At 71.2% G+C, this 57,027-nt stretch carries 47 protein-coding genes and 3 pseudogenes (2 of these 50 only partly in view); 24 read left to right on the top strand and 26 right to left on the bottom strand.

Annotation, left to right across the window (positions count from 1 at the left end; genetic code table 11):
• Nucleotides 1–225, top strand: the 3' portion of a protein-coding gene (locus tag ACFY9I_RS01000) for a hypothetical protein (RefSeq protein WP_390994806.1). Its footprint begins 147 nt before the window's first position; only the last 225 of its 372 coding nucleotides appear in the window; its start codon lies off the left edge, out of view; its stop codon occupies nt 223–225.
• 161 nt (nt 226–386) lie between these two features.
• The gene (locus ACFY9I_RS00995; RefSeq protein ID WP_390994803.1) at nt 387–4,325 is read left to right on the top strand and encodes a helix-turn-helix domain-containing protein; all 3,939 of its coding nucleotides are present in this window, start codon (nt 387–389) and stop codon (nt 4,323–4,325) included.
• Between the two features lie 140 nt (nt 4,326–4,465).
• Here the strand turns inward: ACFY9I_RS00995 and ACFY9I_RS00990 are convergent, their stop codons facing one another.
• Nucleotides 4,466–5,431, bottom strand: a complete 966-nt coding sequence (locus ACFY9I_RS00990) for a glycoside hydrolase family 6 protein (protein ID WP_390994801.1) — start codon at nt 5,429–5,431, stop codon at nt 4,466–4,468.
• 295 nt (nt 5,432–5,726) lie between these two features.
• On the opposite strand from ACFY9I_RS00990, the gene ACFY9I_RS00985 reads away from it, so the two are divergent.
• Nucleotides 5,727–6,746 (top strand): substrate-binding domain-containing protein, encoded by a 1,020-nt coding sequence (locus ACFY9I_RS00985; protein WP_390994798.1) that lies wholly within the window; start codon nt 5,727–5,729, stop codon nt 6,744–6,746.
• Between the two features lie 137 nt (nt 6,747–6,883).
• Here the strand turns inward: ACFY9I_RS00985 and ACFY9I_RS00980 are convergent, their stop codons facing one another.
• Together ACFY9I_RS00980 and ACFY9I_RS00975 are read right to left on the bottom strand one after the other, a co-directional pair.
• Nucleotides 6,884–7,903 (bottom strand): Gfo/Idh/MocA family oxidoreductase, encoded by a 1,020-nt coding sequence (locus tag ACFY9I_RS00980; RefSeq protein WP_390994795.1) that lies wholly within the window; start codon nt 7,901–7,903, stop codon nt 6,884–6,886.
• Nucleotides 7,904–7,960: 57 nt separating this feature from the next.
• Nucleotides 7,961–8,722, bottom strand: coding sequence for an oxidoreductase (locus ACFY9I_RS00975; RefSeq protein ID WP_390994793.1), 762 nt, complete (start codon nt 8,720–8,722; stop codon nt 7,961–7,963).
• A gap of 205 nt (nt 8,723–8,927) precedes the next feature.
• On the opposite strand from ACFY9I_RS00975, the gene ACFY9I_RS00970 reads away from it, so the two are divergent.
• The 3 genes from ACFY9I_RS00970 to ACFY9I_RS00960 all read left to right on the top strand — a co-directional run bounded on the left by ACFY9I_RS00970 (nt 8,928) and on the right by ACFY9I_RS00960 (nt 10,699).
• Nucleotides 8,928–9,998 (top strand): substrate-binding domain-containing protein, encoded by a 1,071-nt coding sequence (locus ACFY9I_RS00970; RefSeq protein WP_390994790.1) that lies wholly within the window; start codon nt 8,928–8,930, stop codon nt 9,996–9,998.
• An 81-nt stretch (nt 9,999–10,079) separates the two neighbouring features.
• Nucleotides 10,080–10,208: a hypothetical protein gene (locus tag ACFY9I_RS00965; RefSeq protein ID WP_390994787.1), complete on the top strand. Its 129-nt coding sequence runs from the start codon at nt 10,080–10,082 to the stop codon at nt 10,206–10,208.
• Nucleotides 10,205–10,699, top strand: coding sequence for a hypothetical protein (locus ACFY9I_RS00960; protein WP_390994784.1), 495 nt, complete (start codon nt 10,205–10,207; stop codon nt 10,697–10,699). The genes ACFY9I_RS00965 and ACFY9I_RS00960 overlap by 4 nt, the downstream gene beginning before the upstream one ends.
• A 40-nt stretch (nt 10,700–10,739) precedes the next feature.
• Here the strand turns inward: ACFY9I_RS00960 and ACFY9I_RS00955 are convergent, their stop codons facing one another.
• Nucleotides 10,740–11,558, bottom strand: a complete 819-nt coding sequence (locus ACFY9I_RS00955) for a CDP-alcohol phosphatidyltransferase family protein (protein WP_390995690.1) — start codon at nt 11,556–11,558, stop codon at nt 10,740–10,742.
• Between the two features lie 109 nt (nt 11,559–11,667).
• Here ACFY9I_RS00955 and ACFY9I_RS00950 point away from each other — a divergent pair, with 109 nt between their 5' ends.
• The 5 genes and pseudogenes from ACFY9I_RS00950 to ACFY9I_RS00930 all read left to right on the top strand — a co-directional run.
• Entirely contained in the window at nt 11,668–12,648 is a 981-nt protein-coding gene (locus ACFY9I_RS00950; protein WP_390994782.1) for an NAD(P)-binding protein, read from the top strand.
• A 170-nt stretch (nt 12,649–12,818) separates the two neighbouring features.
• The gene (locus ACFY9I_RS00945) at nt 12,819–13,217 is read left to right on the top strand and encodes a 6-carboxytetrahydropterin synthase (protein ID WP_390994780.1); all 399 of its coding nucleotides are present in this window, start codon (nt 12,819–12,821) and stop codon (nt 13,215–13,217) included.
• A gap of 116 nt (nt 13,218–13,333) precedes the next feature.
• Nucleotides 13,334–14,521: a glycosyltransferase gene (locus tag ACFY9I_RS00940; RefSeq protein WP_390995688.1), complete on the top strand. Its 1,188-nt coding sequence runs from the start codon at nt 13,334–13,336 to the stop codon at nt 14,519–14,521.
• Nucleotides 14,518–15,498 carry a methyltransferase domain-containing protein gene (locus tag ACFY9I_RS00935; protein WP_390994778.1) on the top strand — a complete coding sequence of 327 codons (981 nt, stop codon included), beginning with the start codon at nt 14,518–14,520 and terminating at the stop codon, nt 15,496–15,498. The genes ACFY9I_RS00940 and ACFY9I_RS00935 overlap by 4 nt, the downstream gene beginning before the upstream one ends.
• Nucleotides 15,495–17,246 (top strand): annotated as a pseudogene (locus ACFY9I_RS00930) (lysylphosphatidylglycerol synthase transmembrane domain-containing protein); the annotation flags it as partial. The gene ACFY9I_RS00935 and the pseudogene ACFY9I_RS00930, both read left to right, overlap by 4 nt.
• Nucleotides 17,247–17,353: 107 nt before the next feature.
• Here the strand turns inward: ACFY9I_RS00930 and ACFY9I_RS00925 are convergent.
• A complete protein-coding gene (locus ACFY9I_RS00925) occupies nt 17,354–18,145 on the bottom strand; it encodes a creatininase family protein (protein WP_390994775.1) in 792 nt (263 codons plus the stop codon).
• A gap of 78 nt (nt 18,146–18,223) precedes the next feature.
• Between ACFY9I_RS00925 and ribA the strand changes: the two genes are divergently transcribed.
• The 4 genes from ribA to ACFY9I_RS00905 all read left to right on the top strand — a co-directional run bounded on the left by ribA (nt 18,224) and on the right by ACFY9I_RS00905 (nt 22,390).
• Nucleotides 18,224–18,883 carry a GTP cyclohydrolase II gene (gene ribA, locus ACFY9I_RS00920; RefSeq protein WP_390994773.1) on the top strand — a complete coding sequence of 220 codons (660 nt, stop codon included), beginning with the start codon at nt 18,224–18,226 and terminating at the stop codon, nt 18,881–18,883.
• A gap of 163 nt (nt 18,884–19,046) precedes the next feature.
• Nucleotides 19,047–20,192: an FAD-dependent oxidoreductase gene (locus ACFY9I_RS00915; RefSeq protein ID WP_390994770.1), complete on the top strand. Its 1,146-nt coding sequence runs from the start codon at nt 19,047–19,049 to the stop codon at nt 20,190–20,192.
• The gene (locus tag ACFY9I_RS00910; protein WP_390994767.1) at nt 20,189–21,229 is read left to right on the top strand and encodes a saccharopine dehydrogenase; all 1,041 of its coding nucleotides are present in this window, start codon (nt 20,189–20,191) and stop codon (nt 21,227–21,229) included. The genes ACFY9I_RS00915 and ACFY9I_RS00910 overlap by 4 nt, the downstream gene beginning before the upstream one ends.
• A gap of 6 nt (nt 21,230–21,235) precedes the next feature.
• Nucleotides 21,236–22,390, top strand: a complete 1,155-nt coding sequence (locus ACFY9I_RS00905) for a saccharopine dehydrogenase C-terminal domain-containing protein (protein ID WP_390994764.1) — start codon at nt 21,236–21,238, stop codon at nt 22,388–22,390.
• 294 nt (nt 22,391–22,684) lie between these two features.
• Here the strand turns inward: ACFY9I_RS00905 and ACFY9I_RS00900 are convergent, their stop codons facing one another.
• From ACFY9I_RS00900 to ACFY9I_RS00885, 4 genes are all read right to left on the bottom strand, one after another.
• A complete protein-coding gene (locus tag ACFY9I_RS00900; protein ID WP_390994762.1) occupies nt 22,685–23,911 on the bottom strand; it encodes a serine hydrolase in 1,227 nt (408 codons plus the stop codon).
• Between the two features lie 25 nt (nt 23,912–23,936).
• Complete coding sequence (locus ACFY9I_RS00895; protein ID WP_390994759.1) at nt 23,937–25,445, bottom strand: MFS transporter; 1,509 nt, start codon at nt 25,443–25,445, stop codon at nt 23,937–23,939.
• The gene (locus ACFY9I_RS00890; protein ID WP_390994757.1) at nt 25,442–26,032 is read right to left on the bottom strand and encodes a WHG domain-containing protein; all 591 of its coding nucleotides are present in this window, start codon (nt 26,030–26,032) and stop codon (nt 25,442–25,444) included. The genes ACFY9I_RS00895 and ACFY9I_RS00890 overlap by 4 nt, the downstream gene beginning before the upstream one ends.
• Before the next feature lie 94 nt (nt 26,033–26,126).
• The gene (locus ACFY9I_RS00885; protein ID WP_390994756.1) at nt 26,127–26,702 is read right to left on the bottom strand and encodes a hypothetical protein; all 576 of its coding nucleotides are present in this window, start codon (nt 26,700–26,702) and stop codon (nt 26,127–26,129) included.
• A gap of 89 nt (nt 26,703–26,791) precedes the next feature.
• On the opposite strand from ACFY9I_RS00885, the gene ACFY9I_RS00880 reads away from it, so the two are divergent.
• The gene (locus tag ACFY9I_RS00880) at nt 26,792–27,001 is read left to right on the top strand and encodes a hypothetical protein (RefSeq protein WP_390994754.1); all 210 of its coding nucleotides are present in this window, start codon (nt 26,792–26,794) and stop codon (nt 26,999–27,001) included.
• Here the strand turns inward: ACFY9I_RS00880 and ACFY9I_RS00875 are convergent.
• Nucleotides 26,988–28,460 carry a pentapeptide repeat-containing protein gene (locus ACFY9I_RS00875; protein WP_390994752.1) on the bottom strand — a complete coding sequence of 491 codons (1,473 nt, stop codon included), beginning with the start codon at nt 28,458–28,460 and terminating at the stop codon, nt 26,988–26,990. The two genes, ACFY9I_RS00880 and ACFY9I_RS00875, sit on opposite strands and share 14 nt — an antisense overlap.
• Nucleotides 28,461–28,725: 265 nt before the next feature.
• Here ACFY9I_RS00875 and ACFY9I_RS00870 point away from each other — a divergent pair, with 265 nt between their 5' ends.
• Nucleotides 28,726–29,499 (top strand): phosphotransferase, encoded by a 774-nt coding sequence (locus tag ACFY9I_RS00870; protein WP_390995685.1) that lies wholly within the window; start codon nt 28,726–28,728, stop codon nt 29,497–29,499.
• A gap of 225 nt (nt 29,500–29,724) precedes the next feature.
• Nucleotides 29,725–30,966 (top strand): DUF4157 domain-containing protein, encoded by a 1,242-nt coding sequence (locus tag ACFY9I_RS00865; protein WP_390994750.1) that lies wholly within the window; start codon nt 29,725–29,727, stop codon nt 30,964–30,966.
• Between the two features lie 119 nt (nt 30,967–31,085).
• On the opposite strand, the gene gnd is transcribed toward ACFY9I_RS00865, so the two are convergent.
• Complete coding sequence (gene gnd / locus ACFY9I_RS00860; RefSeq protein WP_390995683.1) at nt 31,086–31,964, bottom strand: phosphogluconate dehydrogenase (NAD(+)-dependent, decarboxylating); 879 nt, start codon at nt 31,962–31,964, stop codon at nt 31,086–31,088.
• 167 nt (nt 31,965–32,131) lie between these two features.
• Here gnd and ACFY9I_RS00855 point away from each other — a divergent pair.
• A pseudogene (locus tag ACFY9I_RS00855) lies at nt 32,132–32,284 on the top strand (helix-turn-helix domain-containing protein); the annotation flags it as partial.
• A 136-nt stretch (nt 32,285–32,420) separates the two neighbouring features.
• Here ACFY9I_RS00855 and opcA read toward each other — a convergent pair.
• Genes opcA through tkt form a run of 4 tightly spaced genes read right to left on the bottom strand, consistent with a single transcriptional unit; the run spans nt 32,421 to nt 38,134 of the window.
• Entirely contained in the window at nt 32,421–33,359 is a 939-nt protein-coding gene (opcA, locus tag ACFY9I_RS00850) for a glucose-6-phosphate dehydrogenase assembly protein OpcA (protein WP_390994748.1), read from the bottom strand.
• Complete coding sequence (zwf, locus tag ACFY9I_RS00845; protein ID WP_390994745.1) at nt 33,356–34,885, bottom strand: glucose-6-phosphate dehydrogenase; 1,530 nt, start codon at nt 34,883–34,885, stop codon at nt 33,356–33,358. Before zwf ends, opcA begins: the two co-directional genes overlap by 4 nt.
• Nucleotides 34,882–36,063: a transaldolase gene (tal, locus tag ACFY9I_RS00840; protein ID WP_390994743.1), complete on the bottom strand. Its 1,182-nt coding sequence runs from the start codon at nt 36,061–36,063 to the stop codon at nt 34,882–34,884. The genes zwf and tal overlap by 4 nt, the downstream gene beginning before the upstream one ends.
• A gap of 19 nt (nt 36,064–36,082) precedes the next feature.
• The gene (gene tkt / locus ACFY9I_RS00835) at nt 36,083–38,134 is read right to left on the bottom strand and encodes a transketolase (protein WP_390994740.1); all 2,052 of its coding nucleotides are present in this window, start codon (nt 38,132–38,134) and stop codon (nt 36,083–36,085) included.
• A 134-nt stretch (nt 38,135–38,268) separates the two neighbouring features.
• Between tkt and ACFY9I_RS00830 the strand changes: the two genes are divergently transcribed.
• A complete protein-coding gene (locus ACFY9I_RS00830; protein ID WP_390994737.1) occupies nt 38,269–39,156 on the top strand; it encodes a helix-turn-helix domain-containing protein in 888 nt (295 codons plus the stop codon).
• Between the two features lie 57 nt (nt 39,157–39,213).
• On the opposite strand, the gene ACFY9I_RS00825 is transcribed toward ACFY9I_RS00830, so the two are convergent.
• From ACFY9I_RS00825 to ACFY9I_RS00805, 5 genes and pseudogenes are all read right to left on the bottom strand, one after another.
• Complete coding sequence (locus ACFY9I_RS00825; RefSeq protein ID WP_390994734.1) at nt 39,214–40,602, bottom strand: carbohydrate-binding protein; 1,389 nt, start codon at nt 40,600–40,602, stop codon at nt 39,214–39,216.
• A gap of 529 nt (nt 40,603–41,131) precedes the next feature.
• The gene (locus ACFY9I_RS00820) at nt 41,132–41,305 is read right to left on the bottom strand and encodes a hypothetical protein (protein ID WP_390994731.1); all 174 of its coding nucleotides are present in this window, start codon (nt 41,303–41,305) and stop codon (nt 41,132–41,134) included.
• Nucleotides 41,306–41,597: 292 nt separating this feature from the next.
• Nucleotides 41,598–41,729, bottom strand: a pseudogene (locus ACFY9I_RS00815) (SGNH/GDSL hydrolase family protein); the annotation flags it as partial.
• Nucleotides 41,730–41,856: 127 nt separating this feature from the next.
• Nucleotides 41,857–42,747 (bottom strand): IclR family transcriptional regulator C-terminal domain-containing protein, encoded by an 891-nt coding sequence (locus ACFY9I_RS00810; protein WP_390994728.1) that lies wholly within the window; start codon nt 42,745–42,747, stop codon nt 41,857–41,859.
• Between the two features lie 4 nt (nt 42,748–42,751).
• Complete coding sequence (locus ACFY9I_RS00805) at nt 42,752–43,177, bottom strand: MarR family transcriptional regulator (RefSeq protein WP_390995680.1); 426 nt, start codon at nt 43,175–43,177, stop codon at nt 42,752–42,754.
• Nucleotides 43,178–43,395: 218 nt separating this feature from the next.
• Between ACFY9I_RS00805 and ACFY9I_RS00800 the strand changes: the two genes are divergently transcribed.
• The 4 genes from ACFY9I_RS00800 to ACFY9I_RS00785 all read left to right on the top strand — a co-directional run bounded on the left by ACFY9I_RS00800 (nt 43,396) and on the right by ACFY9I_RS00785 (nt 47,244).
• Nucleotides 43,396–44,313, top strand: a complete 918-nt coding sequence (locus ACFY9I_RS00800; protein WP_319242418.1) for an SDR family oxidoreductase — start codon at nt 43,396–43,398, stop codon at nt 44,311–44,313.
• Between the two features lie 11 nt (nt 44,314–44,324).
• A complete protein-coding gene (locus ACFY9I_RS00795) occupies nt 44,325–45,203 on the top strand; it encodes an amidohydrolase family protein (protein WP_060882688.1) in 879 nt (292 codons plus the stop codon).
• 62 nt (nt 45,204–45,265) lie between these two features.
• Nucleotides 45,266–46,774 carry a long-chain-fatty-acid--CoA ligase gene (locus ACFY9I_RS00790; protein ID WP_390994723.1) on the top strand — a complete coding sequence of 503 codons (1,509 nt, stop codon included), beginning with the start codon at nt 45,266–45,268 and terminating at the stop codon, nt 46,772–46,774.
• 14 nt (nt 46,775–46,788) lie between these two features.
• Nucleotides 46,789–47,244, top strand: coding sequence for a MaoC/PaaZ C-terminal domain-containing protein (locus ACFY9I_RS00785; protein ID WP_390994721.1), 456 nt, complete (start codon nt 46,789–46,791; stop codon nt 47,242–47,244).
• 73 nt (nt 47,245–47,317) lie between these two features.
• Here ACFY9I_RS00785 and ACFY9I_RS00780 read toward each other — a convergent pair whose 3' ends face one another.
• The 6 genes from ACFY9I_RS00780 to ACFY9I_RS00755 form a co-directional block, all read right to left on the bottom strand.
• Nucleotides 47,318–49,045, bottom strand: a complete 1,728-nt coding sequence (locus ACFY9I_RS00780; protein ID WP_390994718.1) for a PHP domain-containing protein — start codon at nt 49,043–49,045, stop codon at nt 47,318–47,320.
• 23 nt (nt 49,046–49,068) lie between these two features.
• A complete protein-coding gene (locus tag ACFY9I_RS00775) occupies nt 49,069–50,913 on the bottom strand; it encodes a LamG-like jellyroll fold domain-containing protein (protein ID WP_390994715.1) in 1,845 nt (614 codons plus the stop codon).
• A gap of 61 nt (nt 50,914–50,974) precedes the next feature.
• A complete protein-coding gene (locus tag ACFY9I_RS00770; RefSeq protein WP_390994712.1) occupies nt 50,975–53,941 on the bottom strand; it encodes a glycoside hydrolase family 2 TIM barrel-domain containing protein in 2,967 nt (988 codons plus the stop codon).
• Nucleotides 53,938–54,777, bottom strand: coding sequence for an ABC transporter permease subunit (locus tag ACFY9I_RS00765; RefSeq protein WP_390994709.1), 840 nt, complete (start codon nt 54,775–54,777; stop codon nt 53,938–53,940). Before ACFY9I_RS00765 ends, ACFY9I_RS00770 begins: the two co-directional genes overlap by 4 nt.
• A gap of 12 nt (nt 54,778–54,789) precedes the next feature.
• Complete coding sequence (locus ACFY9I_RS00760) at nt 54,790–55,746, bottom strand: ABC transporter permease subunit (RefSeq protein ID WP_390994707.1); 957 nt, start codon at nt 55,744–55,746, stop codon at nt 54,790–54,792.
• Nucleotides 55,746–57,027: the 3' portion of an extracellular solute-binding protein gene (locus ACFY9I_RS00755; protein WP_390994704.1), read on the bottom strand. It continues 5 nt past the right edge of the window; 1,282 of the gene's 1,287 nt are visible here — the last part of the coding sequence; its start codon lies off the right edge, out of view — the gene reads right to left on this strand; the stop codon is at nt 55,746–55,748. Before ACFY9I_RS00755 ends, ACFY9I_RS00760 begins: the two co-directional genes overlap by 1 nt.

The following is a 57,027-nucleotide window of genomic DNA, read 5'->3' as shown; positions in this document are numbered from 1 at the left end:
GCCGGCTGGAACAACAACACGCCGACCCACAAGTACTACCGGTACGGGACCTACAACCTCAGCAACGTGGTCGGGACCTACCGCATCTACAACAACCAGACCGGTGGTGCCACCATGCGCACCTGCACCGGCTACAACGGCACCGGCTGCCAGGGCCACCTGCCGGCCGGCTGGTACATCGACAAGAACATGACGCCCATCAACTCCATCACCCTCCAAGCCTGATCCCGGCCGATCACGAGCACGGACAACGTCCGGAACCGCGCCCGCGGTTCCGGACGCCCGTGTTTTCGCCACTCCGAGTGAAAGACTTGGTTCCCCTCGCCGCCCCGCCGCTAGCCTTTGGCATCCGCCGTCTCACGGCCCGCACTGCCTTGGGGGACACCTTGGGGGACCCGCAGCTCGGAGATGCACCAGACCACCGGAACGACCCGGAGCCGACCGCGCCGACCACGCGGTCCTTCCCCGCACAACTGCGACGACTGAGGCGTGAACGCGGCCTGTCGCTCACCGATCTGGCCCGGCAGACCCACTACAGCAAGGGCTATCTCAGCAAGATCGAGACGGGCACGAAACGTGCCACCGTCGACGTCGCCCGTCTCTGCGACCAGGTGCTGCGCGCCGAGGGCGCGTTGCTGCGCCTGGTGCACCAGGCGCAGCAACGCGGCGGCGACGGCGGTGGCGACGGCGGAGCCGGCCTCGGGACGCGGCAGCCGGGGGGTACGTGCCCCTACCGAGGGCTGGCGGCCTTCACCCCGCAGGACGCGGAGTGGTTCTTCGGCCGGGAGCGCGCGACGGCCGCACTGGTGGAACGGGTCTTCGAACGCGTCGGCAGCGGGCCGCTGACGCTGGTCGCCCCGTCGGGCGCGGGCAAGTCGTCCCTGCTCAACGCCGGTCTCGTCCCCGCCCTGCGGCGCGGCGACTTCCCGATGCCGGGCGCCGACCGCTGGCCGGTGGTTTTCCTCACCCCCACGTCCCGCCCGCTGGACGAACTGCTGGAACGCACCGCCAAAGCCGTCGGCGGCGACCTCGGCGTCACCGTGGCGGAGGTGCGGGAGAACCCCGGCACCCTGCTCGACGCCGTGCGCACGATGGTGGACGAACCGCCGACGGCGACCGAGGACCGGCGGCCCCCGCCCGCTCGCCCGGTGCTGATCGTCGACCAGTTCGAGGAGCTGTTCACCCTCTGCCCGCACGAGGAGGAGCGACGCGCCTACGTCCGGGTGCTCCGCGCCCTGGCCACCGCCGACCCGGCGCAGGACACGCACACCCCGGCCGTCGTGGTGCTGGGCGTACGCGCCGACTTCACCGGCAGTTGTCTGGGGCTGCCCGAACTGACCCCGGTCCTCACCGACGGACTGTTCGTACTGGCGCCGATGTCCGTCGCGGAGCTACGGGAGTCGATCACCCGCCCCGCCGAACTCGCCGGTGTCACCCTCGAACCGGGCCTCGTCTCCCTCCTCCTCCGCGACGCCGGACTGCGCGACGAACCCGACACGGACGCGCATCGAACCGCCCTCCGGGGCACCCCGCACCCCACCAGGATCGGCGCCGACGAGGCACCGTCCGGCGCGCTCCCCCTGGTCTCCCACGCACTGCTCGCCACCTGGCAGCGCCGCACCGGCTCCGCGCTGACCGTCGACGGGTACGAACGGGCCGGCGGCATCCAGGGAGCCGTCGCCCGCACCGCCGAGACCGTGTTCGCCCGGCTGCACCCGGCCGAGCAGAGGACGATCCGCCGCATCCTGTCCCGGCTGGTCCTCGTCGCGGACGGCGCGGGCGCGACCCGTCGCAGGATGAGCACGGCCGCCGTGATGCGGCAGTTCGACGACGCGGACGGCGCCGCCGCCGCGCTCGACGCCTTCGTACGCGCCCGGCTCGTCACCATGGACAGCGACACGATCCAGATCACCCACGAGGCACTGCTGCACGCCTGGCCCCGGCTGCGGGAATGGATCCAGGCCGATCGGGCCGGCCTCCTCCTCCACCAGCAACTCGCCCACGCGGCCGTGGAATGGGAGCGTGAGGGCCGTGACCCGTCCCTGCTCTACCGGGGCACACGGCTGGAGACCGCACACTCCTGGGCCGACGAGTCCGAGGGCTGGTGCCGGCTCGGACCCGGCGAGGAGGCCTTCCTGAGGGCAAGTCAGGAAGAGGAGGACGGCCGCCGCCGACAGGCCGCACGGCAGATCCGTCTGCGGCAGTCCATGCTCGCCACGCTCGTCGTCCTGCTGGGGCTCGCCGTGACCGCCGGCGGCCTCGCCTACCAGCAGCGGGCAGGCGCCCTCGACCAGGAACGCGTCGCCCGCTCCCAGGCTCTCGCCGTGCGCTCCGCGTCCCTCGCAGGCGGCCGGCCCGAGGCGTCGATGCTGCTCGCCGGGGAGGCCTACCGGGCCGACACCACCGTCGAGGCCCGCGGGGCCGTCCTCAGCACCCAGTCCCAGCCCTTCGAGGCCCGGCTCGGCGGCTACCGGGGGCCGGTCAACGCGGTCGCCTTCGCGCCCGACGACCGCGCGCTGGCCACTGCCAGCTCCGACGGCACGGTGACCCTGCGGAGCACGGGCGACGACCATCGCGAGCTCGCCACCTTCACCGTCCCCGGACGGGTCCGCTCGGTCGCCTTCAGCCCGTACGGCCATACCCTCGCGGCCACGTCGACCGACGGGCCCGTGGTCCTCTGGGACGTGGCCGACCGCCGCCGCACGGCCACGCTCTCCGCGCGTACGAAGGGCGCGCGGGCGGTGGCCTTCGATCCGCGCGGCGGCGCGCTCGCCGTCGCGACCGCCGACGGAACGGTCCAGCTCTGGAACGCCGGGAGCACACCCCGGCGCACCGCCTCGCTCACCGGCCACAGGGGCACCGTCAACGCGCTGGCGTACGCCCCCGACGGCAGCACCCTCGTCTCCGCCGGCGCCGACCGGACCGTACGCCTGTGGGACACCGACCGCGCCCGGGAACTCGACGTCCTCGAAGGGCACACCGACGAGGTGCTGGGCGCCGCCTTCTCCCCGGACGGACGGCATGTGGTCTCCGGCGGCATCGACCGGACCGTACGGCTGTGGGACGTCCGCGACGGCCGGGCCACCGCGACCTTCACCGGCGGCAGCGACGACATCAACGCCGTCGCCTACACACCCGACGGCGCCGCCGTGGTCGGCGCGGTCGGCGACGGCACCGCCCGGCTGTGGGACGTGCGCAGCGGCCGGCAGACCGCCGTGCTGGCCGGACACACCGACTACGTCATGGGGGTGGCCGTGACCTCCGACGGCGCTCTGCTGGCCACGGCCGGCTTCGACCAGTCCGTGGTCCTCTGGGACCTCGGCGGACCCGTGCTGACCTCACGTCCGTTCACCGAGGTCTGGCAGGCCGAGTACAGCCCGGACGGCAGACTCCTGGCCACCGCCGACACCGACCACACGATCCGCCTCTGGGACGTGAAGGCCCATCGGTTGCTGAAGCGGCTTACGGGCCACACCGAGACGGTCTTCTCGGTGGCGTTCAGCCCCGACGGCCGGACCCTGGCCTCGGCGGGCTCCGACGGCACCGTCCGGCTGTGGGACGTGGCCGGGCGCAAGCACCTGGCGACGCTGACCGGTCACACCGGGGAGGTCTTCTCGGTGGCCTTCGCACCCGGCGGCGAAACCCTCGCCTCGGCCGGGGCCGACCGCACGGTCCGCCTGTGGGACATCTCCTCGCGGCGCGAGACCGCCACCTTCGAAGGACACGAGGACTACGTCAACGACATCGCCTTCAGCCCCGACGGCCGCATCCTGGCGAGCGCCGGTGACGACCTGACCGTACGGCTCTGGGACGTCGCCTCCCACCGTCCGCCGACCGAACTCACCGGGCACACGGGCGCGGTGCGGGGCGTCGCCTTCAGCCCGGACGGCCGCACCCTCGCCAGCAGCGGCAACGACGGCACGGTCCGCCTGTGGGACGTCCGCGAAGGCCGCTTCGAGGTCTCCCTGACCGGGCACACCGGCTCCACCCGCGGTCTCGTCTTCTCACCGGACGGCCGCATGCTCGCCAGCAGCGGCAACGACCGTACGGTGCGCCTGTGGGACGTCGCCGCACGGCGGCCGTGGGCGACACTGACCGGCCACACCAACGCCGTGTGGGGCGTGGACTTCGCGCCCGACGGGCGGACGGTGGCCAGCAGCAGCACCGACGGCACGGTACGGCTGTGGGACCTCGACCCCGGGACGCGGATGGCGGAGATCTGCCGGCTGAGCGCCGGAATCGGCGCCGACGAACGCGACAGCCTCCTGCCGGGGGTGCCCCTCCCGGCGGGCTCGGCCTGTGGGCGAGCACAAGGGCGCTCCTGAGGACGCTCCTGGGCGGTCGGCCGACCGCCCTGCTCGGAGCCCTCGCCCTCGCCGATCGCTCCCAGACCCGGCCCGGTGCCCCCGCCGAGCCCCGTGGCCCGGTCGCAGGGCGTGGTGTACCGGGCCACGGGAGTGTGGGGTCAGTAGCCGTAGATCATCTTGTAGGCGACCTCGGGGAGGAACTGGCCCGCCGAGGAACCGGATCCGACGCCGCAGTTGCCGTCGGACTCGCCCGGAACCTTGATCCACAAGAGCATCTCGGCGCCCCCGCCCATCTGGGTGGCGGGGCCGATGCGGCGGCCCGAGGGGTTGCACCACTGGCCGTTGGAGCCGTTGCCGTTGCGGCTGGTGTCCACGACGAACGGCTTGGTGTAGCCGTAGCGGGCGCTGAGTTGACTGTTGACGGCGTTTCCGTAGGCGGTGTTCTCGCCGGTGGTGAGGTAGTTGGAGACGTTGAGCGAAAAGCCGTGGGCCTGCCGGAGGCCGGCTTCGTGCAGGCGCCGGGCCATGGTCGCCGCATCCGTCCAGGCCGGGTTGCCGGCGTCCATGTAGACCCACGTGTTGGGGGCCTGGCGGGCGAACTGGGAGAGGGCGCCCGTGAGCATGCCCTGGCGCTCGGCGATCTGGGCCTGGTTCATGCAGCCGTAGTCCCCGAGGGAGTCCGGTTCCAGGACGACGAGGGCCGGGCGGTTGCCGATCCCGCCGGCGAACTGGGCGATCCAGCTCGCGTAGGCGGACGGTGAGGAGGCCCCGCCCGCGGAGTGCCCGCCGCAGTGGTCACGGTGGTAGATGTTGTACGCGACGAGGAGGGGCAGCTTGTCCCGGCTGTCCGCGGCGCCCGCGTACGAGCCCGTCGCGGAGCCGATCGCGCCGCTCCAGGAGCCGAACCAGCGGGCCGTCGGGGTGTTGGCGATAGAGGCGTTGATCGCGGACGCCCGGCCGTCGCCGGGGTTGGCGGCGACCCACCTCTTCGCGCTGGAGTCGGGATCCACGTAGAACCCGCTGGTCATGGTGGTCGGGTCGGCCGCATGAGCGGACGGCGCGACGGTGAGCGCCAGCGGCAGAGCGAAGAGCGTTGCCATCAGGACGCGGAGTCTGCGGCGCATGACATCACCTCGGTTTCCTGGCAGGGAGGCGTCGCGCCCTGGTCCCGAGCGTGCGACGCGCTGAGGAAGTGCGGTGGTGCGGTGTTCCTGGTACGGTCCGGCGGGGTGGGAGCGCTCCCATTGGAAGCGGTCCCAGGTGCGCTGAGAACCTTCGGGGTGTGGTCGGTATCGTGTGACCGGCTGGTGGAACTGTCAAGAGCGGAGGTGTGAACCTCCCTCTGTACACGGCGAGTTCGGGGCTCTACGGTCCTCAGTGACCGGAAGCGTTCCCAGTTTTCGGCCGGGGGAGGGGTTCGTGGTCAGGTCGGAGGATCCGCCGCGTCGGCAGCCCACACTCGACGCCGTGGCCGAACTCGCCGGCGTCTCGCGTTCGGTGGCCTCCCGCGTCCTCAACAACGCACCGCACGTCAGCGGGGTGAAGCGCGAGGCGGTCGAACGAGCCGTCCGGCAGCTCGGTTATGTACCCAATCCGAGCGCCCGGGCCCTGGCCACCCGTCAGACGGGAGCCGCCGCCCTGGTCGTCTCGGGAGAGGAACCGTCGATCTTCGCGGATCCGTTCTTCGCCCAGGTGATCGTGGGGGCGTCGGCCGCCCTGGAGGAGGCCGACCTGCATCTGATGCTCTGCCTGGCCGCTTCCGACCGGGGTCGCAAGCGGGTGGAGGAACTGCTCCGCTGCAGGGGCGCCGACGGCGTCATGATGATGGCGCTGCGCGAGGACGATCCGCTGGCCCGGATGGCCGAGGAGGCGGACCTGCCCGTGGTGTTCGGCGGGCGCCCGGTCGGGTCGGCTCCCCGCTGGTACGTGGACGTCGACAACACCGGGGGAGCCCGCGAGGCGACCGAGTACCTGCTCTCACGCGGCAGGACGCGCGTGGCCGCGATCTGCGGGCGTCTGGACACCGAGGCCGGGCGTGCCCGCTACCGCGGCTACCGGGACGCCATGCTGGTGGCCGGCCTCGATCCGTTCCCGCCGAGGGAGGGGGACTTCACCGAGCCCAGCGGAGCCGCTGTGATGGCCGCGCTGTTGGCGGAACACCCGGACCTGGACGGGGTGTTCGCCGCCAGCGACAACATGGGGGCGGGGGCGCTGCGCACCCTGCGGGCGACCGGGCGGCAGGTTCCCGCGGACGTCGCCGTGGTCGGTTTCGACGACCTGGGCGTGGCCCGTATCGCCGATCCGCCGCTCACCACCGTCCACCAGCCCATCACGGCTCTCGGACGGGAGATGGCCCGCATGCTCGTCGCGCTCGTCAACGGACAGGACCCCACCCCGCTGGTTCTGCCCACCCGCCTGGTCATCCGTTCCAGCACCTGACAGGGGGGCGCCGGGCCGGGCAGAGGCCTTCGCCCGGCTGGACGGCTTTGCCCGGCTGGGCCACCCCGGCCCGGCTGGACGGCTTTGCCCGGCTGGGCCACCCCGGCCCGGCTGGACGGCTTCGCCCGTTCCGGGCCTCAGGCCGCTCGGGCGCCTTCCTTGCGCACCTCGTCCAGCCGTACCGGCCGGTGCTGAGCCACCGAGAGCGTCGCCGCCTCGGCGATCCAGCTTGCCTCCAGGGCGTCGGCGACGGTGCAGGGGGAGGTGCGGGTGCCGGCGACGACCTCGGTGAAGGCGGTGAGTTCGGCGCGGTAGGCGGGGGCGAAGCGGTCCATGAAGAAGGTGTGCGGGGGGCCCGGGGGGAAGGTGACGCCAGGCTCGGCGGAGCGCAGCGGGAGCTGGGTGTCGAGGCCGGCCGCGATGCTGTCCTTCATGCCGTGGACCTCCAGACGGACGTCGTAACCCCGGGCGTTGTGACGGGTGTTGGAGATGACCCCGATGGTGCCGTCGTCGAAGGTGAGGAGCGCGGACGCCGTGTCGACGTCACCCGCCTCCTCGATGTACTCCGCGCCCTTGTTGCCGCCCGTCGCGTACACCTCGACGACCTCGCGGCCCGTCACCCAGCGCACCACGTCGAAGTCGTGCACCGCGCAGTCCCGGAAGATGCCGCCCGACACCGCGACGTAGGCCGCCGGCGGCGGGGCGGGGTCCAGCGTCGTCGACCGTACGGTGTGCAGCGTGCCCAGCTCACCGCTGAGGACGGCTTCGCGGGCGGTCACACAGCCCGCGTCGAAGCGGCGGTTGAAGCCGATCTGGGCCTCGATGCCGCTGTCCCGCACGGCGTGCAGCACGGTGAGGCTCTCCTCGACCGTCTTGGCCACCGGCTTCTCGCAGAACACCGGGATGCCCGCCTCGACGGCGGCGAGGATCAGCCCCGGGTGCGCGTCCGTGGCGGCGGTGATCACGACACCGTCGATCCCGGAGGCGAACACGGCCTCGGGGGAGTCGGCCACGGTGGCGCCGAACTTCTCGGCGGCGGCGGAGGCGGCCGCGGCCACCGGGTCCGAGACCACCAGCTCTTCCACGACGTCGAGCCCGGCGAGAGTCCCGGCGTGGAAGGCGCCGATGCGGCCCAGCCCCAGGATGCCAATGCGCATGATCGAGTGTCCCTTTCAGATGTGCTGGTGAAGAAGGTACGAGCAGGTCAGGGGTGGTCAGTCCGAGGCGCCCTGGACGTTCTGGTCCCAGTCGATCACCGAGCCGGTCACCACGCCGCTGCGGTCGGAGAGCAGGAAGATGACGAAGTCGGCGATCTCGTCGACCTGGCCGAGCTTGCCCATCGGGAGGCGCTCGGCGGCGCGCTCGCGCCAGTCGTCGCCCGCGTCGTGGAACTCCCGCTGGATCGCGTCCTCGCCCTCGGTCTCCGTCCAGCCGATGTTGAGGTCGTTGATCCGGATCCGGTCCCAGCGGTGGGCGTGGGCCGCGTTGCGGGTCAGGCCCGCCAGGCCTGCCTTCGCGGCGGAGTACGGGGCCAGGTACGGCGGGCCGCCGTGGGCGCAGTTGGAGCCGATGTTGACGATCGTGCCGGGAGCCCCACGGCCCACCAGGTGTTCGACCACGGCCTGCATCGCGAAGAAGGGGGCGCGCAGGTTGATCGCGATGTGCGCGTCGAACAGCTCGGGGGACGTGTCGAGGAGCGAGCCTCGGGAGGTCAGGCCGGCCGCGTTGACGAGGCTGTCGACCCGGCCGTGGGCCGTGACCACCTGCTCCACCACGCCGCGCACCTGCGCCGCATCCGTCAGGTCCGCCCGCAGGAACACGGCGCCGGTGTCCGCGGCGAGCTTCTCGCCGATCTCGGTGCGGCGGCCGGTGAACGCGACGGTCGCGCCCTCGCGCAGGGCCGCCCGGACGATGCCCGCGCCGACGCCCTGGCTGCCGCCGTTGACGAGGACGACCTTGTCCCGCAGTAGTGCCATCTGGGCGTGTGTCCTTTCGGTCCGCTCCGGCGGGCGCCGCCGGAGCCGGCGAACCGGCCTGGTCGCGGAAGCTTTCGCGGCGCTCTCGCCTCTGTCAGTCTTGGGGCGCGAGGCCCCTCGTACAACCCGCAGCGAACCATCAAAAACCCATCAATCCCATCGATCCAACCTCCGGGCCCCCGGTCGAGATCCAGGACACATCGCCATGGCACACCCCTACACGATCCGTGAGATCGCCCGTCAGGCCGGGCTGAGCCAGGCCACGGTCGACCGGGTCCTCAACGGCCGGGGCGGGGTGCGCGAGAGCACCGCCCGTGAGGTGCACCAGGCCGTCAAGGACCTGGACCGGCAGCGGACCCAGGTGCGCATCGGCGGCCGTACCTTCATGGTCGACATCGTGATGCAGACCCCGGACCGCTTCTCCACGGCGGTCCGTGAGGCGCTGGAGGCCGAACTGCCCTCCCTGCACCCGGCGGTCGTGCGCTCCCGCTTCCACTTCCGGGAGACCGGGTCCGCCTCGGAGATGGTGCGGGTGCTCGACCGGATCGGCCGGCGCGGCTCACAGGGCGTGATCCTCAAGGCGCCCGACGTCCCGGAGGTCACCGCCGCCGTCGAGCGGCTGGTTGCGGCAGGGGTCCCGGTGGTCACCTTCGTGACCGACCTGCCGAGCAGTCCGCGCAGCGCGTACGTCGGCATAGACAACCGGGCCGCCGGGGCGACCGCCGCGTATCTGCTCCGGCAGTGGCTCGGCGAGCGGCCGGGCGTCGTGCTGGTGACGATCAGCCGCAGCTTCTACCGCAACGAGGAGGAGCGCGAGATGGGCTTCCGGAGCGTGATGCGGGCCGTCGAACCCCGGCGCACCCTCGTCGAGGTCACCGACAGCGACGGCCTCGACGCCACCCAGCGGGACCTCGTCCTCGACGCGCTGAAGCGGGAGCCGGGCATCGCCGCCGTCTACTCGATCGGCGGCGGCAACACCGCGACCCTCGACGCCTTCGCCGCGCTCGGCCGGGAGCCGCACGTCTTCGTCGCCCACGACCTCGACCACGACAACACCCGGCTGCTGCGCGAACACCGCCTCTCCGCAGTGCTCCACCACGACCTCCGCCAGGACGTCCGGCGCGCCTGCCAGACCATCATGCGCGCCCACCACGCCCTCCCCGACGAGGGCCCGTCCCTGCCGTCGCCGATCCAGGTGGTGACTCCCTACAACATGCCACCGGGGTCCGGGTCCGGGTCCGGAGCTGGAGCCGGACCCGGGGCCGTCACCGGCTAGCCGCTCTGTCCGGGAAGGGGCCGCCGGTCCCGGCCTGGCGCCTACGCCGCGTCCTCCGTCAGGTTCCGGCCGTCCTGATCCATGCCGGCGGCCGGGGGAGTCGGCCATCTCGCCGTGCAGATCGCCAAGGCGCGCGGCGCGTACGTCAGCGGCACCGCGAGCGTCGGCAAGCACGAACCGCTGCGCGAAAGCTGGGGGCCGACGAGTTGATCGACTACCGGACAACGGACTTCACGACGGCCGTCTCCGACGTGGACGAGTACGTGGACGAGTACGTGGACGTGGACGTGGCCCGGGACACCCTCGCCGGTGACGTCCGCGGCCGTCCCCTGGAGGTGCTGCGCGCGGGCGGTGTCCTCGTCACGATCCTCCCGGTCGGCTACGAGGACGACGCGCGGCGGCCCGTCGAGCTGGGCGTACGGCTGGAGCAGATGCTCGTCGAGGCGGACAACGCCGGGATGCGGACCATCGCCGAGCCGGCGGAGAAGGGGCAGCTCGGGCCCATTCCGACGCGGCCTTTCCGCTGGCCGGGCGGGCGAGGCGCACGCCCGCGGGGAGATCGACCGGACGACCGGGGAGATCGACCGGACGACCGGGGAGATCGACCGGACGACCGGGGAGATCGACCGGACGACCAGGAAGATCGTTCTCGCGGTCCGCTGATCCCCTTCGGCGGGTTCTCCCGCGCGCGGGGTCCCTGAGCCGGACCCCGCGCCGGCCGGCTCCTGAGAGGCCGGCCGGTCAGCTCGTGACGAGCTCGGCCGTCCGGCGCTCGACGGGAGCCTCCAGGGCCACGGTCACGGTCATCGTCTCCTCGACGGGCGCCGTGACCCTCGGCTCCCCCCGGCCCTCCCGGTTGCGGAACAGCCAGGCGATGTCCCGCCCGAACGACCAGAGCAGCGAGCCCAGCGCCAGCGCCACCAGGCCGAAGCCCGCCGCGTACGGCAGCAGACCGGAGGCGGCGACCAACAGGAAGACACCCTGGACCGCGGCGACCGTCTTGCGGGCCATGCTGTGCGGGAGGGAACCGTTCAGCCACGGCATGGCCTTGGCGGCGGCGACGAAGACGTACCGCATCAGGCCGATCAACAGCACCCACGGGCCCATCGACATGGAGACGTACACGCTCAGCACCAGGATCAGGAAGGCGTCGACCTCCATGTCGAAGCGTGCGCCCAGCGCGGTCGAGGTGCCCGTCCTGCGGGCCACCTTGCCGTCGACGCCGTCGAGGATCAGCGCCACGGCGGTCAGGCCCACGAAGAGTGAGACGGGCGGCGAGCTCTGGAAGGAATCGGCGACCAGGGCCGTGACGGCGCCCACGAGGATCGCCCGGCCGAGGGTGACGCGATTGGCGGGACCGAAGGTGCGGGTCCTGGTGCGCAGCAGGGCGCGGTTGAGGACGGCCCAGGTGGCGAGCCCGAAGGCCAGCCCGGTCAGCCAGCCCGCGGGGCCCAGTCCGATCGCCGTCCCCAGGAAGGCGAGGAGCAGGACCTGGGCGCCCGCGCCCACGGTCGTCTCCGAGAGCAACAGTCGGCCGTCGTAAGTGTTGATCAGGGCCACCGCAAACCTTCCGAACATGTGTGGAAAGTGGATCATCGGCCGCGTACTCTTTCCGCGACTTCCACCGCTGCGTACGTGGAGAACCGCCGGACCGTTCACGGAGACGCACATGAAACCGACAGCCGACGCCTTCTGGCTACGTTCACCCGGGCAGGGCGAGATCCGCGAGGAGCCTCTCACCGCACCCGGCGACGGGGAAGTCCTCGTCCGCACGCTGTACTCAGGGGTCAGCCGGGGCACCGAGACCCTCGTGTTCCAGGGCCGAGTACCCGAGAACCAGCGCGCGACCATGCGCGCGCCCTTCCAGGAGGGCGAGTTCCCCGCCCCGGTGAAGTACGGCTACCTCAGCGTCGGTCGGGTGGAAGAGGGGCCGGACGAACTGGTCGGCAGGACCGTCTTCTGCCTGTATCCGCACCAGAGCCGCTACGTCGTTCCCGTGAGCTCCGTCACCGTCGTGCCGGAGACGGTCCCGGCGGCGCGTGCCGTTCTGGCCGGGACCGTGGAAACCGCCGTCAACGCCCTCTGGGACGCCGCGCCCCTCATCGGCGACCGGATCGCCGTCGTGGGCGGCGGCATGGTCGGCTGCTCGGTCGCCGCGCTGCTGGCCCGCTACCCCGGAGTCCGGGTCCAACTCGTCGACGCCGACCCGGCACGCGCCGACATCGCCCGCGCGCTCGGCGTCGACTTCGCGCTGCCCGAGGACGCGCTCGGGGAGTGCGACCTCGTCGTGCACGCCAGCGCCAACGAAGCCGGACTCGTCCGCTCGCTCCAACTGCTCGCAGACGAGGGCACGGTGATCGAACTGAGCTGGTACGGCGACCGCGGCGTCACCCTGCCGCTGGGCGAGGCCTTCCACTCCCGCCGGCTCGCCATCCGCAGCAGCCAGGTGGGAACCGTCTCCCCGGCCGGACGCGTCGGACGTACGTACGCGGACCGGCTGGCTCTCGCCCTCGAACTGCTCGCCGACGAGCGCTTCGACGCCCTCGTCACCGGAGAGTGCGCCTTCGAGGACCTCCCGGACGTCCTGCCGAAGCTGGCGAGCGGAGAGCTGCCGGGGATGTGCCACCGGGTGCGCTACGACGCCGAGTGAGCCGAGGAGTTGAGCGTTCCCGGGCACCCCATCCGCCCCTGAACTGCCCGAACGGGAACGACGACCTTCGAAGAAACCGGAAAACTCGGCTGAACAACGGGTAGGGAGCAGCCGTACTACACGGCATGCCCCGGCCCGGGGGCAGACGTACCGCACTGGAGGGTCGTCCGTTGTTCAGCATCACCGTTCGCGATCACATCATGATCGCCCACAGCTTCCGCGGGGAGGTCTTCGGACCCGCGCAGCGCCTCCACGGCGCCACGTTCCTCGTGGACGCCACCTTCCGGCGCGCCGAACTGGACGACGACAACATCGTCGTAGACATCGGGCTGGCCACGCAGGAGCTCGGTGCCGTCGTCAGCGAGCTGAACTACCGCAACCTCGACAACGAGCCCGACTTCGCGAACACCAACACCTCGACCGAGTTCCTGGCCAAGGTGATCGCCGACCGTCTCGCCGAGCGGATCCACAAGGGCGCCCTGGGAGAGAACGCCAAGGGCATCGCCCAGATCACCGTCACCCTGCACGAGTCGCACATCGCCTGGGCGAGTTACGAGCGTGCCCTGTGACCGACGTGACGATCGACCGGGCGGCCGTCGGCACCGAGACCCGGACGGGCGGCATCACCGCCCGGACTAGCGGTATCAACCCTCAGGCGGGAGGCACCGCCGGCCAGGCGGAGAGCATCGTCGGCCAGGCGGACGGGGGAGAGCAGGTGCGGCTCGGCTATGTGCCCGTGCAGAACGCGGCACTCAAGCACGCCGCGATCGTCCCCATGTCGCTGCGCTCCGTGCACTTCGTGATGCCGGGCGGTGTCGACGACCTGGCCCGGCCCAGTGGGGGCAATGCCTACGACCGCCGGATCTGTCTCGATCTGCCGGGCTTCGGCTGGCAGGTGCACAAGCACGCCATCGACGGCAGCTGGCCCAGCCCCGGGGCGACGGCACGCGCCGAACTCGCCCGTACGCTGCGCGAACTCCCCGACGGCACGGTCGTCCTGCTCGACGGTCTGGTCGCCTGCGGTGTCCCCGAGATCGTCCTCCCCGAGGCCGAACGCCTCTCCCTGGCGGTGCTGGTGCATCTGCCGCTCGGCGACGAGACGGGCCTGGCGCCCGATGCCGCCGCCGCACTCGACGCCAAGGAGCGCACGACCCTGCGGGGCGTCTCCGCCGTGATCGCGACCAGCGAGTGGGCCGTCCGCCGACTCGTGTCCCACCACGGCCTCGCCCCCGAGCGGGTCCATGTCGCAGCCCCCGGCGCCGACATCGCGCCCCTGGCCTCCGGCACCGACGGCGTCTCCCGGCTGCTGTGCGTGGCCGCCGTCACCCCCCGGAAGGGACAGCACCGGCTGGTGGAGGCCCTCGCGACCGTCACCGAACTGCGCTGGAGCTGTGTGCTGGTCGGCGGCCTCGACCAGGAGCCCGAGTACGTCGAGCACATCCGGGGGCTGATCGCCGAGTTCGGTCTGGAGGACCGGTTCCACCTCGCCGGACCGCAGGCGGGCGCGGAACTCGACGCGAGCTACGCCGCCGCCGACCTCATGGTCCTCACCTCGTACGCCGAGACGTACGGGATGGCGGTCACCGAAGCACTCGCCCGAGGAATCCCCGTCCTCGCCACGGACGTCGGCGGTCTCCCCGAGGCCGTCGGCCGTGCCCCCGACGGCGGGGTGCCCGGCATCCTCGTACCGCCGGAGAACCCCGCGGCCATCGCGACGGAGCTGCGCGGATGGTTCGGGGAGGCCGACGTACGGCGTCGGCTGAAGGCCGCGGCGCGCGGGCGCCGGGCCGCGCTGGACGGGTGGGCGACCACGGCCCGCAGCCTCGCCCATGTACTGGGACGGCTGCGGCACGAACCTCGGAGGGCGGCATGACCACTTCTGCCGGTACGGCGGCTTCGGCGGGTGCGACCGCCGCCGTGGGCACGACGGCCGGGGCTGCCGGGGCGGGTACGGCCGCCGCCGCGTCCGGAGCCGTGCTGAGCATGGCCGGGCGCGGGGGTGACACGCCGGCACCCGAAGGGCACCAGTACGCGCCGCAGTGGCTGGAGTTGCGCGAGGGCGCCGACGCCGACGCCCGCGCGGTGGATCTGCTGGACCCGCTGCGGATCCGCCTCGCCAACCTGCCCGGCCGGGCCACCGCGCTCACCGTCCACGACCTGGGCTGCGGCACCGGTTCGATGGGGCGCTGGCTGGCGCCCCGTCTGGACGGCGCCCAGCGGTGGGTCCTGCACGACCAGGACCCGAACCTGCTGCGCCTGGCCGTCGCCCGGGCGCCCCGCGCCGCCGCCGACGGCAGCCCCGTCACGGTCACCACGCGGCGCGGCGACATCGGGCGGCTGACGGCGGACGACCTCGAGGGCGCCTCGCTGGTCACCGCGTCCGCACTGCTCGACGTCCTCACCCGCGAGGAGATCGAGGCGCTCGCGGCGGCCTGCGCGGGCGCCGGGGTTCCCGTCCTGCTGACCCTCTCGGTCGTGGGCCGGGTGGACCTCGTCCCCGCGCACCCGATGGACGCCGAGATCACCGAGGCGTTCAACGCCCACCAGCGCGCGAGCGAGTTGCTCGGCCCGGACGCGATCACCGTGGCCTGCGAGGCCTTCGCCCAGCAGGGCGCCACGGTCCGCGTCCACCCGAGCCCCTGGCAGCTCGACTCCCGGCACACCGCCCTCGTCGCGGAGTGGCTGCGCGGCTGGGTCGGCGCCGCCTGCGAACAGCGCCCCGAACTCACCGAGCGCGCCGAGGCCTACCTCGGCGACCGCCTCCGGGCGAACGCGGCCGGCGAACTCCGCGCCGTCGTCCACCACAGCGACCTGCTCGCCCTGCCCCGGCCCAAGGGCGGAGCCTCATGACGGCGCCGGTCGAGGCACACCCAGCGCCGACGGGGGACCGCGTACGCGTGCGACCGGGTGGAGTCCGGGCCCGGGTGATGGCGAGCGCGCCCATGACCCGGGTGAGGGCGCGAGGCGTACTCGCCCCCGGCACGGGCCGAGGTGACCTGCCGAGTGCCGCAGGACTGCCGAACCCGGACCCGCACGGGACGGCCCCGGAGGCCGGCACCCACGTGGGTGGGGGTGCCTCGGCCGTCGGTTCCGACCTCTGTGGGGGTGCTTCGGCCGTCGGTTCCGACGTCTGTGTGGATGTCTCGGCCGCCGACTTCGACGCGTGTGGGGGTGCTTCGGCCAACGGTTCGGACGCGTGTGGGGCGACGACGGACGCCGGTTCCGACGCGTGTGGGGCGACGACGGACGCCGGTTCCGCAGGGTGCCTGACCTCGCAGGGCCACCGCACCGCTCCGACGGCGGGCGCTGCCGCGGCGGGCACCGCCGACCCGTCCGCACCGGAACGCCCCACTGCCACCGTGGGGGGCGCCTCGGACGTGGGGTCCGGAAGGTCCGCGTCCGCGGTCCTGCCCGACGCTGCCGTCCTGGCCGACGCTGCCGTCCTGGCCGACGCTGCCGTTCTGACCGACGCTGCCGACCCGGGCACACCGGCCTGCCGGACCGCCTCGACGGAGATCGCCGCCGACGCGGGGCCCGAAGGGGCCGTGTCCGTCGTGGACCGCCGGACGGTCGCGACGGACGCGTCCACGGAGCCGACCGAGGCCCGCCACCGCGCCGATGCCGATGCCGACGCCGGCGCGCACGGCTGCGAGGCGACCGCCCCCGTGACCGTGAGCGGCGCCTCACCGACAGCCCCGGCAGGGGCCGCCACGATGCCGGGCGCCCCCTCGCCGGAGGCGCTCGCCGAGGCCCGCCCCCGCCCGGCCGCCAAGTTCACCCGCGCACTGCGCACCCACTTCGGCACGCTGGCCGGAACGGTCATCCTCGCCGTCGTGTTCTGGCGGATGGGCACCGGCGTGTTCGTCGACGGGCTGCGGCGGATCGACGGCGCAACGCTGGTCGCGGCGGTCGGGATCGGTGTGCTGACCACGGTGTTCAGCGCCTGGCGCTGGTGCGCGGTGACGCGGGCGCTGGGGATCAGGCTGCCGCTCGCCCCGGCCGTCGCGGACTACTACCGGGCGCTGTTCCTCAACGCGGCCCTGCCCGGCGGCGTCCTGGGCGATGTGGACCGGGCGGTGCGGCACGGTCGGAGCTCCGGTGACCTGGGCCGGGGCGTGCGCGCGGTCGTGATCGAGCGGACCGCCGGCCAGCTGGTGCTGGCCGTCGTCGGCGTCACGGTCCTGCTGGTGCTGCCCTCCCCGGTGTTGGAACAGACCCGTCACGCGGCGGGGGTGACGCTGCTCGCCGCGCTGGGTGCCCTGGCGATCTGGGCGGCGGCCCGGACGGGCCGCGGACGGAGCACCGGCTCGAGCGGGGGCGGCCGGATCCGGGCCGTACTCACCGAGGCGCGCGGCGCGTTGCTCCACCGCGACAGCGGGCCCGCCGTGCTGGTCTCGTCCGTGGCGGTGCTCGCCGGCTACGTGGCGATGTTCCTGCTCGCCGCCCGCGTCGCCGGGTCCGCCGTGTCCGCGCTGGAGCTGCTGCCCCTCGCGCTGCTGGCCCTGATCGCCATGAGCCTGCCGCTCAACGTGGGCGGCTGGGGCCCCCGGGAAGGCGTCACCGCCTGGTCGTTCGGCGCCGCCGGCCTGGGCGCCGCCCAGGGGCTGACCGTGGCCGTCGTCTACGGTGTGCTCAGCTTCGTGGCCGCCCTGCCGGGGCTTCTCGTACTCGTCGGACGCTGGTACGGCTCCCTGCGGGCGCGCCGTCAGGCGCCCGCCGAGGACGGCACCGAGGGGGACGCGGGCGGAACCGCGCCCTTGTCCCAGGCGTCCGAGGTGACCAACGAGAAGTACGCCCCGAAGGAATGGACGAACCCCGCCAGCAACTCCTTCCCCTTCGCGGCGGAAGCCAGCGACGGACGGCCGATGACACCGGATTCGGTGTAGGCCGACATACCGAGGGAGAGGAGATGACGGCGGTCGTCGGCAAGGAAATCGGTGGTCTCGTGACCGGGCCGGACCAATTCGGGATGGCAATGCAGAAGTATGGAGGTCTCAATTTCTCCCGCATGCATATCACTGAGCAACGAGGTCTGTATGCCCGCCCGTTCACGTGCGGCCTCCCAGTCCTCCATCGCCGGGAAAAGCGCCATTCGATGTCCCTCCGCGGTGGATTCCTGGACGACGTTGCCCAGAACATAATTCCCTCCGTGTCCGTTCACCACCACCAGTGCCTCGACACCCGACCGGCGCAGGGACGCGGCGATGTCGCGGACCACCGCGTGCAAGGTCGTCGCGGAGATGCTGACCGTGCCCGGCCAGGCCGCGTGCTCGTGCGAGCACGCGATGGTCACGGGCGGCAGCGGGTGTACCGGATACGCGGCGGCTATCTCCCGGGCTATGGCGCAGGCGACCAGCGTGTCCGTGGCCAGCGGCAGAAACGGGCCGTGCTGCTCGTAGCTGCCGACGGGAAGCACCGCGACCTGCCGGCCGGCCTTCGCCCCCCTCGTGCGGACGTCCGCGGTGGTGTCCGTCGGTACAAGACTCGAACTGCTCATCTCTTCACGGCCTTTCGTCTCTGCTGATGCTCCGTCATTTTCGCATGACGTCAGGACTCACCAGATAGGAACCAGATCATGACAGAAAATGTTGGCGTACTCGGCGCGAATGCCCAGTCCTCCGGTGCCGTGCGTGTGGTGAACGCCCCTCTGCCCACGACCTACGGCGACTTCGAGGCCGTAGGTTATCTCGACCAGGACCGGGGCGAGGAACAAGTGGCGCTGGTGTACGGCGACATCAGCGACGGTGAGGGAATTCTCATACGGCTGCACTCGGAGTGCCTGACCGGTGACGCTTTCGGTTCCCAGCACTGTGAATGCGGTGAACAGCTCGACAGTGCGCTCAGGGCCATCGTCAACGAGGGCCGCGGCATCCTCGTCTATCTCCGTGGCCACGAGGGACGCGGCATCGGTCTGCTGGCCAAGCTGCAGGCGATGAAGCTCCAGGCGGAGGGCCTGGACACGGTCGAGGCGAACCTCGCCCTCGGCCTGCCGGTGGACGCCCGCGACTACCGGGTGGCGGCCGAGATGCTCCACGACCTCGGCGTACGCTCGGTCCGGCTGATGTCGAACAACCCCCGCAAGCGGGAGGCGCTGCTGCGCCACGGCATCAGGGTCTCCGAGCAGGTGCCGCTGCTGATCACGCCGTGCGAGGACAACATCACCTACCTGCGCACCAAGCGCGAGCGGCTCGACCACTACCTGCCGCACCTGGACGCGGTGGTGCACTCGTCCTGAGCGCCGGGGTCCGCGCGGCGGCCGTCACGGGACGACCCCGACACCGGCCGCCGCGCCCGCCGCGCGTCCGTCTTCAGGGCGGCGCTCCGCATGAACGTTCGCCCGTGGTGGAAGACCTGAGTCCGTCGGGCCATCCGACGACGGTCGGACGAAGGGAGCGTTCGTGATCCGCAGCGCACGGGTCGTCGTCATCGGCGGGGGCGTCATGGGGACGAGCATCGCCTACCATCTGGCCGCCGCCGGAGTGGACGACGTCGTCCTCGTGGAACGCGACGAACTGGCCTCCGGATCGACCGCGAGGGCCGCCGGCGGGGTCCGCGCGCAGTTCTCCGACGAACTCAACATCCAGCTCGGCGCCCGCAGCCTGGAGGCGTTCGGCCGCTTCCGGCAGGAGCTGGGCCACGACATCGGACTCCACCGGGTCGGCTACCTCTTCCTGCTGACGACACCCGAGGAGGTCGCGCAGTTCGAGGCGGGCGTACAGCTTCAGAACGACCTCGGTGTGCCCAGCCGCATGCTGGAGCCAGCCGAGGCCCAGCGACTCTCCCCGCTGATCTCCACCGAGGGCCTGCGCGCCGCCGCGTTCTCGCCCGACGACGGGCACTGCACGCCCGAGTCCGTGGTCCACGGCTACGCCGCCGGGGCCCGCCGCCACGGGGCCACCGTCCTGCGCAACTGCGAGGTCCTGGGCATCGAGACCTGGCGGGACACCATCACGGCGGTCGTCACCGGCAAGGGCCGCATCGTCACCGACACCGTCGTGTGCGCGGCCGGCGCCTGGTCCCGGTCCGTCGGCGCCATGGCCGGTGTCGACCTCCCGGTGGAGCCCCTGCGCCGCCAGATCGCCGTCACCGAAGCGGTCCCCGGCCTCCCGCCCCACCTCCCCATGACGATCGACTTCACCAGCAGCCTCTACTTCCACACCGAGGGGCCCGGCCTGCTCGTCGGCATGTCCGACCCGGACGAGCGCCCCGGCTTCGCCACCGACACCCACGACCGCTGGATCCCCCGCCTGTACGAGGCCATGGAGCGCCGCGCCCCCGCGCTGCTGGACCTGCGCCGCACGGGCGGCTGGGCCGGCCTGTACGAGATCACACCGGACCACAACGCCCTGATCGGCGAGGCGGGTTCGTGTTCGCGCTTCCTGTACGCGACCGGCTTCTCCGGCCATGGGTTCCTCCAGGGCCCGGCCGTCGGCGAGGTGGTCCGCGACCTGTACCTCGGGCGCGTACCCTTCGTCGACATCAGCCCGCTGAGCGTCGACCGGTTCACGGCCGACTCCCTGCGCCCGGAGGCCAACCTCGTATGACCGCTCTCCACTTGTGGCTCCGCCACGAGACCCGCACCACCGAACGCCGCACCCCGATCGTGCCGTCCGACGCACGGCGGCTCGTCGAGAGCGGAGTGCGGATCACCGTCGAGGACTCCCCGCAGCGCGTCTTCCCGACCGAGGCGTACGAGGAGGCCGGCTGCCGCGGCGCCGCCCCCGGCTCCTGGGTGTCGGCGCCGCCGCACACCGTGATCGTCGGCCTCAAGGAACTCCCGGACGACCCGGCCGAGTTGCCGCACCGCCATGTCTTCTTCGGTCACGCCTACAAGGGGCAGCCCGGAGCCGAGGCGCTGCTGCGCAGGTTCGCGGCCGGGGGCGGCGCGCTGCTCGACCTGGAGTACCTGGTGGACGACCAGGGCCGCAGGCTCGCCGCCTTCGGCTACTGGGCGGGTTACCTGGGCGCCGCCCTCGCGGTGCTGCACCACCGGGGCGTGCTGAAGACCCCGCTCGTCCCCACGACCAAGGAGGAGATGGAGACCGAACTCCGCTCCTCCCGAGGGGACGTGTCCGCCCTGGTGATCGGCGCCCTGGGTCGCAGCGGCCGTGGTGCGCGCGTGGCGCTCGGCGAGGCTGGTGTCGAGCCGGCCTGCTGGGATCTGGCCGAGACCCGGAACCTGGACCGGCCGGCGCTGCTGGCCCATGACCTGATGGTCAACACCGTCCTCACGACCACCCCGGTCCCGCCCTTCCTGACGGACAAGGACCTCGACGGCCCGGACCGCCGGCTCAGGACGATCTCCGACGTCACCGTCGACGTCGGCTCCCCCATGAACGTCCTGCCGTTCTACGACACGACGACCGAGTGGGACCATCCCGTACGACGGCTGCGCGAAGACCCCCCGCTCGACCTCATCGCCATCGACAACCTGCCCTCGCTGCTGCCCCGGGAGGCGAGCACCGACTTCTCGGCCGCCCTGCTGCCGCAGCTACTGGACTTCGCGGCGGGTGGTGCGTGGAGCCGCTGCCTGGAACGCTTCCGTCGAGCGAGTGAAGAACTGGGCCTGACAGAAGGGTAGTTGCCGATGACCGAAGTGGTCCCCGCGAGCGGCACCGTCCACTGGGTCGGCGCCGGCCTGTCCACGGGCAGCGGCCTCGGCTCCCTGTGCGACACCGCCGCCCGGGTACGGCTGTGGCACCGCACGCAGGAACGCGCGGAGCGGGCCCTGGCCGCACTGGGCCTGACCGGCCGCGCCGAGCCCCGCGCGTTCACGCTGCCCGCGCTCGCGGCGGAACTCTCCCCGGGAGACGTGGTGGTCTCCATGCTCCCGGCACCGGACCACGCCCCGCTCCTCGGGGCGTGCGTCGAGGCGCGCGCCCACTTCGCCTGCTCCAGCTATGTGTCCGACGCGGTCCTCGACCTGGTGCCGGCGGCGGAGGCCGCCGGTGTCACCGTCCTCACCGAGGCGGGCCTGGACCCGGGCATCGACCACCTCTTCGCGCACAGCCTGGTCGCGCGCGCGAGCGAGGTGATCGGCCCGGAGACCGCCGCCTCCTACACCCTCACCTCGTACTGCGGCGGCGTCCCGGCCGTCCCCAACGACTTCCGCTACCGCTTCAGTTGGGCACCGGCCGGTGTCCTCAACGCCCTGCGCTCACCGGCCCGTTACATCGAGGACGGCGCCGAGACGACCGCCCACCGACCCTGGACGGCCACCCGTCCCCACGTCATCGACGGCGAGACATTCGAGGCCTACCCCAACCGCGACAGCATCCCCTTCGTCGCCCAGTACGGCCTCCCCCCGGCCTGGAAGCCGCGCACCTTCGTCCGGGGCACCCTCCGGCTCGACGGCTGGCTCGCCGCCTGGGCCCCCGTCTTCGAGGAACTCGAACGCGACGACGACCGGCGCATTGCCGCGCTGGCGGGGGAGTTGGCGGCCCGCTACCCGACCACCGACTCCGACCGCGACCGGGTCGTCCTGGCCGTCTCCCTCGACGTACACACCGGTTCGGGCGAGCGGTGGTCCGGCGGCAACCTCCTCGACACCGTCGGCACCGAGAGGGAGAGCGCGATGGCACGCCTGGTGTCCCGGCCCCTCGCCCTCGGTGTGGGCCACATCCTGGACGGCTCACTGCCGACGGGCCTCAGCAGGGCGGCGGAGACGGGTGAGCGTTCGGAGGCGTGGCTGGGGGAGCTGAAGCGGGAGGGAATCGCGTTCGCACCGAGGGGCGATGGCTGAGGGCGTGGGGGCTGAGGGGCGTTGGCTGAGGGGGGTGGGGGCGGTGTGACAACCGCCCCCGTTGTTCTTCCTCGGCATGGATCCGCCGGGCCGCTTCGAGCGGGGACACGAAGTGGTCTTGGGCCACTTTCGGCCGCCCCCGTGCGAACTCGCAACTGCCCAGGGCCAGCCGTGCTTGCACCTCCTCCAGCGCCGCGCTCATCCCCGCACGACTGGACGGTGCCCTTGCCGGTTCCTTGCAGAATCCTTGCCCGGGCCCCAGAAGCCCTCCGGACGCCAGGGGCCGGACCTGATTCAGCGCATGACGGCCTCGTGTACCAGCCGCTTCAACTCCGGATACACGGAGAACGACGACCGCCGCCGCACCTGCGTCATGAACTGCACCGTCAGATCACGACGCGGATCGACCCAGAAGATCGTCGTGGCGGCCCCCGTCCAGCCGAACGTCCCCCGTGAGGAGGGGCTTTCGGTGACCGAGGGGTCGATCACCACGGAGACCCCGAGCCCGAAGCCGACACCCACATTGCCCGGCTGCCGGTGGAACGGACTGCCGTAGGTGTGGATGTCGACGTCGCCCGGCAACTGGTTGCCGGCCATCAGGTCGACGGACTCGGAGGAGAGGAGCCGTACGCCGTCGAGTTCGCCTCGGCGGCGCAGAAACTCGGCGAAGCGGTGGTAGTCCCGGGCGGTGGCGACCATGCCACCGCTCCCGGACAGGAAACGCGGTCGGCCGCGCAGCGGGAGGCCGGGGACGGGCGCGATCGAACCGTCCTCCCGCTCGCCGTACAACTCCGCCAGCCGCGGGAGCTGTTCGGGGCTGACGCGGAAACCCGCGTCCGTCATGCCCAGCGGCCCGAGGATCCGCTCGGCGAAGAACTCGTCGAGGGCCTGCCCGGACACCACCTCGATGATCCGGCCGAGGACATTGGTGGAGACGGAGTAGTTCCACTGCGAACCAGGCTCGAACTGCAGGGGAAGGCGCGCGTACTCCGCGCACGTCTGCCGCAGGTCGGCGCCCGGCCGTACGGAGGTCTCCAGGCCGGCGTCGCGGTAGAGCGCGTCGACGGGGTGGTCGTAGTAGAAGCCGAAGGTCAGCCCCGAGGTGTGGGTCATCAGATGACGGACGAGGATCGGCTGCTCGGCCGGACGGGTCCGGACGTCGGCGCCCTCGCCGGACTCGTACACGCGCGGCTCCGCGAACTCCGGGAGGTAACGGGAGATCGGGTCCGTCAGTGACAGGCGCCCCTCCTCGACCAGTATCAGTGCGGCGACGGACGTGACGGGCTTGGTCATGGAGTAGACGCGCCACAATGTGTCGGTCTCGACGGGCAGTCGTGCCGCGCGGTCGCGCTGTCCGTACGTCGTGAGGTGGGCGACGCGTCCGCCGCGGGCCAGCGACAGCAGGTAGCCGGGGAGCCGGCCCTCGTCGACCTGGAGGGCGAGGTGGTCGTCCAGACGGGCCAGGATCTTCGGGTCGAGGCCGGCCTCGCGCGGGTCGGCATCCTGTCGCAGTCGTTCCATGGTGGTTCTCCTCCGGTGGCCCGGGTCAAGGCTCGCGTTCATCCTTGTCTTCATCGTTCCGTACTGATCGCGTTCCATCCCTCGTGGGGCGGGCGGGTCGGGGCATTCGTACGGCAAGAGGCGCACCGAGTGCGGCCACGCCGGCCAGGAGCAGCAGGGCGGGGCCCGTCCCGAGCGGCATGAGCGTGGTCGCGGCCGCCACACCGAGGGTCGGGCCGACATTCATCGCCGTCTGCTGCAGCCCGCCCGCCACGCCCGCCGACTCCGGCGGAGCATGCCGTACGACCACGGCGGTCGCGGTGACCATCAGCGCGCCGAAACCGGCCCCCAGCAGCAGGAAGCCTCCTCCGATCACCACCGTCGAGGACCCCGGGCCGATCCGGGACAACGCGAGGACCCCGGCGGTGAGCAGCGCCGTGCCCGCCAGGGTGGTGGGGCGGGCGCCCCAACGGCGCAGCAGTACGGCCGACAGCGGCGCCCCCAGCACCATCGTCACGCCGCCGGGCAGCGCGACGAGGCTCGTGCGCAGCGGGTCCATGCCGAGGGTGTCCTGAAGGACGAAGCTGCACACGAAGAGCGCGCCGAGCATCGCCCCCGACGCGGCGACCAGCACCCCGAGCGACGCCCTCACCGCCGCTGAGCCCAGTACGGCGGGCGGCAGCAACGGGTCGGGGGTGCGACGTTCATGGCGTACGAGGGCACCGGTTGAGGCGGCGGCGAGCAGCAGGCCGATCACATCCATGGCGGTCCAGCCGTGTGCGGACACGCCGACCAGCGTGTGCACGAGGGCCGCGAGGGCCACGGCGAGCAGTGCGGCGCCGGGCAGGTCTAGGCGGGTGGCCGAAACTTGACCTGACCTGCTCGTATGTCCTGGCTGTGTTGCCGTTGCCGTTGCCGTTGCCGTTGCCGTTGCCGTCCGTGTCCGCGCCGCTTCCGGGGTGCGTACCGCCAGGGCCAGCACGCCCATGACCAGCGCCGGCGGGACGTTGAGGAAGAACACTGCCCGCCAGCCCAGCTGCGCGACGAGTACACCGCCGACCAGCGGACCGGCCGCGACCGCCACACCGATCGCGCTGGTCCGCAGCGCGATGGGCATCCCCAGCCGGTCCGGCGGGAACGCGGCCCGCAGCATCCCGAGCGTGGCGGGCTGCAGCAGCGCGCCGAAGACGCCCTGGAGGATCCGCAGCCCGATCACCCACCCCACGTCCGGCGCGAACCCGATACCGGCGGAGGCCGCTCCGAAACCCAACACGCCCCAGGCGAAGACCCGTTGATGACCGAACCGGTCACCGAGGCGCCCCGCGAACACCAACAGCCCCGCCACCGCGATCAGATAACCGGTGCTGGTCCACTGCACCTCGGTGAGCGACGCGTCGAGATCGCTCCGCAGGGTCGGCTGGGCGATCGTGAGCACCGTTCCGTCGAGGGCGACGATAACGGCACCGAGCACACTGTTCGCGAGGGTGAGCCGACGGTGCGAGGCGGACATCGGACCGTCCCGGCCGACACCGGACTCCACCGTGGCCGTCCTCATCGCCCCTCACTCCCCAGGTGCGCGTCGAGCGCCGTGTGCAGCAGGGGAACGAAGTCGGCGGTACCCGTGGTGAGTTGCAGGCTCCCCCAGGTCCACAACTGGGCTATGCCGTAAAGGTTGGCCAGCAGCGCGCCCGCGACGAGCCGCGCGTCGACATCGGGCCGGGCTCGCCCGACGAGATCCACCAACAGGGAGAAGATCGGCAGGCTGGCGTCCCGCAGGCCCAACTCATTGCTCTCCAGCAAGTCATGACGGAACATCAGCTCGTGCATGCCCCGGTTGGTGAGCGCGAAGTCGAGATACACGCGCCCCAGCGTCGCGATCTGCTCCCGAGGGCTTGCCGCCTCGTCCCCGAGCGCCGCCACCCCCCTGCCGGCCAGCTCCTCGAACCCCCGGCGCGCGATGGCGGACAGCAGCTCCAGATGGGTCGGGAAGTAACGCCGAGGCGCCCCGTGCGACACCCCGGCCCGCCGTGCGATCTCGCGCAGGGACAGCGCCTGCACGCCCTCCGCCGTCACCAGCTCGACGCCTACATCGACGAGCCGGGACCGCAGCCCGGTGTTCCGCGCACTGCTCAGGTCGCTCATGGACAGTGTCTATCAAGGGTTGGTAGACACTGTCTACCAAGGGTGCGGGAAGGTCGCCGGTTGGTATCCGGTTCAGGCGATCGCTCGTACGGTGCTACTCGGTCGCCTTGTGCAGCACGCAGAGGTTCCCGGCATCGGGGTCACCGAGGTACATCCACAGGACGGCATTCTGCTTCGACGTGCCTCGGGTCTCGTACTCGGTCGACACCCCGCTGGGTGTGAAGGTGATGGAGACCTCCGACCAGGGGTCGCCCGTGTCGATGTCGTCCGAGACGCCGTGCTCCCAGGTGCCCGCGCCGGGGTCCGGTGCGATGGTGGCGCCGGGAGCCTCCTCGCCCGCCTCGCCGAAGTCGCCGCAGATCCCGCCCGAGGTGAACGTCCCGTCTTCCTTGAGCACGAGCCGCTCGCCCTGCTCGTCCACCCAGCTGCCGGTGACCTCGGCGGTGCTCAGGGCCAGGGGCTCGCCGTCGGGAATGGGGACCGACAGCCGGCTCACGACGAGCAACAGGGCCATCGCCCCGACGCCCAGAAAGAACAGCAGGCCGCACCCGGCCGCGCCGACGAGCGGGACGATCAGAGCAATCCTCCAACGCCGCCGACTGGTCTCGGCCGAGGGCCACCCCTCCCACGGGGGCCGGGCGGCTCTGTACGGGTCCTCACCGCGATTCATTCGTCCCCCTGCTGTGATTCCGCGTAGTCGCGGCGGTGTGGTCATCATGCCGCTGAGCTCTGTGTGTCCTCACGGCGGGGGCGCTCTCGGTGCCCGCACACACGGCTCCCCGGACACCTCGGCGAGGCGCACGGGACGCCCTCGCCCTCGCCGTCGGCCCGTCCCCGAGCGACGACACCGCCCGCTCCCAGCACCTCGCCCTCACCACGGACTACGTGGTCGCCGCCGCCCGAGCCTTCCGTGCGGCCGGCGGCCGGCCGGGGGAGCCGAGTGAGCCGAGTGAGCCTACTGGCGGCTGACCGTGCGGGTCACGCCCGTGACGACCGTCGTCGCCAGGATCCAGCCGGTGATGACGAGCACGTACGCCAACCACTGCGACCAGCCGTCCGGCGCGTACGCCCGCTCCTGTCCGAAATCGATGATCGGCAGAAGCAGGTCCAGGGTGTAGACGACAGCGTTGAAGGGCGGTGCCTCGTCCGCCTTCAGGGGACTCGGTGGCAGCACCGTGTACGTCACCGAGCCCACCGCCATCAGCGACAGCAGCCACACGGCCGCACGCAGCGGGCGGAAGCCGTAGCCGACCGTGGCGTCCTGGGCGTAGCCCCAGAGCCGCCCGTGCCAGCGCATGGTGGCGCGATGGCGCCGCTGCTTGGCGAGCTGGACCCGCCGGGCCGCGTCGTCGTCACCGATCCTGCGGTACGCGGCGGTCAACTGCTCGTAGGAGTACGGCTGATACGCGTCCTCGTCCCGCTCCAGCATGGGCAGCCGCCGCTGGGCGGGCTCGTGCGGGATGAGGGAGGTGTAGGTGAGGCTGTTCAGGAGGACCCTCTCCGGCAGCATGTCCGGCTCCATGAACAACACCTCTATCTGGGCGCGGCGCAGATTGAGGACGCCCTCCACCGGAGGGCCGTTGCGCAGCCACAGTTCACTGATGACCGAACTGCTCACCCGTAGGGCCGTACCACCGGGGTTCGACAGCCGCGCGTACGACAACTCCAGCCGGCCGCCCACCCGGGCACCCCGCAGTTCCACCCGGCCGCGTACGTCCGCGTGCCGCGCCACGACATCGGACTCGGTGGCGAGCGTCGCCGCGCCGAGGGCGATGCCGCCGGGCCGGTGCAGGCGTGCGCGTCTGAGGTCGACCGCCCCGGCGACATGGGCGCCGCCCAGGCCGACCTCGCCGTCCGCACGCAGCCCCGGCGCGCACAACTCCTCGCCGATCTCGGCCTGGTTGAGCCGCAGCGCGGGCTCGTCGTCCTGCCCGGTGAACTCGGCCCGCTCCATGAACAGGGTCCCGGAGACCTGCGCCCCCGTGAGCTTCACCGGCCCCCGGAACCGGCATCCCGACAGCCGCAGTCCGCCGTCGACCCGGACGCGCGCCGACCGCAGGCCCGGCAGTACGGAACCGGTCAGATTGACGTAGCTGAACTGCGCGCCCGAGAAGTCGGGAACCTCGTCGAAGTGACAGCCGCTCAGCCGTACGACGCTCTCCACCGTCGCGTACTTCAGTTCCAGGCGGCCGGTGATCCGGGCACCCGCGATCTTGAGGGCGGAGACCTCACCCTCCTCCTGGGGAGCGGTGAGCAGCAACGCACGCAGCACCCGGGCCCGTACCGTCCGATCCGCCCCCCACCCGGCACCGTCCGCCGCGTCCTCGACGGCGCCGTCGGCGGCGTCCCTGGTGAAGTCCACCGCCGTGCCGAGCGGAAAGGCGTCCCACACCCGCCGCTCGGCCGCCGTCAGATCGTTGATCATCATCACCGGGACTCTCACCCGGGACGCTTGTACCTGTCAACCACCGCTGTCCAGCCTCGAGTTCCGGCCGGATCCCGGATGGACCCCCGGCCGACAGGCCCTGGTGACCCCACGCCTCGACGTGGTTCCGGTGCGCGTCCTTTCGAAGCCGGGGAGTAGCGTGATCGACATGACGGCTGGAGCGGGAGCGGGTGCGCAGGGGGAGGAGGGCCGGATCGGCGGCTCGCAGGACGCGGCGGGTCCCCACAGCGAGGCGCTGACCGGCGGCATGGTGAACGCCGGCGCGGTCTTCCGGCGGGGTTCCGTCGTCGACCGGCCGGCACCGCGCACCGCGCCCGCCCTCCACGCCCACCTGCGCGCACTGCGACGGCACGGATTCGACGGGGCGCCCCTCCCCGTCGGCCTCACCCCGGACGGCCGCGAGCGGCTGACCTTCGTACCCGGCGACGTGGCCCTGCCCCCGTTCCCGCCCTGGGTGTTGACGGAGAACGCCCTGGTGTCGGTGGGGCGACTCCTGCGGCGTCTGCACACGGTGAGCGCGGTCCTCCCGGTCGACACCCATATCGAGTGGCCCCGGGACCTGTCCGACCCGGAGGGCGGGCCGATGCTCTGCCACAACGACGTCTGCCCGGACAACGTCGTCTTCCGCGAGGGCCGCGCCACCGCCCTCATCGACTTCGACCTGGCCGCGCCGGGCCGCCCGCTCTGGGACGTGGCGATGGCGGCCCGGTACTGGGTACCGATGCTCGATCCCGAGTCCACGGCCGTGCTCTATCCGGGCGGCGGGCTGCACGCTCCACGCCGGCTGCGAATCCTCGCCGACAGCTATGGCCTGTCCGCGCGGGAACGCGCCGAACTGCCGGGCGTCGTGGAACAGGCCACAGAGGTCTGCCGCGCCTTCGTCGCCGCACGCGTCGCCGAGGGCGACCCGGTCTACCGACGGGCCCTCGCGGAGCGCGGCGGCTGGGCCCGCTGGGAGCGCATCCAGACCTGGCTGGCCACCCATCACGACACGTTCACCGCCGTACTGGCGGGCCCCTGAGCCCACCTCGACGACGCCCTCGACCGGCGGCCGCGACGGACGCTGCGCCTCTGCTCCACCGGCGGCTTGGCCGGCGTCCCGGAGAGACGGCCCGGGCCGGCGGCCTCGACCGGCGCGCCGGACTGCCCGATCGGGCAGCGAGAGCTGCACTCGTGGACCTCGCCGCACAGCCCGGTGCCCCTGTATCCAGGGAGGGCAAGACGCCGACCACCGGAAGGGCCCTTCGTGCGCACATCAGGCCATGGCAGGACAGGCGACGAGAGGAGTCCGGGCCGTGCTCCGGCCGTCTGGAAGCGGACCACGGACGACCGGCGGCAACCGGAGGCGTCGCCGCCCGGGCTCCTCGCCCTGCAGAGCGCCGTCGGCAACGCGGCCGTCGTCCAGCTCCTGCGCCGGTCCGGCCACCCCTTCGCCCAGGAGCGGCACCAGCACGGCCCGGGGTGCGGTCACCAGCAGACAGAGCGGCCCGCCGTGCAGCGCTCCAGCGTGCACAGTGTTCTGAACGCCCCCGGCCGCCCCCTGGACGACGAGACCCGTGCCGACATGGAGTCCCGGCTCGGTGCCGACTTCTCCGACGTCCGCATCCACGACGACAGCGCCGCCAGGACGTCGGCCGCCGAGGTCGGTGCCCGCGCCTACACCTCCGGCAGCCATATCGTCATCGGCGACGGCGGCGGCGACAAGCACACCCTCGCCCATGAGCTGACGCATGTGATCCAGCAGCGCCAGGGCCCCGTCGCCGGCACCGACAACGGCTCGGGCCTCAAGGTCTCCGACCCGTCCGACCGCTTCGAGCGCGAGGCGGAGGCCAACGCGACCAGGGTGATGTCGTCCACGACGCACCAGCCGTCGGGCGAGGCGCCGACGATCTCCCGGAAGCCCGCGGCCTCGTCCGCCGGGGTCGCGATCCAGCGCTGCTACTACTGCAACGTCAACGCCTGCGTCGACGGCGCGCAGTGCGGACGCAAGGACGACCACCAGGGCCTCTTCTCGCCGGCCGTGAGCTCGTCCACCGTGGCCCCGTACAACCAGGCGAGGCGGACACGGACCAACGGGCAGTACGAGAACGAGCACATGATCCCCGGGGCCGCCTACCGGGGCGCGGGCATGGGGAGCCTGTACGGCACCGCACCCACCTACCGGCTCGACATCCCCACCCATCGCGCCGGGGAGCGCGGCGGCGTGGGCGGCAACGGCATCACCTCCACCGGCAGGGGAAAGGTCGCCCAGGACTGGTCGGCCTCCGTGGCGGGGCAGCTCAACAGCGGCAACAACGTCGAAGCCGTCCGCATGGCGATGACGGACGGCTTCAACGCGGCGATGATGAACAACACCCTCGACGAGACACGCGTCCGGGAACTCGCCAACGTCGTCTACGCCCACGCGACACAAGGGCTCATCACCCAGGTGGAGGCCGCGACCATCGTCAACACACTGATGAACCGCTGGCACGACTACAACCGGTAGAGCCGCACACGACGTGCGCCCGCCCCACCGCCCCACCGCCCGACCCTCGGCGACGTGGCGGGGCGGGGCGGGTCGGGGCCGGGGCCGGGGCCGGGGCCGGGGCCGGGGCCGGGGGGACGCTACTTCGTGGACTCCACCGCGTGCCCGCCGAACTGATTGCGCAGCGCGGCGATCATCTTCATCTGCGGCGAGTCGTCCTGACGCGAGGCGAACCGGGAGAACAGCGACGCGGTGATCGCCGGCAGCGGCACCGCGTGGTCGATGGCCGCCTCCACCGTCCACCGCCCCTCACCGGAGTCCTCGGCGTAGCCGCGCAGCTTCTTCAGGTGCTCGTCCTCGTCGAGCGCGTTCACGGCGAGGTCGAGCAGCCAGGAGCGGATGACGGTCCCGTCCTGCCAGGAACGGAAGACCTCACGCACGTCCGTGACGGAGTCCACGGTCTCCAGCAGCTCCCAGCCCTCGGCGTAGGCCTGCATCATGGCGTACTCGATGCCGTTGTGGACCATCTTGGAGAAGTGCCCCGCGCCGACCTTGCCGGCGTGGACATAGCCGTACGGCCCCTCCGGCTTGAGCGCCTCGAAGATCGGCTGGAGCCGCTCGACGTGCTCCTTGTCGCCGCCGACCATCAGGGCGTAGCCGTTCCGCAGGCCCCACACGCCACCCGAGACACCCGCGTCGACGAAGCCGATGCCCTTCTCGCCCAGTTGCGCCGCGTGCTTCTCGTCGTCCGTCCAGCGGGAGTTGCCGCCGTCGACGACCGTGTCACCCGGCGACAGCAGCTCCGCCAGCTCGTCGATGACCGACTGGGTGGCGCCACCGGCGGGGACCATCACCCAGATGGTGCGCGGCCCGTCGAGGCGCTCGACCAGTTCGGCCAGACTGCCCACGTCGGAGACGTCGGGGTTGCGGTCGTAGCCGATGACGGTGTGGCCGGCGCGGCGGATCCGCTCACGCATGTTGCCGCCCATCTTGCCGAGACCGATCAGGCCCAGCTGCATCGCGGTCATCGTGTCTCTCCTTCGTGGATACCCCCGGCTTCAGCCGGGGGAGGAAACGAAGCTCCTGCGGAGCAGGGCAGGAAAAGCCGGTTCGCCGCCAGGGCGGACCGGCATTCACTTCCAACTACCCGCAGTCCGTCACAAACTGAGGCGGTAGTAAGTGAACCGTGCAGACCACCCACGTGAAGCGGGCGTCCAAGTACCGCTTCTGCCCGGCCGATGCGCAGGCAGCCGAGCTGTCGCGCACGTTCGGGCGCGTGCGCAAGGTCTACAACCTGGCCCTCGCAGCGCGCACGGAAGCGTGGACGCGGCAGGAGCGTGAACACCTTGTGCTCGTACAGCGATCAGCTGCCCCAGCACCGAGGGGGTCAGCTCCGGCGCCGGCAGTGGAGCATCGGGCCCGCGCGACGGTCCTCCGGCTCCGCCCACTCGGGGCGGCGGTTCAGCCGGGGTGTGTCACTCATGCCCGGCCTTCTCGTCGGTGGTCCCGCCGCCGCGCAGGGCGATCTCGTACATCTCGTCGGCGTCGAGGCGCCGCAGCTCCTCGGCGATCAGTTCGGAGGTGGCGCGCACCTTCAGGGCGAGGGTGCGGGACGGCTGCCCCGGCAGGGTGAGCGTGGCCAGCGGGCCCTCGGGACGGTCGATGACGATCTCACCCCGCACGGTGCCGAGGCGCACACCGGTCACGACCGGGCCGGCGGTCAGGACGCGCTCCACGGCCACCCCGAGGCGCGCCTCCAGCCAGCGGGCCAGCAGTTCGGCGCTCGGGTTGTCGGCCTCGCTCTCCACGGCGGCCGAGGTGATGGTCTCCTTGGCCTGGTCGAGGGCGGCCGCCAGCATCGAACGCCACGGCGTCAGCCTGGTCCAGGCGAGGTCGGTGTCCCCGGGAGTGTAGGAGGCGGCCCGTTGGTCGAGCGCGGCGAGCGGGTTCTCCACGGCGTACATGTCGGTGATCCGGCGCTGGGCGAGCGCGCCCAACGGGTCCTTCGCCGGGTTCTCCGGCGCGTCCACCGGCCACCACACCACCACCGGCGCGTCCGGCAGCAGCAGCGGCAGGACCACGGAGTCGGCGTGGTCGGACACCTCGCCGTACGTCCGCAGCACCACCGTCTCGCCGGTGCCCGCGTCGGCGCCGACCCGCACCTCCGCGTCCAGGTGTGACTTCGTCCGGTCCTTCGGCGTGCGGGCGTGGCGTTTGATGACGACCAAGGTCCGCGAAGGGTGCTCGTGCGAGGCCTCCTCGGCGGCCTTGATCGAGTCGTACGCGTTCTCCTCGTCCGTCACGATCACCATCGTGAGGACCATGCCCACCGCGGGCGTGCCGATGGCCCGGCGGCCCTGCACCAAAGCCTTGTTGATCCTGCTTGCCGTGGTGTCCGTCAGGTCGAATTTCATGGCCTGCGCCAGCTCCGTCCGTCTCGTGCGAGCATCTCGTCCGCTTCCTCGGGGCCCCAACTGCCCGACGCGTACTGCGCGGGCCTGCCCTTCTTGGCCCAGTACTCCTCGATCGGGTCGAGGATCTTCCAGGACTCCTCCACCTCCTGATGGCGGGGGAAGAGGTTCGCGTCGCCGAGGAGCACATCAAGGATCAGCCGTTCGTACGCCTCCGGGCTGGACTCCGTGAACGACTCGCCGTACGCGAAGTCCATGGTGACGTCCCGGATCTCCATCGAGGTACCCGGCACCTTGGAACCGAAGCGCACGGTCATCCCCTCGTCCGGCTGTACCCGGATGACGACGGCGTTCTGTCCCAGCTCCTCGGTGGCCGTGGAGTCGAACGGGGAGTGCGGGGCGCGCTGGAAGACGACCGCGATCTCGGTGACCCGGCGGCCGAGCCGCTTGCCGGTGCGCAGGTAGAAGGGGACGCCCGCCCAACGACGGTTGTCGATGCCGAGCTTGACCGCAGCGTAGGTGTCGGTGGTGGAGGACGGGTCGATGCCCTCCTCCTCCAGATAGCCGAGCACCCGTTCGCCGCCCTGCCAGCCGCCCGCGTACTGGCCGCGCACGGTGTGCCGGCCCAGGTCGTGCGGCAGCCGCACGGCCCTGAGCGCCTTCAGTTTCTCGGTCAGCAGCGACTCGGCGTCGAAGGCCGCCGGTTCCTCCATGGCGGTCAGGGCCAGCAACTGCAGCAGGTGGTTCTGGATGACATCACGGGCCGAGCCGATGCCGTCGTAGTACCCGGCGCGACCGCCGATGCCGATGTCCTCGGCCATGGTGATCTGCACATGGTCGACGTAACTCCGGTTCCAGATGGGCTCGTACATCTGGTTGGCGAAGCGGAGCGCCAGGATGTTCTGGACGGTCTCCTTGCCCAGGTAGTGGTCGATGCGGAAGACCTGCTCCGGGTCGAACACGTCGTGCACGACCGCGTTCAGTTCGCGCGCACTGGCCAGGTCGTGGCCGAACGGCTTCTCGATGACCGCGCGCCGCCAGGAACCCTCGGGGGGACTGGCCAGCCCGTGCTTCTTGAGCTGCTTGACGACCTTCGGGAAGAACTTCGGCGGCACGGAGAGGTAGAACGCGAAGTTGCCGCCCGTGCCCCGCGAGGCGTCCAGCTCCTCGACGGCCTCACGGAGCCGCTTGAACGCCTCGTCGTCACCGAAGTCGCCGGGGATGAACCGCATCCCCTCCGCGAGCTGCTGCCAGACCTCCTCACGGAACTCGGTGCGCGCGTGCTCACGGACCGCGTCGTGGACGATCTGCGTGAAGTCCTCGTCCTCCCAGTCCCGGCGCGCGAACCCCACCAGTGAGAAGCCCGGCGGCAACAGGCCGCGGTTGGCCAGGTCGTACACGGCCGGCATCAGCTTCTTGCGGGACAGGTCACCGGTCACCCCGAAGATGACGAGCCCGGACGGGCCCGCGATCTTCGGGAGCCGTCGGTCGCCCGGGTCTCGCAGCGGGTTGAGCCACTCGGCGGTCATTCCCCATCAACTCCCTTGCTGTTCAACGACTTCGCCACCGCGTCCAGCAGTTCCTGCCACGCCGCCTCGAACTTGGCGACGCCCTCGCTCTCCAGCAGCGTCACGACCTCGTCGTAGGAGACGCCGAGCGCCTCCACGGCCGCGAGATCGGCGCGGGCCTGCGCATAGCCGCCGCTCACCGTGTTCCCCTGGATGACACCGTGATCCGCGGTCGCCTCCAGCGTGGCCTGCGGCATCGTGTTGACGGTGCCCGGCGCGACCAGTTCGTCCACGTACAGGGTGTCCTTGTACGCCGGGTTCTTGACACCGGTCGAGGCCCACAGCGGACGCTGCTTGTTGGCCCGTGCGCCCGCGAGGGCCGTCCAGCGGCTGCCGGGGTGGGAGGAGTCCACAGCGTGGCCGAACACCTCTTCGTACGCCTCGTAGGCGAGCCGCGCGTTGGCGAGCGCCGCGCGGCCCCTGAGGGCGAGGGCCTCGTCCGTGCCCAGCAGGGTGAGCCGCTTGTCGATCTCGGTGTCGACGCGGGAGACGAAGAAGGAGGCCACGGAATGGATCGCGGACAGGTCGAGGCCCGCCGACTGCGCCTTCTCCAGGCCCGCCAGATAGGCGTGCATCACCTCGTAGTACCGCTCCAGCGAGAAGATCAGCGTGACGTTGACGCTGATGCCGAGGCCGATGACCTCGGTGATCGCCGGGAGGCCGGCCTCGGTCGCCGGAATCTTGATCATCACGTTCGGGCGGTCCACGAGCCAGGCGAGCTGCTTGGCCTCGGCGACGGTCGCCGCCGTGTCGTGGGCCAGCCGGGGGTCGACCTCGATGGAGACCCGGCCGTCCCGGCCGGCCGTCGTGTCGTACACCGGGCGCAGGACGTCGGCGGCGGCGCGTACGTCGGCGGTCGTCATCATCCGTACGGCCTCGTCCACCGTCACTCCGCGCACGGTGAGGTCCTTGAGCTGGTCCTCGTAGCCCTCGCCCGAGCCGATGGCGGCCTGGAAGATGGACGGGTTGGTCGTCACGCCGACGATGTGCCGCTTCTCGACGAGCTCCGCGAGATCGCCGGAGGAGACGCGCTCGCGGGAGAGGTCGTCGAGCCAGAGGGAGACGCCCTCGCCGGAGAGGCGCTTCAGGGGGTCCGTGACGGTGGTCGTCCCGGCCGTTCGGGTGGTCACAATGATCATCTTCCTTCAGGCGCTCGCATCAACCGCGGACGGCGACAAGTGATTCCCGTGCGGCGGTGACGACGTTCTCGGGGGTGAAGCCGTACTCGTCGAACAGGGTCTGCGCGTCGGCGGAGGCGCCGAAATGCTCCAGCGAGACGATGCGGCCGTGGTCACCGACGTACCGGTACCAGGTCAGACCGATCCCCGCCTCGACCGCCACGCGGGCCTTCACGGACGGCGGCAGCACCTTCTCCCGGTATTCGCGCGGTTGTTCCTCGAACCACTCCACCGACGGCATCGACACCACCCGCGTGGCGACCCCCTCGGCCTCCAGCCGCTCGCGCGCGGCGACGGCCAGCCGCACCTCGGAGCCGGTGGCGATCAGGATCACGTCCGGCGTACCGGTCGAGGCCTCCCGCAGGATGTGACCGCCCTTCGCGGCATCGGGGTTGACCTCGTACGTCGGCACGCCCTGGCGGGTGAGCGCCAGACCGTGCGGCGCGGGGTTCGTGGCGTGCCGCCTGAGGATCTCGGCCCAGGCGATCGCCGTCTCGTTGGCGTCGGCCGGGCGGACGATGTTCAGGCCGGGGATGGCCCGCAGGGAGGCCAGGTGTTCGACCGGCTGGTGGGTCGGGCCGTCCTCGCCGAGACCTATGGAGTCGTGGGTCCAGACGTAGGTCACCGGGAGCTGCATCAGCGCGGAGAGCCGTACGGCGTTGCGCATGTAGTCGGAGAACACCAGGAAGGTGCCGCCGTAGATCCGGGTGTTGCCGTGCAGCGCGATGCCGTTCATCTCGGCGGCCATGGAGTGCTCACGGATACCGAAGTGAATGGTCCGGCCGTACGGGTCGGCCTCCGGGAGGGGGTTGTCCGCCGGGAGGAAGGACGACGTCTTGTCGATGGTGGTGTTGTTCGAGCCGGCGAGGTCCGCGGAGCCGCCCCACAGCTCGGGGATCACCGCCCCAAGAGCCTGGAGCACCTTGCCGGACGCGGCCCGGGTCGCCACGGACGTGCCCTCCTCGAAGACGGGGAGCGCCCGCTCCCAGCCCTCGGGCAGCCGGCCCGCGACCACCCGGTCGAAGAGCCGGGCGCGTTCGGGGGAGGTGGCCCGCCACTCGGCGATCCGCTTGTCCCAGGCGGCGTGCGCCTCGGCGCCCCGGTCCAGGGCCCGGCGGGTGTGGGCGAGGACGTCGTCGGCGACGTCGAAGGTCTTGCCCGCGTCGAAGCCGAGGACCCGCTTGGTGGCGGCGACCTCGTCCGCGCCGAGCGCCGAGCCGTGCGAGGCCTCGGTGTTCTGGGCGTTCGGGGCCGGCCAGGCGATGATCGTGCGCATCGCGATGATCGAGGGGCGCGAGGTCTCCTCCCGTGCGGCCAGCAGCGCGTCGTACAGGGCGTGCACGTCGATGTTGCCGTTGAACGCCGGCTCGATCCGCTGCACATGCCAGCCGTACGCCTCGTAACGCTTCAGCACGTCCTCGGAGAAGGCCGTGGCCGTGTCGCCCTCGATGGAGATGTGGTTGTCGTCGTACAGGAAGACGAGATTGCCGAGCTTCTGATGGCCCGCCAGCGAGGAGGCCTCGGCGGAGATGCCCTCCTCCAGGTCGCCGTCGGAGACGATCGCCCACACGATGTGGTCGAACGGGGACTCGCCCACCGGGGCGTCCGGGTCGAACAGACCGCGCTCGTAGCGGGCGGCCATCGCCATGCCGACGGCGTTGGCGACCCCCTGGCCGAGCGGACCCGTGGTGGTCTCGACCCCGGCGGTGTGCCCGTACTCCGGATGACCCGGCGTCTTCGAACCGTGCGTCCGGAACGCCTTGAGATCGTCCAGCTCCAGCTCGTACCCGGCCAGGTACAGCTGGGTGTAGAGGGTCAGCGAGGTGTGGCCCGGAGAGAGGACGAAACGGTCGCGGCCGGTCCATTCGGGGTCGGCGGGGTCGTGGCGTATCACCTTCTGAAAGAGCGTGTACGCGGCGGGCGCGAGGCTCATCGCCGTACCCGGGTGTCCGTTGCCGACCTTCTGCACGGCGTCGGCGGCCAGCAGGCGGGCGGTGTCGACGGCGCGCCGGTCGAGTTCTGTCCAGTTCATCTTCAAGAAGTCCTCGATGAGACGGCGGAATTGCTCTGACGTCTTCAAAACTAAAAGTCTGACTTTTATGGGGCGAGGTGGCGGTGTGCCAGCCTTCGGTGAAACTGGGACACCGACGACGCGACGGCGAGGACATGACGGACAGAGACTTCCCGGACGGCGACCGGATCAAGACCTTCCCGTTCCCCGTCGACCGCGGCCTCTCCGGCGTCGGCATGCGGATCGGCCCGATGGGCGGCCGGGGCCCCTGGCACGCGCACATACCCCTGGAAGGGGTGCACCGCATCGACTTCCACGTGGTGATGCTGTTCGACGCAGGCCCGGTTCGCCACATGATCGACTTCACCGAGTACGAGGTGGGCGCGGGCGAACTGCTGTGGATTCGGCCGGGGCAGGTGCATCGCTTCTCACGCGCCGCCGAGTACCGCGGGACCGTCCTCGCCATGCAACCGGGCTTCCTGCCCCGCACCACCGTCGAGGCGACCGGCCTCTACCGCTACGACCTGCCGCCGCTGCTCCGCCCGGACGCGGCCCAACTCGCGGGCCTGGAGGCCTCGTCGGCCCAGCTCGAACGCGAGTACGTCGACACCGTCACCCTGCCGTCCGGCCTCCACACCGCGGTCCTGCGGCACTCCCTGACGGCCTTCCTGCTGCGCCTGGCCCATCTCGCCGCCGGCTCGACGGAGGAGGAGCACAGGCTCGACGAAACCACCTTCACCCGCTTCCGGGACGCCGTCGAGCGGGACTTCGCCACCAACCACAGCGTCAGCGCCTACGCCGACGCCCTCGGATACTCCCGCCGCACCCTCGTCCGCGCGGTCCGCGCCGCGACCGGGGAGACCCCCAAGGGCTTCATCGACAAGCGTGTCGTCCTGGAGGCGAAGCGGCTGCTGGCCCACACGGACCTGCCGATCGGCCGCGTCGGCGCGGCCGTCGGCTTTCCCGACGCGGCGAACTTCTCCAAGTTCTTCCACCTGCACGCCGGGACGACGCCGGTGGCCTTCCGGGCGGAGATGCGGTGACACACGGCGAGGGGCGGACTCCACCGTGCGGAGCCCACCCCCTGGCCGAACCGACTGTCAGCGGCCGAAGTTGAACCAGTTCACGTTCACGAAGTCCTGTGGCTGACCGCTGGTGAAGGTCAGATAGACGTCATGGGTGCCGGTGACCCGGCTGATGTTGGCGGGCACCGTCCGCCAGGACTGCCAGCCACCGGTGGTGCCGATCGAGAAACTGCCGATCGGTGTGCTCGTCCGACTGTCGAGTCGCACCTCCACCAAGCCGCTCACCCCGGAGTTGGCGCCGGAGGCGACGCGCGCGACGAACTGGGTGGCCGCGGTGGAGCCGAAGGCCACGTTCTGGAAGAGCGCCCAGTCGCCGTTGGCCAGGGAACCGATGTTCTGGCCGCCGCCGGTGTCGGTCGTGGTCTCGGTGAGGGTGCCGCTCTGGCTGTTGTACGACTCGGCCTGGATGGCGCTGTACGCGTCACGGGTGCCCGTCGGCGGCGGAGTCGTGGTGCCCCCGCCGACCGACAGCACCTGCACGTAGTCGACGACCATCGGCACACCGGAGCGGGTGTCACCGTCGAGACCGCCGCCGAACGCGTCGGGGAAGGCGCCGCCCATGGCCACGTTCAGGATGACGAAGAACCCGTGGTTGGTGGCGTTGGTCCAGGTGGTCGCGTCGACCTGGTTCGCGTTGACCGAGTGGAACTGGGTGCCGTCGACGAGGAACCGGATCGTCTCGGGGGTCACCGAGCGGTCCCACTCCATGGTGTACGTGTGGAAGCCGGACTGGCAGGTCGTGTTGGGGCAGGCGGTGGAGTTGCCGATGCCGGTCGTCTCATTGCAGGGGCCGCCGGGGTTGGTACCGCAGTGCATGGTGGCCCAGACCTGGTTGCGGCCCTGCACGTTCTCCATGATGTCCAGCTCGCCGACGCTCGGCCAGTTCTGGTAGTTGCCCCGGTAGGGCGCGCCCAGCATCCAGAACGCCGGCCAGTAGCCCTCGGCCGCCGTCCCGGTGACGTTCGGCATCTGGAGCCGGGACTCCACGCGTAGTTTGCCGCCCGCCGGAGGCTGGAAGTCGGCGCGGTTGGTCTCGATCCGGCCCGAGGTCCAGCGGCCGGCCGAGTCGCGCAGCGGGGTGATGCGCAGATTGCCGTTGCCGTCGAGCGAGACGTTGTTGGTGCTGTTCGTCATCGTCTCGACCTCACCGGTGCCCCAGTTGGCGGGCCCACCGGGGTACGAAGTGCCGGTGGCGTACTGCCAGTTGGCGGTGTTGACGCCGGTGCCGGCGGCGCCGTTGAAGTCGTCGACGAAGACCTGGGTCCAGCCGGCGGGAGGCGTGGGCGCCGCGCCCTGGGCGGTCGTCGCCCACGCCGTCGCCAGCGCCACGGCGGCGGCCATGGCGAGCAGTGCGCGCCGGAGCGGTCGACGACGTCTGACGGGTGTGCCGGAGGTTTCACTCATGGCGGCCTCTTCGGTGTACGGAGTGAAATGCACGGGTGGGGGGGAGGAGCGGGAGCGCTCCCGGAGTCCCGTCCTGAGAGCGCTCTCAGATGAAGAGCGTGCGGCCAATGTGCGCTCCGGCGCTGCGGCCGTCAAGAGTTGTAGCGGAGAAAGTCGGTGCGGGTGTGCAGAGTTCACCCTGTGAAGATCGGCCTCGGTCGAACGGTGAGGCGTCCACGGATTGAGATGACGGCCGGTCGGCCCCGGCGGAGAGGGGCTCTGCGTCCTCGGCCGACGGGCGGCCTCCCGCGGCGGACGCGGACGGCCGGGGCTTCGGCCGTTCCGGGTTCACCGAGAGCGCCGCGTCCCAGGCCACCGCCACGAACGCGTCGTCCACGGGCAGCGCATGGGGCGGACCTCCGCCGCGGGTGCGGGTGCGGGTGTTGGGGTGTGAACGAAGGTTCTCTGGTCGAATGTGTGACCTTTGCCGGTGGTGGTCGTTGGGCGGGGAGAGGAGGCATCGGGTCGGTGTGGGGCGGGTGCCGATGCGCTACGGCATGGGGTACGGCCCGAACGGCGGCCAACTGCCCAATACCCGTACCTGTGCTGGGGAGGCTGGGGCGGCTCCCTGGTCCTGGTCGACCTCGACGCCCGGATGGCCGTGGCGTATGTGATGAACCAGATGGTCGATGACGGCGGACTCGGCGACGTACCGGGCGTTCATGATCCTCGCGGCCGTGTACGAGGCCCTGTCGGCCTGACTTGACCTGGCTGGACCTGACCTGACCCGAGCCGACGGCTGAGCCGCAGCGGCGACGGCGGCGCGACCGTGGCCGTGGCCGGAAGCGTCGCTGACGAGGGCGCGGGGCCGCTGCCCGGGAATCCGCCACGCGGGAGGTGAGCCGCCCTCCACGCCGGTCGTGGTCGCCGCCCGCACCCCCGCGCAGCGGCCGAAGTCGTCGTCCCCGCGGACGACCTCGGCTACGGCGAACTCATCCCCTACGGCCAGGACCTGAGGCCTTACGGCCGCGCACCGCGAGGTTGGCGTAGAGCAGGCCGGGGCTGTGGCGGGCGACCTGCTCGGCGAGCCGGTCCGCCCAGCCCCGAAGACCACGGACGTCGTCGCCGTCCCCGAGCCCCTCGGGCACAGCCCACGACTGGACGCCCTGGCCGCCGAGGGCCTGTGCTTCACCGACCCCTACTCGGTCACTCCGGTCCGCGCCCCTTCCCACTGCCCCCTGCTCACCGGACCGCACAGCGGCCACGCCGGCAAGATCAGGAAGGGGCAGTGCCCCGGCCCGGAATCAGCGACCCGCGGCGCCGGGGTTCCTCCGGCTGCCACCCCAGGGCCCGCGAGATTCCACGCGCCGCCACCCGGACCGCGGGGGTCAACACCGGTACCTGCGCGTCGGCCTGGGGCACCACGACCGACACGGCGGCGACCACGGCCCCGCCCGGACCGCGTACCGGGGCGGCCACCGACAGCGCGTCCTCGGTGACCTGACGGCTGCTCACCGACACACCCGTACGCCGTACCTCGGCGAGGACGCGTCGCAACCGGGACCCGTCGGTGATGGTGTACGGCGTGAAGGAGGCCAGCGGCCCCTGGCAGTACTCCTCCTGGGACGAGGGATCGCCGTACGCGAGGAGCGCCAGGCCCACCCCCGTGGCGTGCAGCGGCCAGCGGGCGCCCACCCGGATGTGGACGCCGACCGCCGAGCGTCCGGAGAGCCACTCGATGTACACGACCTCGTCGCCGTCGCGCACGGCGAGCTGCACGTTCTCGTGCGTCGCCTCGTACAGGTCCTCGAGGTAGGGCAGCGCGATCTGGCGCAGCGCCAGCCCGCGCGGGGCCAGGGCCGCGACCTCCCAGAGCCTGAGCCCCACGTGGTAGAGGCCGGACGTGTCGCGCTCCAGCGCGCCCCACTCGGTGAGGGCGCCGACCAGCCGGTGGGCCGTGGTGAGGGTCAGCCCGGCCCGGCGGCTGATGTCGGTCAGGGAGAGCGCCGGGTGGTCGTGGTCGAAGGCGGCCAGCACGGCGAGGAGCCGGTCGGGGGCGGAGCGGGCGGCCCTCGGCGGCGCGGCCGGCGAGGATGCGGCCCCCGGCGGCGCGGTCTGTCGGGGCACGGCACCCGGCGACGGCAGCGCGTCGGTGGTCATCGGCATGGCGTCACCCCAGTCCGGCTTCGGCGACCTTCTGCAGCAGCACATGGAGTGTCTCGCACTCGGCGGCGTCGAGGGGCTCGAGCAACTCGTTCGTGACGCGCTGTCCGGCCTCGTCGGTGTCGCGCAGGAAGGACCGGCCGTCCTTGGTGAGGACGATGATCCGGCTGCGGCGGTCGTCGGGGGAGGGGCGCCGCTCGGCGAAGCCCAGCTTCTCCAGGTCGTCCACCAGGCCGACGATCGCGCTCGGGTCATAGCCGAGTGACGCGCTCAGCTCGCGCTGGAGCGCGCCCGGGGAGGTGGCGAGGAAGCGCAGCAGCGCGTAGTGGCGCAGCCGCAGGCCCGACTCCTGCAGGGACGAGTTGAACAGTTGCCCGGACCGCAGACCCAGGCGGTACAGCAGATAGCCCGTGTCCGCGTGCAGCCCGCGCATCCACGGCTCGTGCGCGTCGATCGAGGCGGCGTCCTGAGTCTGCTGGCGGGCGATGGCGGGCTCCCTGGTGGCTAGGGCTGTGCGCCGAGCGAGGGGGCGGCGCGTACGTACTGCCCCCAGCATGACGCAACGCCCGGGGAACAACAACTATTGACGTCAACAACTATTGCTCTTAACTTCGATTTCGAAGCAGCACCGCCACTCGAAGGGACCCACTCGTGCCCAGCATCGATCTCACCGGCAAGGTCGCCGTCGTCACGGGCAGTGGCCGTGGCCTCGGCCTCGCCTACGCACAGGCCCTCGCCGCCGCCGGCGCCTCCGTCGTCGTCAACGACATCGACGAGGCCGTGGCCGAGGCGGCCGTGAAGTCCATCACCGAGGCGGGCGGCAAGGCCGTGGCCGAGGTCGTCCCGGTCGGTACGACCGAGGCCGCCGACCGGCTGGTGGGCCGCGCGGTGGAGGAGTTCGGGCGCCTCGACATCCTGGTCACCAACGCGGGCATCCTCCGCGACAAGGTGCTGTGGAAGATGTCCGACGACGACTTCGACGCGGTGATCACCACCCATCTCAAAGGCACCTTCACCTGCGCCCGCGCCGCCGCGATCCGTATGCGCGAGCAGGGCGAGGGCGGCTCCCTGATCCTCGTCGGCTCCCCGGCCGGCCAGCGCGGCAACTTCGGCCAGACCAACTACGCCGCCGCCAAGGCCGGCATCGCCGCCTTCGCCCGCACCTGGGCGATGGAGCTGGGTCGCGCCAACATCACCGTCAACGCGATCGTCCCGGTCGCCGCCACCGCCATGACCGAGACCATTCCGGTCTTCGCCCCGTACGTGGAGGCCCTGCGCGAGGGCAAGCCGTTCCCGGACTTCCTGCGCAAGGGTGAGGGCTTCGGCACCCCCGAGGACTGCGCGGCCCTGATCCCGTTCCTCGCCTCCGAGGCGGCGCGCGGTGTCACCGGCCAGGCCATCGGCATCGGCGGCGACAAGGTGGCACTCTGGTCGCATCCGCAGGAGATCAAGACGGCGTACGCGAACGGCGGCTGGACCCCCGAGGCCCTCGCCGACGTCTGGCCGACCTCGCTGGGCGCCGAGCCGCAGACCGTGGGCATCCCCGCCCCGAAGATCCCGGAGGCGTGATGACCCTCTCCATGAACGTCGAGGAACTCGTCGCGATCGACGTCCACACCCACGCCGAGGTGTCCTCGAAGAAGGGCACGTCGTCGCTGGACGACGAGTTGCACGACGCCTCCTCCGCCTACTTCAAGGTCGAGGGCAAGCGCAAGCCCACCCTGGAGGAGACGGCCGCCTACTACCGCGAGCGGAAGATGGCCGCCGTGATCTTCACGGTGGACGCCGAGTCCGCGACCGGCACCGAACCCGTCCCCAACGAGGAGGTCGCCGAAGCGGCCGCCGCCAACGCGGACGTGCTGATCCCCTTCGCCTCCATCGACCCCTTCCGCGGCAAGGCCGGCGTCAAGCAGGCCCGCCGACTGGTCGAGGAGTACGGGGTGAAGGGCTTCAAGTTCCACCCCAGCGTCCAGGGCTTCTTCCCCAACGACCGCGCGGTGGCGTACGCCCTGTACGAGGTCATCGAGGAGACGGGCACCATCGCCCTGTTCCACACGGGTCAGACGGGCATCGGCGCGGGCGTTCCGGGCGGCGGTGGCATCCGCCTGAAGTACTCCAACCCGCTGCACGTGGACGACGTCGCCGCCGACTTCCCGCATCTGAAGATCATCCTGGCGCACCCCTCCTTCCCCTGGCAGGACGAGGCGCTGGCCGTGGCCACGCACAAGCCCGGTGTGCACATCGACCTGTCCGGCTGGTCGCCGAAGTACTTCCCGCCGCAGCTCGTGCAGTACGCGAACACCCTGCTCAAGGACAAGGTGCTCTTCGGCTCCGACTACCCCGTCCTCACCCCCGACCGCTGGCTCGCCGACTTCGAGAAGCTGTCGATCAAGGACGAGGTCAAGCCGAAGATCCTGAAGGAGAACGCCGCCCGGCTGCTCGGACTGACGAAGCCATGAGCCAACGATGACGACACCGTGAGGGACACACCCCATGTGCAATGACGGACAGGGGCACAGACATGCGCAATGAGGGACTGGGGTCGTGGCCCGCCCGCCGTGCCCGCAAGACCCCCGGCCGTACCGCCCTGATCCACGGCGACACGAGCCTCACCTACGCGGAACTGTACGAGCGCACCACGCGCCTCGCCCACGCCCTGCGCGCCTGTGGCGTACGTCGAGGCGACCGCATCGCCTACCTGGGGCCCAACCACCCCTCGTACCTGGAGACACTGTTCGCCGCCGGCACCCTCGGCGCGGTCTTCGTCCCCCTCAACACCCGCCTCGCGGGCCCCGAGATCGCCTACCAGTTGGCGGACTCCGGGGCCAAGGCACTGGTGTACGGGCCCGGTTTCACCGGACTCGTCGCCGGGTTGCCGGGCGGCGAGACCGACGTGCGTACGTTCGTGGAGATCGGTACGGAGTACGAGGCGCTGCTCGCGGGGGCCGAGGCCGAGCCGATCGACCAGCCCGTCACCGCTGACGACACCTGCATCATCATGTACACCTCGGGGACGACCGGCCGCCCCAAGGGCGCGATGCTCACACACGGCAACATCATCTGGAACGCCGTCAACGTGCTCGTCGACCAGGACATCATCACCGACGAACGCGCCCTGGTCTCCGCCCCGTTGTTCCACACGGCCGGGCTGAACATGCTCACCCTGCCCGTTCTGCTCAAGGGCGGCACCTGCGTCCTGGTCGAGTCCTTCGTCCCGGAGGCCACCTTCGACCTGATCGAACGGCACCGGATCACCTTCATGTTCGGCGTGCCGACCATGTTCGACCAGGTGGCCCGGCACCCGCGCTGGGCCGACGCCGACCTGTCGTCGCTGCGGATGCTCTCCTGCGGCGGCTCCCCGGTGCCGACGCCGCTCATCGCCAGGTTCCAGGAGCGCGGGCTCACCTTCCTCCAGGGCTACGGCATGACGGAGGCGGCCCCCGGCACGCTCTTCCTGGACGCCGAGCACGCCGTGAGCAAGGCCGGTTCGGCCGGAGTCCCGCACTTCTTCAGCGATGTGCGGGTCGTACGGCCGGACATGACACCGGTCGGCGTCGACGAGCCCGGCGAGGTGGTGGTCCGGGGACCGCACGTCATGCCCGGCTACTGGGGGCTGCCCGAGGAGACGGCCGCGGTCTTCGCCGACGGCTGGTTCCGCAGCGGAGACGCCGCCCGGGTCGACGAGGACGGCTATGTCTTCATCGTCGACCGCATCAAGGACATGATCATCTCCGGGGGAGAGAACATCTACCCGGCAGAGATCGAGGACCAGCTCCTCGCCCACCCCGACATCGTCGAGTGCGCGGTCATCGGCGTACCGGACGACAAGTGGGGCGAGGTACCGCGTGCCGTGGTCGTGCCCCGGGAGGGCTGCGCCCTGGACGCCGACGAGGTACTGGCCTCGCTGGCCGGGCGGCTGGCCAAGTACAAGATCCCCAAGTCGGTGGTGATCGCGGAGGAGTTGCCGCGTACCGCCTCCGGCAAGTTGCTGAAGGCCCGGGTGCGCAAGCGCTACGGCATCGATTCTTAGACAAGGGACGACATATGAGCATCACCGTGAACGGCATCGACGAGCTCAAGAAGCTCGCCGGCAGCGACCTCGGAGCCAGTGAGTGGATCGAGGTCACACAGGAGCGCATCGACACGTTCGCCGACGCGACGGGTGACCACCAGTGGATCCACGTCGACCCGGAGAAGGCGGCACAGGGCCCCTTCGGGGCGCCGATCGCTCACGGCTACCTCACGCTTTCCCTGTTCATCCCGCTCTTCACCGAGCTGCTGGATGTCGAGGGTGTGTCGACGAAGGTCAACTACGGCCTGAACAAGGTGCGTTTCCCGTCGCCGGTGAAGGTCGGGTCGAAGATCCGGCTGGTGGGCAAGCTGGCATCGGTGGAGGACGTGCCCGGTGGGGTGCAGATCACCGTTGACGGCACGATCGAGATCGAGGGCGGGGCCAAGCCGGCGGCCGTGCTGCAGAGCCTCTCCCGCTTCTACGCGTAAGGGTTCGTGGGGAACCGCGCGTCCGTCGTGGCTGGTCGCGCAGTTCCCCGCGCCCCTTGAGGGGCGCTCCCGCTCAGCCTCCTACCACGTCCACGAAGATCGGGTTCGAGTAGAACCACGTGTCCGACCACGGGTCGCCGTCCCCCGGGGCGTGGGGGATCGGACCGTGCGGGTCGATGGACGCGCCCAGATAGCCCGTCCCGTTGCGCTTTCCGTCGCTGCCGCGCAAGCGGACGTAGAAGGACTCCTCGCCGGCCGTGAGCGGGATGCGCAGGGTGTACGTGCCCTCGCGTCCGCTCACGTCCTTCGTGTGGATCACCCTTGTGTCCGGGGCCTTCCAGGTGTCGCGGTCGGTCACCGGGCCGCGTACCGTGCCCCGGATGACGTCGACGTGACCCAACTCCGGGAGTTCTCCCCGGGGGTTGGGGCGGGACGCGGTCGTCACGGTCACCGTCAGCGTCAGCTTGTCCCCCTTGCGGGCCCGCAGGCTGCCGCCGAGGGTGACACCCCGGCCGAGGTCGCGGTCGCGGCGTACACGGACGTCGAGCCCGTCGAGCAGATGGCCGTGGTCGAGCCAGACGCGGCCGGCGCGGAGGCCCGCCATGACCGCGCGATAGCCGTAGCGGGTCACACCGACGTGGGTGCGGCTGAACTGGCCGGGCCAGAAGTCGCTGCCGGGCTGCGGGGTGTCGGTGTTCACCGGGTCGGGAAGCCTGCCGGTGTTGTCGAAGTTCTGGCCGGCCGGCCAGTCGCCGTTCCTCCAGGTGTCGAAGACGATCCGGTGGGCGTCCGAGTTGGTGGTGATCCAGAACGGCTTGCCCTCGGCCAGCAGGGAGTCCCAGAGGCCGCCGACCGTCGCCGTCGACCAGTCGAAACCGCCGTAGGTGAGGTACGCCTCCGCCGGGTAACCGGGCCAGGACTGGGCGGACGGCTTGTTCTCGTACTCGCCCCGGATCGAGGCCGTGCCACGCCAACCGGGGATCGCCGCGCCCTGGGCGCCGGGCGCGCCTTCCATGCCGATCATGATCTCGGGGGCGGCGTCCCGCCAGGCGCGCATCTCGTGCGGGGAGTCGATGCCGAGGCGCAGGGGATGGTTGGCGAGGACGAGCACGTCGTCGACGTACCCCGAACGTCGTTGTTGAGCCAGCCACTTGACCGCCTTGACAGCGTGCGCCTCGTTGCGTGCGGTGTCCGCGCCGCCGTCGGAACCGTCCGTGTAGTGCAGCAGCTTGCCGTCGTAGGCGCGCTCGAAACGGGTGAGGAGGTCGACCTCGTGCCGGCCGGGTGCGGTGAAGACCGTGCAGTGCTCGGCGGCCGGGATGTACCACTCCAGGCCCTGGAAGATGAGCTGACGCGGGTTCTCGGCCCGGGCCTTCAGGATCTCCCGGTGCTCCAGCGCGGCGCCGAAGTCGGCGTGCCCGAAGTTGGAGTGCTCGGTGAACACCATCCAGTCGAGGCCGTACTTCGCACCCGCCGCCGCGAGCTGGGAGAACGTGTACTTGGCGTCGTGGCTGTAGACGGAGTGGACGTGGTGGTCGCCGACCAGATAGGCGAGACGTGGGTCCTCGCCGCCGAGGTGCCGGGAGCCGGCGGAGTCGGTGGAGTCGGTGGACCCGGCGGAGGCGACCGCCGGTGCCGCCAGGGACCCCGTGGCGCCCATCGCGAAGGCGGCGCCGAAGAGGCCGGCGCCGCGCAGCAGTCCACGGCGCGACACGCCCTGCGCGTCGAGGTCGGCGGGGGAGACGGACGGATCGGCCCAGACGGGCAGCTGCTGCTCGTGCGTGTCAGGTGTGTCGGACATGGCTCCTGCGCTTCCTTCGCGTCTCAGTGGTTCATGAACGACTTGACGGGCAGCGCCCGTTCGACGATGCGGACGTCACCGAGGCGTCCGTGCAGGATCTGGTCGATCCTGCCGCCGTACTCGTAGCCACCGAGCAGCCACGGCAGGCCGACGGAGGTGATGCCGGTGGAGACCGCCTTCGGGTTGCGGACGACCGGGCAGCTCTCGACGTACAGCGTCGTGTGTTCGCCGTCGTTGACGACCGCGAGGTGCCACCACGTCTCCAGCGGTGTCTCCTGACCCCAGTTGGTGGCGATGCCCTGCTGGTTCAGCGGGCGCATGGCCCACTGCGGCTCCCGGTCGTTCGACAGGGACAGGGTGGCGAGCGGCTCGTCCGGGTCGTCGGCCGTCCTGCCGGCCGCGCCGCCCGCGCCGGTACGGCTGACCAGGCCCGACCAGGCGTGGTGGGCGGGGTCCCAGTCGGCGGGGAGGCGGTAGAACGCCTCGATGGTGTAACCCCGCTCGAAGGTCGCGGAGTTGAGCGGGGCGCCGTCCACCGTACGCAGATAGGCGCCTTTGAGCGGGGACTTGAAGCCCTGGAACTCCAGGCTGCCGTGGCCCGGCTGGTCGGGATGGTGGTCGGCGGACCAGCCCAGCTCGCCGCCGCCGACCGTGACCAGGGTGAGGTCGTTGCCGCGCCCGGAGCGGTCGCGGACGGTGCCGGTCACCGCCTGGTCGAAGCGCCAGTACGCCACCGTGCCAGGGATGAGCGTCTTGGAAACGGGCCGCTCAGCCCGCGCGGGCACCGGGTCGAAGCCGGCGAACCGCGTCTCGAAGTCGATCTCGACCGTGAACCGGTCGGCGTCACCTGAGAGTTCGATCTCCTGCCGCTCCAGCTCGTTGAGCCCCTCGGCCGCCCGGCCCATGATCCACGGGGAGATCGTCTCCACGTCGATGGTGTTCCGGTCGAGGTCGAAGCGGTAGAGGCGGATCATCGCCGCGCCGCCGAAGTACCGGTTCTGGTAGTTGGTGAGATGCAGGTGGACATCGTTGTCGGCGGCGTTCCTCCGGGTCGCCCGCGCCGCCGGCCAGTAGTGCCCGTTGAGGGTGAGGAAGATCTGGTCGTGGTCCTCGATCAGCTGATCCCACAGCATCTGGCCGTACGAGGAGAGGGAGTCGTCCCCGTCGACCAGTTCGTGCGTGGTGAGGACGACGGGCGTCCTCGGATGCCGGGCCAGCACGTCCTTCGCCCAGTCGAAGCCCTTCGGGGACAGCCGCCAGTCGAGCGCGAGCACCATCCACTGCCGGCCGCCGGCCTCGAAGAGGTGGAAGGAGTTGTAGCCGTCCGGGGAGGCGCCCCCGAACGTCGGCCTGCCCTTGAAGCGGTCGGGCCCGAAGACGTCCAGGTAGGGGGTGGGACCCCGCTGGTCGTCGGTGGACGGGCGCACGTCGTGGTTGCCCGCGAGGACGCTGTAGCCCACTCCCCGCCGGTCGAGCAGCCGGAACGCCTCGCCGATCGCCGCGCACTCCTTCTCGGCGCCGTTCTGGGTGAGGTCGCCGAGGTGGGAGAGGAAGACGATGTTCTCCTCCCGGCCCTGCTCCAACAGGTAGCGCAGGGACGCCTCGACGGGTGCCTTGTCGATGCTCGGCCCGTCGAAGAGGTACTGCGTGTCGGGCATCACCGCCAGCGTGAACCGGCGGCTGTCCGGATCGGGCCGCCACCGCGCGGCCGGGACGGGGGCCTCGCCGGCGGCCCGCGCGGCGCCGGTCGCCGCCGGGAGCACGGCTGCCGCCGCACCCATCAATGCGGTCGCCCGCAGGAAGTTGCGTCTGCCGGCGCCGGCCTGCGGTGCAGCCTCGTCCTGGTCGTGCTCATGCGAAGTACACACCTGTGCTCCGTGGGAAGGTCCGTGAGAGGAGAAGGAAGGGAGAAGGGGAGGGCGGGTGGGATCAGAGGGCGCGCAGTGTCCACGACCAGCGGTGGACTCCCGGCGGGACGAGGTACTCGGGCGAGGTGTCGGGCCCGCATGACGCCGTGCCCAGCCCTCGGTGCACCGCGTCGATGTGCACCACGCACCCCGGCCGGGGTGCCAGTTCGTCGTGGTGCGCGGCGGCGGCCAGGTCGTCGGCGCGATGGCGGGTCACCGAGACCTGCCGGGGCCGGTCCAGCCGTACGCCCAAGGTGTGCCGGCCGCCGCTGAGTGTGAAGTGCCGTACGCCGTGCCGGCCCCCGCTCTCCTGCGGCCGGAGGTAGGGGGTGAACAACTCGTCCACGGTGGCCGAGTGGTGGCCCACGGGCGCCCCGGCCGCACGGTCGGGATAGCTCTCCCAAGGGCCCTGCCCGTACCAGGCGAGGTGGTCGAAACCGTCGACGGTCTCGAACACCGTGCCGACGCGGGCCACGTCCGCCAGCTCCTCGGGCAGGACGACGCTCTCCTCGACGAGCACCCGGCCGTCCACCAGGGCCGTGAACGTCTGCTCGTGCTCGACGGCCCCGGCCCCGGTCAGCCAGCGCGACCGGACCCGCACGGTGGAACCCTTGCGCTCCACGGCCACCGGCTCGCGCTCGGCGCGGTCCAGGCCCCACGCGCGCCAGCCCTCGGCCATACCGCCGAGGACGTCGTTGTCGGTCGGCGCCCGCCACAGGCTGAGGAGTGGCGGGGAGGCGAGCAGCGGGTGCAGCAGCAGCCCGTCCTCGTCGGCCTCCGGCGGGGGGATGTGCCCGAGGTCGTCGTCGACGCCCACCACGGGTTCCCCCTCGTCCGCCGCGTACCACTGGATCTGCGGGGAACACACCGCGGTGCCGCGCGGTGCCCAGGGCTCGTCGGCTGCCGTCGTCACCCGCAGCGTCAGCCAGATCTCACCGGCCCCGCCCGGCACCTCGGGCCGGTCGATGACGGCCGAGCCACCGGGCGGTACGGCGGGCAGCTGGGCCGGCACCGTCCAGGTGCCGCCGTCGGCCGCCGCGAACTCCCACTCGGCGGCCAGCCACGACAGATCGCGGAAGTGCTGGCGGTTGTGCACCCGCAGCACCCGCCAGGTGCCCTCGCCCTCCACCGACAGCCGCACGGGGGCGGCGATCTCGCGGTGCTCGAACATCACCGGCTTGGGCGTGCGGTCGGGGAAGACCACCCCGTCGGCGATGAAGGCGCCGTCGTGGATCGTCTCGCCGAAGTCGCCGCCGTAGGCCCAGCGCAGGCCGGGGCCCGCGACCCCGTTCTCGTACAGTCCGGTGCCCCCACGCCCGGCCGGCCGTCCGTCGTTCACACGCTGGAGGATGCCGTGGTCCCAGAACTCCCAGATGAACCCGCCCTGAAGACCCGGGGTCGCCTCGATGGCGGCCCACGTGTCGGCCAGTGTGCCGTTGCTGTTGCCCATGGCGTGCGAGTACTCGCACTGGATCAGCGGCCGGGTCTGCTCGCCCGACAGCGCGTGCGCCACACAGTCCTCGATGGGCGCGTACATCGGGCAGGCGATGTCGGAGGCGTCGTCGGTGGCCGCCCAGTCCAGCTTCGCGGCCCCCTCGTACTGCACCGGTCGCGTCGGGTCGTGCCGCCGCAGCCAGCCCGCCGCCGCGTCGTGGTTGGCGCCGTAGTCCGACTCGTTGCCCAACGACCAGATGATCACCGACGGGTGGTTCTTGTCGCGCAGCACCATCCGGGAGACGCGGTCCACGAAGGCGCCCAGATAGCGCGGGTCGTCGGCGATCTCATGGGCGTGGTCGTGCGACTCGATGTCCGCCTCGTCGACGACGTAGAAACCGAGTTCGTCCGCGAGGTCGTACAGGCCAGGGTCGCCCGGATAGTGGGAGGTGCGTATCGCGTTGAAGCCGAACCGCTTCAGGGTGATCAGGTCCGCGCGCATGTCCTCGTACGACACCGTGCGGCCGGTGAGCGGGTGGAAGTCGTGCCGGTTGACGCCCCGGAGGTAGACCCGCTCCCCGTTGACCAGCAGGTCCCGGCCCCGGATCTCGACCTCGCGGAAGCCGACCCGGTGGTGGGAGGTGTCGGCGACCGTACCGTCGGCGCGGTGGAGGCGGACCGTGAGGTCGTACAGCTCGGGGGTCTCGGCGTTCCAGGTCCGCACCCCGGGGACGGTCGTGCCCAGCCGGGCCTCGCCGAGGAAGTCGGAGACCCGCTCGTCCTCGGCGTTGAGCCGGTCGAACTCGCGGTCCCGGACCAGCTCCAGGCCGTCCACCTCTCCGCTGACGTACCACCCGGCGGGCAGGGCGCCCGTCGCCGCCCCCGCCCCCGCCGCTGAGCGCACCCAACAGTCCACCCGCAACTCCCCGTCGCGGCGCGCCCGCACGGTCACGTCCGCGAGATACAGCGGATCGGTGGCGTACAGCAGCACCGAGCGGGTGATGCCGCCGAGCCACCACTGGTCCTGGTCCTCGATGTGCGAGGCGTCGGACCACTTGACCACCGTCAGCCGCACGGTGGCCTTCTCACCGGGGCGGACCAGACCGGAGAGGTCGAACTCGGCGGCCAGATGGGAGTCCTTGGAGATCCCGGCCGGCCGCCCGTTCACCTCGGCGAGCAGCACGCTCTCGGCGGCGCCGACCTGGAGGACGATCCGGCGTCCGGCCCAGTCGGCGGGTATGTCGACCTCCCGCTCGTACACACCGGTCGGGTTCTCGGCCGGCGACCCCGGCGGGAACTCACCCCACGGCATACGGACGTTGGTGTACTGCGGTGGGTCCTCCGCCACCTGGAGGGCCCAGGAACCGGGGAGCCGGGCCCAGGACCAGGCCGGAGCGGGTTCGTGATCGGGCGACGGCAGCAGCTGGAACCGCCAACGGCCGTCCAGCGACAGCGCCTGGGCGCGTCGGTCGACGGCGTTCATGGGAAGCCGCCCCCAGGAGGTCACCTCGGGTGCCTCCCAGGGGCGCAGGGCGATCAGGGGATCGCTCGTCATCCGCGGACGGCTCCCTTCGCGAGATCACCGATGATCTGCTTGGCGCCGATCGCGAACACGATCAGCAGGGGGATCAGGGCGAGCAGCGCTCCGGTCATCACGATGCCGTAGTCCGTGGTCCCGTGGGTGCCGTTGAGCTGGGACAGCGCCACCTGGAGGGTCACGTTGTCCGGATTGGTGAGGGCGATCAGGGGCCAGGCGAAGTCGTTCCACTGGCCCATGAAGGTGAAGATGCCGAGGAAGGCGAGGCCGGGGCGGACGACCGGGAGCGCCACGTGCCAGTACTGGCGCAGGAAGTTCGCGCCGTCGAGCCGGGAGGCGTCGAGGAGTTCGTCCGGGATGGCGCTCTTCATGTACTGGCGCATCCAGAAAATGCCGAACGCGTTGGCCGCGGCGGGGACGACCAGCGCGGTCATCGAGCCGATCCAGCCGATCTTCGCCATGAGGACGAACTGCGGGATGACCGACAGCTGCGCCGGCACCATGAAGATCACCATGAGCAGCCCGAAGAGCAGTCCCTTCCCGGGGAACCTGAACTTCGCGAAGACGAAGGCCGCCAGCGAGTCGAAGAACAGCACCAGGAAGGTCACCGACACCGCGACCAGCAGCGAGTTCCCCATCGATCCGAAGAAGTCGATGGCGTTGAACAGATTGCGGAGGTTCTCCAGGAAGTGTGTGCCCGGCAGCAGCTTCGGCGGGTAGGAGAAGATCTCCGACGAGCTGTGCGTCGACATGATCACGGCCCAGTAGAACGGGAAGGCCGAGATCACCGTGCCGATGATCAGCGGGAGGTGCAGCGCGATCCCTCTGCGGCGGGACCCCTTGATGGATGCCATGATCCAACCTTCCTAGTCTTCGCCCCGGCGCTGCACGAGGCGCCAGTTGATGATCGAGAAGAGGACGACGACGAGGAAGATGCCCCACGCCACCGCGGCGCCGTACCCGAAGTCGTTGTTGTCGAAGGTCTGCTGGAAGAAGTAGAGGACCATCGTCTGGCCCGAGTGCCCCGGACCGCCCGCGAACGTCGACTCGTTGGACGAGGTCTGGAGCAGGACCTGTGGTTCGGAGAAGCTCTGCAGACCCGTGACCGTCGAGACGACGAGCACGAACAGCAGTGTCGGCCGCAGCAGCGGCAGCGTGATGCGGAAGAACGTCTGGATCGGACCGGCGCCGTCCATGCGCGCCGCCTCGTACAGGTCGCCCGGGATGGTCTGGAGCCCGGCGAGGAAGATGATGGCGTTGTAGCCCGTCCACTGCCAGGTCATCAGGGCCGCGATGGTGATCTTGATGCCCCAGGGTGTGTTCAGCCATGCCACCTGGTCGAGGCCCACGCCCTCCAGCACGGCGTTCACCAAACCGAAGTTGGTGGAGAAGATCGAGCCGAAGACGATCGCGACAGCGACGACGGAGGTCACGTTCGGCAGGAAGTACGCGACGCGGTACAGGCCCTTGAAGCGGACCGCGGAGTTGAGCATCACGGCCGTGACCATCGCCAGGAAGATCATGGGGAAGGTGGCCAGCGCCCAGATGATCAGCGTGCTCCCGATCGAGTTCCAGAAGTCGCTGTCGCTCAGCAGGTACTGGTACTGCGAGAGCCCGGCCCACTCCATCGAGCCGAGGCCGTCCCAGCGGTGGAAGGACAGATAGAGCGAGAAGCCGACCGGGAAGAGCCCGAAACCCAGGAAGATCAGATAGAAGGGGGAGATCGCGGCGTAGAGGTGCCAGTACTTGCGCCACCCCTTCTCCGGCTGGGCCGGGGAGGGCGGCTGTGCCACGGCGGGCGGGGTTCGCTCGATGACGGCCATCAGTAGCTCACCCCCAGGTGCTTCGCGATGCGACGGCACTTGCTCATGGCGTCACTCCAGGCCTTTTCCGGGTCCTTGCCGAGGACGCCGACGTTCTTGATCTCGTCCTTGATGGGCTGTCCGAGCGCGACGTCGAACGGGCTGTTGTAAGCGACCATGATCTTCTGCGCGGCGGGCCCGAAGATGTCCGTCGTGACCTGGCCGCCGAAGAAGTCGTCCGGCTCCCGCAGTTGCTTGAGGTCGTACGAGGCAGGGGTGGAGGGGAACAGACCCGCATCGACGTAACCCTGGGCCTGGTTGGCCGCGTTGAGCATCCAGGTGATCATCTCGAAGGCCTGCTCCGGCTCCCTGCACGCCTTGGTGATCGACAGGAACGAGCCGCCGTTGTTGGCGGGCCGCACGGGCATCTGGGCGATCCGATACCTGCCCTTGGTCTTCGGCACACCGTTCTTGATGTCGAAGGTGGCCCAGGAGGCGCCCAGTTCGCTGGGCAGCTTGCCGCTCTCCTTGGCCGACAGCTGGTCCGGGGTGCCGCTGACGAGGTTCGAGACGATCCCCCGCCGTTTGGCCTCCACGGCGAGCGCCCAGGCGTCGCGGACGTGCTCCTGGTCTCCGATGAAGTGCTGGTCCTTGTCGACGTAGCGCTTGGCGCCCTGCTGCACGACGTTCTCGAAGACGGCGTTGACGTCGGTGAGCAGCTCGGTGCCCGGGATCCGCTTCTTGAGCTGCTCGCCCGCCGCGAAGAACTTCTCCCAGGTGTTCAACTCCTTCGACACGTCGTCGGGCTCGTACGGCAGCCCCGCCCTGCGGAACACGTCGAACTGGTAGAAGTGCGCGACCGGACCGCAGTCGATCGGGAAGCCGACCATCGTGCCGTCGTCGGCGATGCCCTGGTCCCACTTCCAGGACAGGTACTGACTCTTGTACTTCTCCGCGCCCAGCGTCCGCAGATCGACGAACTGGTCCGCGTTCGGCAGATAGGCGGCCATGTCCTCGCCCTTGAGTCCCGCGATGTCGGGGATGTGGGCCCGGCCGGTGATGGTGGTGATCAGCTTGGAGCGGTACTGGCCGCCGATCTGGATGGGCCGTAGGTCCACGGAGCCGTCGTAACGCGCCTTGGCGTTCTTGACGACGGTGTCGCTCAGGCCGCCGCTCCAGTACCACAGCACCATGTTCCGGCCACTGGAGCCGTACGGCACGGCGCAGCCGGACGCCAGGCCGCCGAGCGCCGTGGCGGCCGTACCGGCCAGGCCCGCGCGCAGCAGGCCTCTTCGTGAGAGC

The sequence above is a fragment of the Streptomyces sp. NPDC012510 genome (genome assembly GCF_042955065.1).
Classification (GTDB): Bacteria; Actinomycetota; Actinomycetes; order Streptomycetales; family Streptomycetaceae; genus Streptomyces.
This window is presented reverse-complemented; position numbering and strand designations above follow the sequence as displayed.

Bases quoted from the DNA above. Each gene is read 5' to 3' on its own strand.
- ACFY9I_RS00990 (WP_390994801.1), bottom strand. From the start codon at position 5,431: ATGCGCCGCAGACTCCGCGTCCTGATGGCAACGCTCTTCGCTCTGCCG.
- ACFY9I_RS00980 (WP_390994795.1), bottom strand. From the start codon at position 7,903: ATGCGCATTGGCATCCTGGGGCTGGGCCGCATCGGCGCCTTCCACGCC.
- ACFY9I_RS00975 (WP_390994793.1), bottom strand. From the start codon at position 8,722: ATGGCACTACTGCGGGACAAGGTCGTCCTCGTCAACGGCGGCAGCCAG.
- ACFY9I_RS00970 (WP_390994790.1), top strand. From the start codon at position 8,928: ATGGCACACCCCTACACGATCCGTGAGATCGCCCGTCAGGCCGGGCTG.
- ACFY9I_RS00965 (WP_390994787.1), top strand. From the start codon at position 10,080: ATGCCGGCGGCCGGGGGAGTCGGCCATCTCGCCGTGCAGATCGCCAAG.
- ACFY9I_RS00950 (WP_390994782.1), top strand. From the start codon at position 11,668: ATGAAACCGACAGCCGACGCCTTCTGGCTACGTTCACCCGGGCAGGGC.
- ACFY9I_RS00935 (WP_390994778.1), top strand. From the start codon at position 14,518: ATGACCACTTCTGCCGGTACGGCGGCTTCGGCGGGTGCGACCGCCGCC.
- ACFY9I_RS00925 (WP_390994775.1), bottom strand. From the start codon at position 18,145: ATGAGCAGTTCGAGTCTTGTACCGACGGACACCACCGCGGACGTCCGC.
- ribA (WP_390994773.1), top strand. From the start codon at position 18,224: ATGACAGAAAATGTTGGCGTACTCGGCGCGAATGCCCAGTCCTCCGGT.
- ACFY9I_RS00910 (WP_390994767.1), top strand. From the start codon at position 20,189: ATGACCGCTCTCCACTTGTGGCTCCGCCACGAGACCCGCACCACCGAA.
- ACFY9I_RS00905 (WP_390994764.1), top strand. From the start codon at position 21,236: ATGACCGAAGTGGTCCCCGCGAGCGGCACCGTCCACTGGGTCGGCGCC.
- ACFY9I_RS00900 (WP_390994762.1), bottom strand. From the start codon at position 23,911: ATGGAACGACTGCGACAGGATGCCGACCCGCGCGAGGCCGGCCTCGAC.
- ACFY9I_RS00895 (WP_390994759.1), bottom strand. From the start codon at position 25,445: ATGAGGACGGCCACGGTGGAGTCCGGTGTCGGCCGGGACGGTCCGATG.
- ACFY9I_RS00890 (WP_390994757.1), bottom strand. From the start codon at position 26,032: ATGAGCGACCTGAGCAGTGCGCGGAACACCGGGCTGCGGTCCCGGCTC.
- ACFY9I_RS00885 (WP_390994756.1), bottom strand. From the start codon at position 26,702: ATGAATCGCGGTGAGGACCCGTACAGAGCCGCCCGGCCCCCGTGGGAG.
- ACFY9I_RS00875 (WP_390994752.1), bottom strand. From the start codon at position 28,460: ATGATGATCAACGATCTGACGGCGGCCGAGCGGCGGGTGTGGGACGCC.
- ACFY9I_RS00870 (WP_390995685.1), top strand. From the start codon at position 28,726: ATGGTGAACGCCGGCGCGGTCTTCCGGCGGGGTTCCGTCGTCGACCGG.
- gnd (WP_390995683.1), bottom strand. From the start codon at position 31,964: ATGCAGCTGGGCCTGATCGGTCTCGGCAAGATGGGCGGCAACATGCGT.
- opcA (WP_390994748.1), bottom strand. From the start codon at position 33,359: ATGAAATTCGACCTGACGGACACCACGGCAAGCAGGATCAACAAGGCT.
- zwf (WP_390994745.1), bottom strand. From the start codon at position 34,885: ATGACCGCCGAGTGGCTCAACCCGCTGCGAGACCCGGGCGACCGACGG.
- tal (WP_390994743.1), bottom strand. From the start codon at position 36,063: ATGATCATTGTGACCACCCGAACGGCCGGGACGACCACCGTCACGGAC.
- tkt (WP_390994740.1), bottom strand. From the start codon at position 38,134: ATGAACTGGACAGAACTCGACCGGCGCGCCGTCGACACCGCCCGCCTG.
- ACFY9I_RS00830 (WP_390994737.1), top strand. From the start codon at position 38,269: ATGACGGACAGAGACTTCCCGGACGGCGACCGGATCAAGACCTTCCCG.
- ACFY9I_RS00825 (WP_390994734.1), bottom strand. From the start codon at position 40,602: ATGAGTGAAACCTCCGGCACACCCGTCAGACGTCGTCGACCGCTCCGG.
- ACFY9I_RS00820 (WP_390994731.1), bottom strand. From the start codon at position 41,305: ATGAACGCCCGGTACGTCGCCGAGTCCGCCGTCATCGACCATCTGGTT.
- ACFY9I_RS00810 (WP_390994728.1), bottom strand. From the start codon at position 42,747: ATGCCGATGACCACCGACGCGCTGCCGTCGCCGGGTGCCGTGCCCCGA.
- ACFY9I_RS00805 (WP_390995680.1), bottom strand. From the start codon at position 43,177: ATGCGCGGGCTGCACGCGGACACGGGCTATCTGCTGTACCGCCTGGGT.
- ACFY9I_RS00795 (WP_060882688.1), top strand. From the start codon at position 44,325: ATGAACGTCGAGGAACTCGTCGCGATCGACGTCCACACCCACGCCGAG.
- ACFY9I_RS00790 (WP_390994723.1), top strand. From the start codon at position 45,266: ATGCGCAATGAGGGACTGGGGTCGTGGCCCGCCCGCCGTGCCCGCAAG.
- ACFY9I_RS00785 (WP_390994721.1), top strand. From the start codon at position 46,789: ATGAGCATCACCGTGAACGGCATCGACGAGCTCAAGAAGCTCGCCGGC.
- ACFY9I_RS00780 (WP_390994718.1), bottom strand. From the start codon at position 49,045: ATGTCCGACACACCTGACACGCACGAGCAGCAGCTGCCCGTCTGGGCC.
- ACFY9I_RS00770 (WP_390994712.1), bottom strand. From the start codon at position 53,941: ATGACGAGCGATCCCCTGATCGCCCTGCGCCCCTGGGAGGCACCCGAG.
- ACFY9I_RS00765 (WP_390994709.1), bottom strand. From the start codon at position 54,777: ATGGCATCCATCAAGGGGTCCCGCCGCAGAGGGATCGCGCTGCACCTC.
- ACFY9I_RS00760 (WP_390994707.1), bottom strand. From the start codon at position 55,746: ATGGCCGTCATCGAGCGAACCCCGCCCGCCGTGGCACAGCCGCCCTCC.